56 protein-coding genes (2 of these 56 only partly in view) are annotated in these 56,617 nt (G+C 60.5%); 17 read left to right on the forward strand and 39 right to left on the reverse strand.

The annotated features are described in order from the left end of the window. Nucleotides 1–772: the 5' portion of a carbon-nitrogen hydrolase family protein gene (locus GRI58_RS06785; RefSeq protein ID WP_160752823.1), read on the reverse strand. The gene continues 20 nt to the left of window position 1, outside the view; the window shows 772 of its 792 coding nt (coding positions 1–772); it begins with the start codon at nt 770–772; the stop codon falls past the left edge of the window. A gap of 36 nt (nt 773–808) precedes the next feature. Then, a complete protein-coding gene (grxC, locus tag GRI58_RS06790) occupies nt 809–1,072 on the reverse strand; it encodes a glutaredoxin 3 (protein ID WP_160752824.1) in 264 nt (87 codons plus the stop codon). 172 nt (nt 1,073–1,244) lie between these two features. Between grxC and GRI58_RS06795 the strand changes: the two genes are divergently transcribed. After that, nucleotides 1,245–1,715, forward strand: coding sequence for an Hsp20 family protein (locus GRI58_RS06795; protein WP_160752825.1), 471 nt, complete (start codon nt 1,245–1,247; stop codon nt 1,713–1,715). Between the two features lie 330 nt (nt 1,716–2,045). Here GRI58_RS06795 and GRI58_RS06800 read toward each other — a convergent pair whose 3' ends face one another. From GRI58_RS06800 to tpiA, 3 genes are all read right to left on the reverse strand, one after another. Beyond that, the gene (locus tag GRI58_RS06800) at nt 2,046–3,680 is read right to left on the reverse strand and encodes a CTP synthase (RefSeq protein WP_160752826.1); all 1,635 of its coding nucleotides are present in this window, start codon (nt 3,678–3,680) and stop codon (nt 2,046–2,048) included. Nucleotides 3,681–3,783: 103 nt separating this feature from the next. Beyond that, a complete protein-coding gene (secG, locus tag GRI58_RS06805) occupies nt 3,784–4,176 on the reverse strand; it encodes a preprotein translocase subunit SecG (RefSeq protein ID WP_160752827.1) in 393 nt (130 codons plus the stop codon). An 81-nt stretch (nt 4,177–4,257) separates the two neighbouring features. After that, nucleotides 4,258–5,019 carry a triose-phosphate isomerase gene (gene tpiA / locus GRI58_RS06810; RefSeq protein ID WP_160752828.1) on the reverse strand — a complete coding sequence of 254 codons (762 nt, stop codon included), beginning with the start codon at nt 5,017–5,019 and terminating at the stop codon, nt 4,258–4,260. Between the two features lie 198 nt (nt 5,020–5,217). On the opposite strand from tpiA, the gene GRI58_RS06815 reads away from it, so the two are divergent. The 9 genes from GRI58_RS06815 (at nt 5,218) to lexA (ending at nt 14,479) form a co-directional block, all read left to right on the forward strand. After that, a complete protein-coding gene (locus GRI58_RS06815) occupies nt 5,218–7,149 on the forward strand; it encodes a peptidylprolyl isomerase (protein ID WP_160752829.1) in 1,932 nt (643 codons plus the stop codon). Between the two features lie 129 nt (nt 7,150–7,278). Beyond that, nucleotides 7,279–8,670, forward strand: a complete 1,392-nt coding sequence (locus GRI58_RS06820) for an anthranilate synthase component I family protein (RefSeq protein WP_237452168.1) — start codon at nt 7,279–7,281, stop codon at nt 8,668–8,670. Then, the gene (locus GRI58_RS06825) at nt 8,667–9,521 is read left to right on the forward strand and encodes a phosphodiester glycosidase family protein (protein WP_160752830.1); all 855 of its coding nucleotides are present in this window, start codon (nt 8,667–8,669) and stop codon (nt 9,519–9,521) included. Before GRI58_RS06820 ends, GRI58_RS06825 begins: the two co-directional genes overlap by 4 nt. A gap of 72 nt (nt 9,522–9,593) precedes the next feature. Then, on the forward strand, nt 9,594–10,190 hold the full coding sequence (locus tag GRI58_RS06830; RefSeq protein WP_160752831.1) for an anthranilate synthase component II: 597 nt from the start codon (nt 9,594–9,596) through the stop codon (nt 10,188–10,190). Then, nucleotides 10,187–11,179, forward strand: coding sequence for an anthranilate phosphoribosyltransferase (gene trpD, locus GRI58_RS06835; protein WP_160752832.1), 993 nt, complete (start codon nt 10,187–10,189; stop codon nt 11,177–11,179). The genes GRI58_RS06830 and trpD overlap by 4 nt, the downstream gene beginning before the upstream one ends. Next, entirely contained in the window at nt 11,176–11,961 is a 786-nt protein-coding gene (gene trpC / locus GRI58_RS06840) for an indole-3-glycerol phosphate synthase TrpC (RefSeq protein ID WP_160752833.1), read from the forward strand. The genes trpD and trpC overlap by 4 nt, the downstream gene beginning before the upstream one ends. Before the next feature lie 74 nt (nt 11,962–12,035). Beyond that, complete coding sequence (gene moaC / locus GRI58_RS06845) at nt 12,036–12,509, forward strand: cyclic pyranopterin monophosphate synthase MoaC (RefSeq protein ID WP_160752834.1); 474 nt, start codon at nt 12,036–12,038, stop codon at nt 12,507–12,509. Continuing rightward, entirely contained in the window at nt 12,506–13,675 is a 1,170-nt protein-coding gene (locus GRI58_RS06850; protein WP_160752835.1) for a molybdopterin molybdotransferase MoeA, read from the forward strand. Before moaC ends, GRI58_RS06850 begins: the two co-directional genes overlap by 4 nt. A 114-nt stretch (nt 13,676–13,789) precedes the next feature. Continuing rightward, nucleotides 13,790–14,479, forward strand: coding sequence for a transcriptional repressor LexA (gene lexA / locus GRI58_RS06855; RefSeq protein WP_160752836.1), 690 nt, complete (start codon nt 13,790–13,792; stop codon nt 14,477–14,479). A 44-nt stretch (nt 14,480–14,523) separates the two neighbouring features. On the opposite strand, the gene GRI58_RS15635 is transcribed toward lexA, so the two are convergent. Beyond that, on the reverse strand, nt 14,524–14,739 hold the full coding sequence (locus GRI58_RS15635; protein WP_237452154.1) for a hypothetical protein: 216 nt from the start codon (nt 14,737–14,739) through the stop codon (nt 14,524–14,526). 9 nt (nt 14,740–14,748) lie between these two features. Further along, the gene (locus GRI58_RS06860) at nt 14,749–16,683 is read right to left on the reverse strand and encodes a ComEC/Rec2 family competence protein (RefSeq protein ID WP_237452155.1); all 1,935 of its coding nucleotides are present in this window, start codon (nt 16,681–16,683) and stop codon (nt 14,749–14,751) included. Between the two features lie 28 nt (nt 16,684–16,711). Here GRI58_RS06860 and gltX point away from each other — a divergent pair, with 28 nt between their 5' ends. Then, nucleotides 16,712–18,163, forward strand: coding sequence for a glutamate--tRNA ligase (gene gltX, locus GRI58_RS06865; RefSeq protein ID WP_160752837.1), 1,452 nt, complete (start codon nt 16,712–16,714; stop codon nt 18,161–18,163). A gap of 10 nt (nt 18,164–18,173) precedes the next feature. Continuing rightward, complete coding sequence (locus tag GRI58_RS06870; RefSeq protein WP_160752838.1) at nt 18,174–19,460, forward strand: citrate synthase; 1,287 nt, start codon at nt 18,174–18,176, stop codon at nt 19,458–19,460. 208 nt (nt 19,461–19,668) lie between these two features. On the opposite strand, the gene GRI58_RS06875 is transcribed toward GRI58_RS06870, so the two are convergent. From GRI58_RS06875 to GRI58_RS06885, 3 genes are read right to left on the reverse strand one after another with little or no spacing between them, the layout of a single operon-like run. Further along, nucleotides 19,669–21,054: a sensor histidine kinase gene (locus GRI58_RS06875; protein ID WP_160752839.1), complete on the reverse strand. Its 1,386-nt coding sequence runs from the start codon at nt 21,052–21,054 to the stop codon at nt 19,669–19,671. 4 nt (nt 21,055–21,058) lie between these two features. Continuing rightward, complete coding sequence (locus tag GRI58_RS06880) at nt 21,059–22,003, reverse strand: hypothetical protein (protein WP_160752840.1); 945 nt, start codon at nt 22,001–22,003, stop codon at nt 21,059–21,061. Between the two features lie 41 nt (nt 22,004–22,044). Next, nucleotides 22,045–23,034 carry a hypothetical protein gene (locus tag GRI58_RS06885; protein ID WP_160752841.1) on the reverse strand — a complete coding sequence of 330 codons (990 nt, stop codon included), beginning with the start codon at nt 23,032–23,034 and terminating at the stop codon, nt 22,045–22,047. 15 nt (nt 23,035–23,049) lie between these two features. Between GRI58_RS06885 and GRI58_RS06890 the strand changes: the two genes are divergently transcribed. Then, the gene (locus GRI58_RS06890) at nt 23,050–23,220 is read left to right on the forward strand and encodes a hypothetical protein (RefSeq protein ID WP_160752842.1); all 171 of its coding nucleotides are present in this window, start codon (nt 23,050–23,052) and stop codon (nt 23,218–23,220) included. A 101-nt stretch (nt 23,221–23,321) separates the two neighbouring features. On the opposite strand, the gene GRI58_RS06895 is transcribed toward GRI58_RS06890, so the two are convergent. Beyond that, nucleotides 23,322–23,633: an Hpt domain-containing protein gene (locus GRI58_RS06895; RefSeq protein WP_160752843.1), complete on the reverse strand. Its 312-nt coding sequence runs from the start codon at nt 23,631–23,633 to the stop codon at nt 23,322–23,324. A 69-nt stretch (nt 23,634–23,702) separates the two neighbouring features. Between GRI58_RS06895 and GRI58_RS06900 the strand changes: the two genes are divergently transcribed. After that, a complete protein-coding gene (locus GRI58_RS06900) occupies nt 23,703–26,321 on the forward strand; it encodes a coiled-coil domain-containing protein (protein WP_160752844.1) in 2,619 nt (872 codons plus the stop codon). Here GRI58_RS06900 and GRI58_RS06905 read toward each other — a convergent pair whose 3' ends face one another. The 22 genes from GRI58_RS06905 to GRI58_RS07010 form a co-directional block, all read right to left on the reverse strand. After that, on the reverse strand, nt 26,322–26,594 hold the full coding sequence (locus tag GRI58_RS06905) for a DUF1467 family protein (protein WP_160752845.1): 273 nt from the start codon (nt 26,592–26,594) through the stop codon (nt 26,322–26,324). It abuts the gene before it with no gap. A gap of 9 nt (nt 26,595–26,603) precedes the next feature. Next, the gene (locus tag GRI58_RS06910) at nt 26,604–28,253 is read right to left on the reverse strand and encodes a ribonuclease J (protein WP_337190907.1); all 1,650 of its coding nucleotides are present in this window, start codon (nt 28,251–28,253) and stop codon (nt 26,604–26,606) included. Further along, nucleotides 28,250–29,038: a type III pantothenate kinase gene (locus GRI58_RS06915; RefSeq protein WP_160752846.1), complete on the reverse strand. Its 789-nt coding sequence runs from the start codon at nt 29,036–29,038 to the stop codon at nt 28,250–28,252. The genes GRI58_RS06910 and GRI58_RS06915 overlap by 4 nt, the downstream gene beginning before the upstream one ends. Before the next feature lie 4 nt (nt 29,039–29,042). Next, nucleotides 29,043–29,765 carry a biotin--[acetyl-CoA-carboxylase] ligase gene (locus tag GRI58_RS06920; protein ID WP_160752847.1) on the reverse strand — a complete coding sequence of 241 codons (723 nt, stop codon included), beginning with the start codon at nt 29,763–29,765 and terminating at the stop codon, nt 29,043–29,045. Continuing rightward, nucleotides 29,762–31,225 carry an NADH-quinone oxidoreductase subunit NuoN gene (gene nuoN, locus GRI58_RS06925; protein ID WP_160752848.1) on the reverse strand — a complete coding sequence of 488 codons (1,464 nt, stop codon included), beginning with the start codon at nt 31,223–31,225 and terminating at the stop codon, nt 29,762–29,764. Before nuoN ends, GRI58_RS06920 begins: the two co-directional genes overlap by 4 nt. Beyond that, nucleotides 31,225–32,787, reverse strand: coding sequence for an NADH-quinone oxidoreductase subunit M (locus tag GRI58_RS06930; protein WP_237452156.1), 1,563 nt, complete (start codon nt 32,785–32,787; stop codon nt 31,225–31,227). Before GRI58_RS06930 ends, nuoN begins: the two co-directional genes overlap by 1 nt. Next, nucleotides 32,772–34,826, reverse strand: a complete 2,055-nt coding sequence (gene nuoL, locus GRI58_RS06935; protein WP_160752849.1) for an NADH-quinone oxidoreductase subunit L — start codon at nt 34,824–34,826, stop codon at nt 32,772–32,774. The genes GRI58_RS06930 and nuoL overlap by 16 nt, the downstream gene beginning before the upstream one ends. Nucleotides 34,827–34,833: 7 nt before the next feature. Then, on the reverse strand, nt 34,834–35,139 hold the full coding sequence (gene nuoK / locus GRI58_RS06940) for an NADH-quinone oxidoreductase subunit NuoK (protein ID WP_160752850.1): 306 nt from the start codon (nt 35,137–35,139) through the stop codon (nt 34,834–34,836). Then, on the reverse strand, nt 35,136–35,756 hold the full coding sequence (locus GRI58_RS06945) for an NADH-quinone oxidoreductase subunit J (RefSeq protein ID WP_160752851.1): 621 nt from the start codon (nt 35,754–35,756) through the stop codon (nt 35,136–35,138). The genes nuoK and GRI58_RS06945 overlap by 4 nt, the downstream gene beginning before the upstream one ends. A 27-nt stretch (nt 35,757–35,783) precedes the next feature. Further along, complete coding sequence (gene nuoI, locus GRI58_RS06950) at nt 35,784–36,269, reverse strand: NADH-quinone oxidoreductase subunit NuoI (RefSeq protein ID WP_160752852.1); 486 nt, start codon at nt 36,267–36,269, stop codon at nt 35,784–35,786. After that, nucleotides 36,266–37,342 (reverse strand): NADH-quinone oxidoreductase subunit NuoH, encoded by a 1,077-nt coding sequence (gene nuoH / locus GRI58_RS06955; protein ID WP_160752853.1) that lies wholly within the window; start codon nt 37,340–37,342, stop codon nt 36,266–36,268. Before nuoH ends, nuoI begins: the two co-directional genes overlap by 4 nt. After that, nucleotides 37,339–39,333 carry an NADH-quinone oxidoreductase subunit NuoG gene (gene nuoG, locus GRI58_RS06960; RefSeq protein ID WP_160752854.1) on the reverse strand — a complete coding sequence of 665 codons (1,995 nt, stop codon included), beginning with the start codon at nt 39,331–39,333 and terminating at the stop codon, nt 37,339–37,341. Before nuoG ends, nuoH begins: the two co-directional genes overlap by 4 nt. A 40-nt stretch (nt 39,334–39,373) precedes the next feature. Then, nucleotides 39,374–40,069, reverse strand: a complete 696-nt coding sequence (locus tag GRI58_RS06965; protein WP_160752855.1) for a hypothetical protein — start codon at nt 40,067–40,069, stop codon at nt 39,374–39,376. Continuing rightward, nucleotides 40,066–41,358, reverse strand: coding sequence for an NADH-quinone oxidoreductase subunit NuoF (nuoF, locus tag GRI58_RS06970; RefSeq protein ID WP_160752856.1), 1,293 nt, complete (start codon nt 41,356–41,358; stop codon nt 40,066–40,068). The genes GRI58_RS06965 and nuoF overlap by 4 nt, the downstream gene beginning before the upstream one ends. Then, nucleotides 41,358–41,501: a hypothetical protein gene (locus GRI58_RS06975; RefSeq protein WP_160752857.1), complete on the reverse strand. Its 144-nt coding sequence runs from the start codon at nt 41,499–41,501 to the stop codon at nt 41,358–41,360. The genes nuoF and GRI58_RS06975 overlap by 1 nt, the downstream gene beginning before the upstream one ends. After that, complete coding sequence (locus GRI58_RS06980; RefSeq protein ID WP_160752858.1) at nt 41,501–42,169, reverse strand: complex I 24 kDa subunit family protein; 669 nt, start codon at nt 42,167–42,169, stop codon at nt 41,501–41,503. Before GRI58_RS06980 ends, GRI58_RS06975 begins: the two co-directional genes overlap by 1 nt. Beyond that, nucleotides 42,169–43,386: an NADH-quinone oxidoreductase subunit D gene (locus GRI58_RS06985; RefSeq protein WP_160752859.1), complete on the reverse strand. Its 1,218-nt coding sequence runs from the start codon at nt 43,384–43,386 to the stop codon at nt 42,169–42,171. Before GRI58_RS06985 ends, GRI58_RS06980 begins: the two co-directional genes overlap by 1 nt. Then, nucleotides 43,383–43,892 carry a hypothetical protein gene (locus GRI58_RS06990; protein ID WP_160752860.1) on the reverse strand — a complete coding sequence of 170 codons (510 nt, stop codon included), beginning with the start codon at nt 43,890–43,892 and terminating at the stop codon, nt 43,383–43,385. Before GRI58_RS06990 ends, GRI58_RS06985 begins: the two co-directional genes overlap by 4 nt. Before the next feature lie 5 nt (nt 43,893–43,897). Beyond that, nucleotides 43,898–44,746: an NADH-quinone oxidoreductase subunit C gene (locus GRI58_RS06995; protein ID WP_160752861.1), complete on the reverse strand. Its 849-nt coding sequence runs from the start codon at nt 44,744–44,746 to the stop codon at nt 43,898–43,900. Next, complete coding sequence (locus GRI58_RS07000) at nt 44,746–45,351, reverse strand: NuoB/complex I 20 kDa subunit family protein (RefSeq protein ID WP_237452157.1); 606 nt, start codon at nt 45,349–45,351, stop codon at nt 44,746–44,748. The genes GRI58_RS06995 and GRI58_RS07000 overlap by 1 nt, the downstream gene beginning before the upstream one ends. A 1-nt stretch (nt 45,352) precedes the next feature. After that, on the reverse strand, nt 45,353–45,727 hold the full coding sequence (ndhC, locus tag GRI58_RS07005) for an NADH-quinone oxidoreductase subunit A (protein ID WP_160752862.1): 375 nt from the start codon (nt 45,725–45,727) through the stop codon (nt 45,353–45,355). Nucleotides 45,728–45,832: 105 nt separating this feature from the next. Continuing rightward, nucleotides 45,833–47,263, reverse strand: a complete 1,431-nt coding sequence (locus GRI58_RS07010) for a coniferyl aldehyde dehydrogenase (protein WP_160752863.1) — start codon at nt 47,261–47,263, stop codon at nt 45,833–45,835. Nucleotides 47,264–47,368: 105 nt separating this feature from the next. On the opposite strand from GRI58_RS07010, the gene GRI58_RS07015 reads away from it, so the two are divergent. After that, nucleotides 47,369–48,565, forward strand: a complete 1,197-nt coding sequence (locus tag GRI58_RS07015; RefSeq protein ID WP_160752864.1) for an acetyl-CoA C-acyltransferase — start codon at nt 47,369–47,371, stop codon at nt 48,563–48,565. A 26-nt stretch (nt 48,566–48,591) separates the two neighbouring features. Here GRI58_RS07015 and GRI58_RS07020 read toward each other — a convergent pair whose 3' ends face one another. After that, on the reverse strand, nt 48,592–49,068 hold the full coding sequence (locus tag GRI58_RS07020) for an SH3 domain-containing protein (protein WP_160752865.1): 477 nt from the start codon (nt 49,066–49,068) through the stop codon (nt 48,592–48,594). Between the two features lie 113 nt (nt 49,069–49,181). Here GRI58_RS07020 and GRI58_RS07025 point away from each other — a divergent pair, with 113 nt between their 5' ends. Together GRI58_RS07025 and GRI58_RS07030 are read left to right on the forward strand one after the other, a co-directional pair. Further along, entirely contained in the window at nt 49,182–50,186 is a 1,005-nt protein-coding gene (locus tag GRI58_RS07025; RefSeq protein WP_160752866.1) for a 2-hydroxyacid dehydrogenase, read from the forward strand. 11 nt (nt 50,187–50,197) lie between these two features. Next, nucleotides 50,198–50,626, forward strand: a complete 429-nt coding sequence (locus GRI58_RS07030) for a nuclear transport factor 2 family protein (RefSeq protein WP_160752867.1) — start codon at nt 50,198–50,200, stop codon at nt 50,624–50,626. Between the two features lie 19 nt (nt 50,627–50,645). Here the strand turns inward: GRI58_RS07030 and GRI58_RS07035 are convergent, their stop codons facing one another. The 5 genes from GRI58_RS07035 to GRI58_RS07055 all read right to left on the reverse strand — a co-directional run. Next, entirely contained in the window at nt 50,646–52,052 is a 1,407-nt protein-coding gene (locus GRI58_RS07035; protein WP_160752868.1) for an NAD(P)H-dependent flavin oxidoreductase, read from the reverse strand. 31 nt (nt 52,053–52,083) lie between these two features. After that, a complete protein-coding gene (locus tag GRI58_RS07040; RefSeq protein WP_160752869.1) occupies nt 52,084–52,827 on the reverse strand; it encodes a class I SAM-dependent methyltransferase in 744 nt (247 codons plus the stop codon). Continuing rightward, nucleotides 52,827–53,954: a peptide chain release factor 2 gene (prfB, locus tag GRI58_RS07045; protein ID WP_160752870.1), complete on the reverse strand. Its 1,128-nt coding sequence runs from the start codon at nt 53,952–53,954 to the stop codon at nt 52,827–52,829. Before prfB ends, GRI58_RS07040 begins: the two co-directional genes overlap by 1 nt. A gap of 101 nt (nt 53,955–54,055) precedes the next feature. Then, nucleotides 54,056–54,610, reverse strand: a complete 555-nt coding sequence (locus tag GRI58_RS07050; protein ID WP_160752871.1) for a peroxiredoxin — start codon at nt 54,608–54,610, stop codon at nt 54,056–54,058. 78 nt (nt 54,611–54,688) lie between these two features. Then, nucleotides 54,689–56,617: the 3' portion of a penicillin-binding protein 1A gene (locus tag GRI58_RS07055; RefSeq protein WP_160752872.1), read on the reverse strand. Its footprint extends 585 nt past the window's final position; the window shows 1,929 of its 2,514 coding nt (coding positions 586–2,514); the start codon falls outside the window, past its right edge; it ends in the stop codon at nt 54,689–54,691.

Raw genomic sequence — 56,617 nt, forward strand, 5'->3', positions numbered from 1 at the left:
GGTTGGCAAGGCTCGGCACCTGGCGGCGCACTTGCGCGACGCGCTCCAGATCGATGTCCGCAAAGCCAACAGCGGGTGTTTCGCCGCCCATATCGAGCAACACCTCACCCCATGGATCAATCACGAGGCTGTGGCCATATGTGGCGCGACCGTCCTCATGCTCGCCGACCTGAGCCGCCGCAATAACAAAGGCGCTGGCTTCGATCGCCCTTGCGCGCTGGAGAACGTGCCAGTGCGCTGCACCGGTTGGACGGGTGAAGGCCGAAGGTATTGCAATGGCGTCGCAATGGAGATTGCCGAGCGCCCCGAATAAGGCTGGAAACCGCAGGTCATAGCATATGGCCAGCCCCAGCCTGCCGATCGGAGTTTGGACCGTGACCACCTTGTCGCCGGCCTGATAGGTGTTCGATTCGCGCCAGCTCTCGCCGTTCTCCAGATCGACATCGAACATATGCATCTTGTCGTAGCGCGCTACGATCTTCCCATCGGGAGCAATAACGAAAGAGCGATTGGCACGGCTTCCGTCGGGTTTCGTCAGTGCAAGGGATCCAAGAGCGATCCAGATATCATGCAAGGCTGCAAGTTCGACCGCCCTCTTCAGCAACATATCCTGCTGCTCGGGGACGATGTTCCGCCCTGCCCTGTCGCGATCGCGGTCGAGCAGATTGGTCATCTCGGGCGTAAACAGCATCGCTGCGTCGCCGCTCGCCGCAGTTTGAATCGCGTCGGCCAGAACATCGGCATTGGCGACAGGGTCGGTGCCTGCGTTCATCTGTAGCAAAGCTATGCGGACATCGGTCAAACCGCCCTACCCCGCCAAAAGATCATCGAGCTTGCCAGACTGTTCGAGAGCGGCGAGTTCGTCTGATCCGCCGACATGATGATCGCCGATAAATATCTGCGGTACCGTGCGCGCACCCGGTGCGCGATCGAGCATTGCCTGCCTTTCCGGCCCGCCCATGGTGATGTCATGTTCGGTGTAATCCACGCTTTTGCTATCGAGCAATCGCTTCGCCCGCGCACAGAAGCCGCAGCCAAACTTCGTATAGATCGTTATCTCTGGGCCAGCCATCAGCGCGTCTCTCTCCTGCATGTCGTGAATTTCAGCATACTTGAACCAAAATTTGAATTTCCTAAATTCGTATGTGCCCGGACGGCCAGAATGGCGTGAGGGCACCTATCGGGGATGCCGCAAATATCGGATCCCCATGTTCGATAAATTGCTCAGAAGAGGATTTGTTTCGATGAATCGATTGGACTTTACCCCCTATCGTCGCTCCACCGTAGGCTTCGACCGCCTGTTTGACTTGCTCGAAAGCCAGGTGCGAAATAACAGCGGCGACAATTACCCCCCTTTCAATATCGAGCGACGCGATGAGGATTCCTATCGCATAACCCTTGCGGTCGCGGGTTTTCGTCCCGACGACATCGATATCACCGCGCAGCAGAACCTGCTGGTGATCGTCGGCAGGAAGCGCGACGACAACGGTAACGGCGAAATGCTGCACATGGGCATCGCCAATCGTGGTTTCGAACGCCGCTTCGAACTGGCGGATTATGTGCGCGTTGAGAAAGCCGATTTGGCCGACGGTTTGCTGATCGTCGATCTCGTGCGCGAAGTGCCGGAAGCGATGAAACCGAAAAAGATCGCGGTTGGCGGACAAAAGCTCGAGATCGTCCAGTCCGACGAAGGAAGCGGCAGCCGGGCTGCCTGACACGCTTATTTTGACAGGTTGAATGGGGGCGGAACCGAGAGGCTCCGCCCCCGCGACGCAGTGGCGCCGCCAAGCCTCGATCCGGCCGTCCGGGTCGCAAAAGACAGCCCGCTTCGAAGCAAGTTTTATGCGATCCCACCTCTCAGGCGATGGTGACTTCCCGCATGGTGAATCACCTCAGCCGCTCTCATCGTGAGACTGCGCCAAAAGTGTCAAAAGATAAAGCCTTATGGTAACAATTTAACCAGCACGCACTCAATGAGTAACGCCTTATTTTACAACCAGGCAATTATTTCAGTGGCTTAGAGAATATTCCTCAGTTGCGAAATATTATACCAACCGTGCCTGTTCCAAGGCGGCGCCGATAAATCCGGCAAACAGGGGATGGGGAGCGAACGGCTTTGACTTGAGTTCGGGATGGAACTGGACGCCGATAAACCAGGGATGGTCTGGCCGCTCGACGATCTCGGGCAGCAGGCCGTCGGGCGACATTCCTGAGAAGATCAAACCGTGCCGTTCAAGCGGATCGATATATGCGCCATTAACTTCATAGCGATGTCGGTGGCGCTCTGAAATGCTGTCCGCGCCGCCGTAGATGCGTGCAACATGGCTGTTAGCCGCAAGCTTCGCGTCATAGGCACCCAGCCGCATCGTCCCACCCAGATCGCCGCTGGCTTCACGCTTCTGGAGCCCTTCGTCGCTCATCCATTCGGTGATGATCCCGACAACCGGCTCGTCGGTTTGGCCGAACTCGGTCGACGAGGCGTCAGGGAAACCGGCTGTACGAGCGCCTTCGATGCAGGCCATCTGCATCCCAAGGCAAATTCCCAGAAACGGAACCTTGCGTTCGCGGGCGAACCTGACGCTTGCGATCTTGCCTTCGGAACCGCGTTCGCCGAATCCACCGGGGACGAGGATCCCGTGCATCGGCTCCAGCCGGGCAGCAATCTCGGCATCGTCGGCCTCGAACAACTCGGCATCGAGCCATTTGATGTTCACCTTGACCCGGTGCGCCATTCCCCCGTGAACAAGCGCTTCGTTGAGGCTTTTGTATGCATCAGGAAGGCCGACGTATTTGCCGACCACACCGATAGTTACTTCGCCTTCGGGATGGGTGAAGCGTTCGACCACGTCGTCCCAGCGGGAAAGATCGGGGTCTGGGGCGTCGGTAATTCCGAAAGCACGCAGCACCTCCCGGTCGAGACCCTCGGCGTGGTATTGCAACGGAACTGAATAGATCGAGGATGCATCCAGCGCGGGAATAACCGCTTCGGGCCGGACGTTGCAGAACTGCGCAATCTTGCGCCGCTCGCTGTCTGGAATGGGATGTTCCGCACGGCACAGCAGCATATCGGGCTTGATCCCCAGGCTCGCCAGTTCCCGGACCGAATGCTGTGTCGGCTTGGTCTTCAATTCGCCTGCAGCGGCGATGTACGGCACCAGCGTGACATGTACGGACAGCGTCTGGTTCGGATCGAGCTCATTCCTGAGCTGCCGGATCGCCTCCATGAACGGCAGCCCCTCGATATCGCCGACGGTGCCGCCGATCTCGCACAGGATGAAATCGTGATCACCCTGATCGGCGAGCGCGAACTGCTTGATCGCGTCGGTGACATGCGGGATCACCTGCACCGTTGCACCAAGGTAGTCGCCACGCCGTTCGCGTGCGATGATATCGCGGTACACTCGGCCCGAGGTGATGTTGTCGCCCTGATGCGCCGCAACGCCGGTGAAGCGTTCGTAGTGACCCAGGTCGAGGTCGGTCTCCGCACCATCGTCGGTGACGTAGACTTCGCCATGCTGATAGGGGCTCATGGTCCCAGGATCGACATTGAGATAGGGGTCGAACTTGCGAATGCGGACCTTGTATCCGCGCGCCTGCAACAACGCTGCGAGCGATGCTGCCATGAGACCTTTGCCGAGCGAGGAGACCACGCCGCCGGTGATGAATATGTACCGCGCCATGGGAGTTGGGCCTTAAGCCCCCTGTTGGATTCGAAGCAAGTGCAATCGGTGTGGATTGACCGACCAAATTGCGATCAATCCACAGAGGCGAGCTGAAACGACCTCAGTTCGGGGCCGGAGCCAGCGGATCCTTCGCGGGCGCAGCCGGGGCTGGCGACGCCGGAGCCGGGGATGCAGGGGCGTTCGAATTACCCGCGGACGGTCCCAATGGATCGGCCGGGCTGGCAGGCTGGACGGTACGGTTCAGCGTCGTATCGAGCGAAGCACCACCCTCTTCCTTCACAGCGAGAGCTGCCAGAGCGATCGAGAGGCCGACGAAGACGATCGCGAGCCAGCGAGTGGCCTTGGTCAGGAAATCGGCTGCACCGCGGGCGCTGAGCATTCCGGTAGGACTGCCGCCGATACCAAGCCCTCCGCCTTCGGAGCGTTGCATCAACACCACCCCGACGAGTGCTGCGGCGACCAGCGCCTGAATCACGGTAAGAAAAAGAAACATCAAAAAGTCCGTCCGTCGGAAAAGTTGGCGATCATCTAGGATACCAGTCGCCCCTCGGCAAGACTGGCGCGTTTTTACGGCCTAATCGGCATTGTCACCTGCGGCTGCCAGCACAATGCCCAGAAAGCTTTCAGCCGTCAGACTCGCGCCGCCGACCAGCGCCCCATCGACGTTCTCAAGTTCGAGAATGTCGCGCGCATTGTCGGGCTTCACCGAGCCGCCGTAAAGAATGCGAATCTGGCTGCCGGTTTCTTCGCCGTATGTATCGTTGAGAAGTCTGCGGATGCTGCCATGCATTGCTTCGATGTCGCCGGTCTCGGCCGTCCTTCCCGTGCCGATCGCCCAGATCGGTTCGTAAGCTACCGTGACGCTGTCGGCGGCATTGTCGATATCGGGTAGAATCTCGCGCAATTGTCCGAGCACAAATGCTTCGGCATTTCCCGATTCGCGCGTTGTCAGTGTTTCGCCACAACAAAGAATCGCGCGTATGCCGGCGTTGAGCGCCGCATCGAGCTTGGCTGAAAGCAGCGCCGAATCCTCGCCGTGATCCTGACGCCGCTCGCTGTGGCCGAGAATCACGAATTTCGCGCCTGCATCGGCCACCATATTGGCGGAGATATCGCCGGTATGCGCACCGTCCTCGCCAGGATGGCAATCCTGCGCGCCCACACCGATCTGTTCGACCTCGCGATGGACCGCATGAATCAACGTATAGGGAGGTGCCAGCGCAACCTCGACCTTCATCACCCGCTGCGACGCACGATCGATAGCGCGTGCTTCCGGCAGCATTGCGCGGGTTCCGTTCATTTTCCAGTTGCCGACGATATAGGGCCGCTCGGCCATGGTCGTTTCCTGCCTTATGGGTTGATTGTCCGGCGGCATATGCTCGCCGAAGCGACGCGCTCGCTAGCCGAGCTTTGCCGACAGGTCAAAACCCATCTGACCCGGTTGCGGCGCCAGCCGGAGCCGGATAAAGGCCTTTCGCCCGGTTTGCCGGGACAAACGCACGCTCTGATCCATTTCGGGAAAAAACCCCCACTCATGCTCAAGTTCTTTCGCAAGATATTCAGCAACAAGCTCGGTCTGCTGCTGACGTTCGCTCTCCTTGCCGTGATTGCGCTGGCATTTGCGGTGGGCGATGTCGCCGGCAATGGCAGTCTCAACGGCCTGACCAATGGAACGAATGTTGCTGTCGTCGGCAAAACGAAGGTGCCCGAGCAGGATCTTTCCCGTGCGGCGACCAATGCTCTGGACCGGGCTCGCCAGCAGGATCCCACCTTGTCGATGCCCGGGTTCATCGCACAGGGCGGATTGCAGCAAGTGCTCGACCAGCTGATCAGCCGACAGGCAATCAACGATTTTGCACAGAAATTCGGGCTGCGCGCCGGTCCCAATCTCGTCAACAGCGAGATTCAGAAGATTCCGGCGTTCCGCGGCACCGACGGAAATTTCAGCGAGGCGAACTACAAGGCAGCCCTTGCCGCACAGAGCCTCACCGATGCGATGGTTCGCGACGATATCCAGTCCGGCCTGCTCGCGCAGCAACTCCTCGCGCCAGTCGGTATGGGCATGACGATGCCGAAGCAGATCGCGACGCATTATGCACTGCTGTTCAAGGAGCGCCGTGTAGGCGCGATCGGAGCGCTGCCATCGGCCGCTTTCGCGCCCAAGGACGCGCCGAACGACAAGGTTCTGACCGCCTACTACAACGACAACAAGAGCAAGTTCATCCGCCCTGAGCGGCGCGTGTTGCGCTATGCCATGTTCGACGCGAGCGCGGTCGCCGGATCGATTACGCCGAGTGAGGCTGAAATCCAGCAGCGTTACGATCGCGACAAGGCAAAATATGCCGCAAGCGTCAAGCTGAGCGCGGAGCAGCTCATCGTTCCCTCACAGCAAGCTGCCGAGGCGATCAGCAAGAGCGTGGCCGCTGGCGGTTCGCTGGAACAGGCCGCAGCCAAGGCAGGGCTCAGGACCTCGAAGATCGGCCCGGTAGACAAGCAGCAGCTCGCGCAGAACGCGTCGCAAGCCGTCGCCGACGCCTATTTTGCCGCTAAGCAGGGCGGCGTTACCAAGCCCGCACAGAGCCCGCTCGGCTGGCAGATCGCCAGAATCACCGACATCACCCGGCAGCCAGCGCGCTCGCTGGCCGAAGTGACGCCGGAGATCCGCAAGACCCTGGAAAGCGAGAAGCAAGCCAAGGCGCTGTCGGACATGGCTTCGCATGTCGAGGACGAGCTGGATGGCGGCGCCACGATGAGCGATATCGCCAAAGAGCTCAAGCTGACTATCCAGAAGACACCCCCGATCACGGCCAACGGAGTCGTCTATGGAACCAACCAGCCCGTTTCCCCGGAGTTGATGCCCGTCATCAAGACCGCTTTCGAAATGGATGAAAGCGCCCCACAGGTGGCCGATGCGGGACAGGGCAAGCAGTTCATCGTCTTCGACGTGAGCAACATCGTTCCGTCGGCTCCAGCTCCACTGAAGGATATCCATCAGGACGTGGTCAATTCCTGGCGTCTGGCACAAGGCGACAAGGCGGCATCTGCGGCGGCAGATCGTATTCTCGGCCGCGTTGCCAAGGGCAGCACTCTGGCCGCAGCGATCGCCGAAGAAAAAACGCCCCTGCCGCCGGTGCAGAACGTGAGCCTGACGCGCGAAGATCTCGCCAAGCAGCAGGGCCGCGTACCCCCGCCGATCGCGCTGTTGTTCTCGATGGCACAGGGCACGTCGAAGCGGCTCGAGATTGGCGACGATCGCGGGTATTTCCTGGTCGATCTTTCGAAGATCGAACTTGGCAAGATCGAAGCCAACGATCCGCTCGTCGCGCAGGCGCAGACGGAGCTGGGCAAGACGCTGGCCAATGAACAAACCGACGAGTTCATTGCGGCCATGCGCAAGGATGTCGGCGTGAAGACCAATCCTGCCGCAGTCGAAGCGGTGCGCAAGCAACTGACCGGCGAGCGTTAGGAGGCGGCGCTGGGTCGGCTCGAAGGTATTGAGACGGCCAGACGGGCTCTCGCCGGTGGCAAGCCCGCCGCCGTCTGGCGCAAGGTCGTTGCCGACACGCTGACCCCCGTGGGTGCGGCGCTGAGGCTGATGGAGCGCGAGCGCGGTGATTTCCTGCTCGAATCGGTCGAAGGCGGCGCGGTCAGAGGGCGCTACAGCCTGCTCGGGCTCGATCCCGATGTCGTGCTACGGGCCAGTGATGGTATAGCACAGATCAACCGTATCTGGCCGCACGACAAAGCGGCGTTCCACGCTTGCGCCGAAGATCCTCTTGGCGCGTTGCGGGCATTGCTCGAAGAATGCCGGTTTGACCTTCCTTCCGGCGTGCCCCCGGCCTTTGCCTGCGTCGTCGGCTATTTCGCCTATGAGACGGTCGGATTGGTCGAGGACATTCCTCGTGCCGACGGCCCCGGACTTGGGTTGCCGGATTTCCTGTTCGTGCGCCCCCGCCTGCTGCTGGTGTTCGATAATCTCGGCGAAGAACTCTATTGCCTGGCACCCCTATGGCCCGGAAAAGGCGATCCTGAGCAAGCGATCGCGATGGCCACCGATGCCATCGATGCCGCTCTGTCACGGCTTGTTCATTCGGAGCCGGAGGAGGATGCCACTCCGCCCGATTTGCCAGAAGCAGGACTGAACCCGGTTATGCAGCCGGGTGACTATCGCGATATGGTCCTGCGCGCGAAAGAGTTCATAACGGCGGGCGACATCTTCCAGATCGTCCTCGCGCAGCGGTTCACCTGCCCCTTCCCGCTTCCACCCTTCGCGCTTTACCGGGCCTTGCGCCGCGTAAATCCATCGCCGTTCCTGTATTTCCTCGACCTGCCGGGTTTCGCCGTCGTCGGCTCCAGCCCTGAGATTCTGGTCAGGGTGCGCGACGGAGACGTCACCATCCGCCCGATCGCCGGTACGCGCCCACGCGGGGCCACGCCGGCCGAGGATCGCGCCGCGGAACAATCGCTGCTCGCCGACCCCAAGGAGTGTGCGGAGCATCTGATGCTGCTCGATCTTGGGCGCAACGATGTTGGGCGTGTGGCGCAGCGCGGAACCGTCGAAGTGACCGACAGCTTCGGGATCGAGCGGTACAGCCACGTCATGCACATTGTCAGCAATGTAACGGGCAAACTCGATGCCCAGCATGACGCGGTCGACGCCATGTTCGCCGGATTTCCGGCGGGCACCGTGAGCGGTGCGCCCAAGGTCAGGGCCTGCCAGATCATTGCCGAGCTGGAACCCGAAGTGCGTGGTGCCTATGCCGGTGCGGTGGGATACTTTTCTCCCGACGGATCGATCGACAGCTGCATCGTCTTGCGCACAGCAGTGGTAAAAGACGGCGTGATGCATGTTCAGGCCGGTGCAGGCATTGTCGCGGACAGCGATCCGGATTACGAGCAACGCGAATGTGAAGCGAAGGCCAGCGCACTGCGCGCAGCGGCGGCCGAAGCATTTCGAATCGCCTCCGAATCGGGATATGGACAATGAGGAAAGCAACCACCTGTTCTATCCTCGCCCTGGCGTTGGGCCTGACCGCCTGTGGACAGGAACAACCGGGCAAACCGGTCGCCCGGGCGCAAATCGGTACGGCAACTCCTGCCGATAAATCGGCGGCTTCGATGCCCACCGACAGCGCAAGCGCAACGCCAAGCTTTGCCAGCGAAGTCGAAACATCCTGTCGCTCGGTGATCTATCGCGACGTTCCGCTGACCCAATGCCTTGCGATACCGGCAAACAACAAGATTACGACTGCATTGGCCGCAGGCTCGGACGCCCCTTACCGCAGCCTCACCGCCTATGCGAAGGGGCATGACGCCGCCACGATAGCCTTTGCCATGAGTGGCGGCTGGTTCGACGACAAAGGCCATCCTACCGGCTATTTCGTGCAGGACTCCAAGCGATTGCAGCCGCTGGCATCCGACGCCAAGGCCAATTCTGGCGGTGTATTCTATGGCACAGGCGATGTGTGGGAGATCCGCACGACCAAAGACTTCCTTGCCAATGTGACCAAGCGCCCGGAGTTTGGCATCCAGTCCGGCCCCATGCTTGTGACGAACGGCCGCATCGACCCGGTGCCGCACGGCAAGGACGCCAAGCCCGAAATTCGCAGCGCTGCCGGCATAGACGACAAGGGACGCGCGCATTTCGTAATTTCCAATGCACCGGTATCGACCGAAGTGCTGGCGCGCTTCTTCGCCACCGAACTCAAGGTGAAGAACGCGCTGTGCCTCGATAATGGCACGTCGCAATTGTGGAGTCCGGCAACCGATCGTCTCGACACCGGTGAACCGATCGGGCCGATCCTGGTGGTCGAAAAACGTCCGGAAACGCCGAATTGATGGGCGCCCCGACGCGAAAAGCACCGCGCCCGAATTGCGTTTGACGACCGGCCACCGTAAGCGCGCTGCACCATGATCCTCGTCGTCGACAATTACGACAGCTTCACCTTCAACCTCGTCCATTATTTGATGGAACTGGGGGCGGAGGTGACTGTCGTGCGCAACGACCAGATTTCTGCCGCTGAAGCGCTCGCAAGCGGGGCCGAGGGCATACTCATCTCGCCGGGTCCGTGTACGCCCGACGATGCCGGGATCAGTCTCGACCTCGTGGCCGCCTGCGCCGAAGCGCGAAGGCCTTTGTTTGGCGTGTGTCTCGGCCATCAGGCGATCGGCCAGCATTTCGGTGGACGTGTCGTGCGCGGCGGATTGATGCATGGCAAGACCAGCCCGATCGAGCATGACGGCAGCGGGGTATTCACCGGGCTTCCATCGCCTTTCAACGCGACACGCTATCATTCGCTGGTGGTCGAGGATGTGCCCGAGGTGCTCGTAGCCAACGCGACCAGCACCACGCCCGGCCTCGACGGCACGGCAGTGATGGGCTTTCGCCATCGCGATCTGCCGATCCATTCGGTCCAGTTCCACCCCGAAAGTATCGCGACCGAACACGGCCATGCCCTGCTGGCCAATTTCCTCACTATCTGCGGTGCTCAGGGAGAAACTGCATGAGCACCCTGCCCGCAGTCGAACCGCATTTGAGCGAATCCGAAGCCGAAGATGTCTTCGGGCGCATCCTCGATGGCGAGCCGAGTGAGGATGAGATCGCGCGCTTTCTTGTCGCTTTGAGCGATCGCGGAGAGACTGCGGGCGAAATTGCCGGGGCAGCTCGCGCCTTACGCGCACGCTTGTTGCCCATCGCCGCGCCCGACAACGCCGTCGATTGCTGCGGAACCGGTGGCGACGGCCACCATACGCTCAATGTCTCGACAGCAGTCAGCCTGGTCGTGGCCGCGGCAGGCGTGCCGGTCGCCAAGCACGGCAATCGCGCCGCCAGCAGCAAGGCCGGGGCCGCCGATACGCTCGAACAGCTCGGCCTGGACATGGACGCCGCCGGAAAAACGGCGGAGAAGACGCTCGCCGAACTCGGTATCTGCTTTCTTTTCGCCAAGAACCATCACCCGGCGATGGCACGGATACAACCGATCCGGCAGAGGCTCGGCCGGCGGACGATCTTCAACCTGATGGGGCCGCTCTCCAACCCTGCCAAGGTCACACGCCAGCTGATCGGCATAGCCCGCCCAGCCTACGTTCCGATCTATGCCGAAGCGCTGGCCCATCTCGGCACGACGCGCAGCTTCATCGTTTCCGGGGACGAAGGCCTCGACGAGTTGAGCCTCGCTGGCGGCAACGAACTGGCGGTGGTCGAGGACCATGATTTCGAAATGCAACGCGTCGCTGCCGATGCCGCGGGTCTGGGTCATTCGCCGATCGAGGCGATCAGAGGCGGAGACGCGGCACACAACGCAAAGGCGCTGGAAGCCTTGCTGATGGGAGTCCCCGGCCCCTATCGCGATGCAGTGCTGTTCAACGCTGCCGCGACATTGGTCGTCGCTGAGCGAACCGAGGATTGGAGCGAAGCTCGCGCCAATGCAGAAGAGTCGATCGATTCGGGCGCAGCGCGCCAATTGCTGGCTGACTGGATCGAGATGGCCCGATGAACAGACTCGCCGAAATATGTAGCGTCAAACGTGAGGAAGTTGCCGTACGCAAAGCGGCGATATCGTTATCCGAACTCGAGAGTCGCATACAGGAACAGTCCGCCCCCAGGGGGTTTCGCGATGCCCTCTCAAAAGCGCAGCTCGACGGGTTCGGCCTGATCGCCGAGATCAAGCGCGCCTCTCCCTCCAAGGGACTTATCCGGGAAGACTTTGCCCCGGCTGATCATGCACGGGCCTATGCCGAAGGCGGAGCTTCATGCCTGTCCGTGCTAACCGATGCACCGCATTTTCAGGGGCATGAAGACTTTCTCGTCGCTGCGAGGGCAGCTTGCGCCTTGCCGGTCCTGCGCAAGGATTTCATGGTTGATCCTTGGCAAATCGTCGAATCGCGTTCGATCGGCGCGGACGCCATATTGATCATCGTCGCAGCGTTGGACGATGGAGCCATGAGCGAAATCGAGGCTGCTGCAATCGAGCATGGCATGGACGTCCTCGTAGAAGTCCATGACGAAACCGAAATGGAACGCGCTGCACGGCTGTCGTCGCGCCTTATTGGTGTGAACAATCGCGACCTCAGAACATTCACCACTGATCTCGCAGCGACCGAGCGACTGGCCCCCCTCGCCCCCGAAAATGCCCTGCTGGTTGGAGAAAGCGGCATCGCCACCCATGCAGATTGCGAGAGGCTGGCAGGCGTGGGCGTGCGCAGCTTTCTGGTGGGTGAAAGCCTGATGCGCCAAGCGAACGTCGCCTCCGCCACCAAAGCACTTCTGTTTGGCTGACTTTCACGCCGGCTCTGCCTATGCCATGCCAGCTTTCGCGGAAGAGCCCGCTGGCGCAGGATTTGGTAGTATTCATGGCTGAACTGACTCATCTGGACGAACATGGCGCGGCGCGAATGGTCGATGTCTCAGGCAAGAGCGAAACCCATCGGACGGCGGTTGCCGAAGGGCGTATTCGCATGTCGTCCGAAGCACTCGAAGCACTAACGCAGGGCGATCTTCCAAAGGGCGATGCATTTGCCGCCTCGCGCATCGCCGGAATCATGGCCGCAAAGCGCACAGGTGAATTGATACCACTGTGCCATCCGCTTGGCCTTGAAAGCGTAACGATCGATTTCGCCGTTGAGGATGATGGCATTCGTGTCGAGGCCAGCGCATCGCTCACCGGGCGAACGGGTGTTGAAATGGAAGTAATGACAGCAGCTTCTATTGCACTCCTGACACTTTATGACATGGGCAAGGCGATCGACAAGGGGATGGTGATCGACAGTGTTCGCCTGCTGTCCAAGACCGGCGGCAAATCCGGTGACTGGCGCGCAAGACCATGACAGGCCCGATCTCGCTCGACCTGGCATGGCAGCGCCTGCTCAACTACGCCACACCGCTGGCGAGTGAGAGAATTCCGGCCGATGAATGCTGCGGACGTTATCTGGCCGATGATGTCATCGCTCAGCGAAGCCAGCCTTCGCATGACCTGTCGGCAATGGATGGATATGCAGTGAGCGGCGATGAACCGTGGTCGGTGGTTGGAGAATCGCGCGCTGGGCTCCCCTATGGCGCCAGCCTGAAGTCTAGAGAAGCGGTCCTTATTTCGACGGGAGCGCATTGCCCGGCAGGGACGGACGCTATCTTGATAAAGGAGAATGCCGTCCTCGATGGAGATATGGTGCGATCCAGCGAGACCCCCTCACCGGGCCGCCATATCCGCCGTCAGGGTTTCGACTTCGAATATGGTCAAACCGTGCTTTCCAAAGGCATCGCAATCGGGCCCGCCCAGATCGCCGTCGCCCGATCCGCCGGACATCGCTCTCTCTCGGTGGGCAGGCAGCCCACGGTTGCGATCATCGAATGCGGCGATGAGTTGGTGGCCGATCCGCAGAACTGTCCGCCCGACCGATTGCCTGCGTCGAACGGCGCCATGCTTGCGGCAATGGCCGAGGGTTGCGGAGCGCGGATCATTCGCATCGGCCCTGTGAGCGACGAGGCAGATAAGCTTGCAGAAGCATTCGGGAATGCGGCGGCGGCCGATCTCGTGGTGACGAGCGGCGGAGCATCGGTCGGGGACCATGACCTGGTTCGTCCGGTCCTGCTCGAACTCGGAGCTGAGATCGATTTCTGGAAAGTCGCAATTCGGCCGGGCAAGCCTTTGCTGCTGGCGCGCAGGGGAGCCCAGGTGATCCTCGGACTGCCCGGAAATCCAGTATCGAGCTATGTTACCGCGTTCTTGTTTCTGCTGCCCTTGATACGGCAGATGCAGGCCGCGAATTCACCGCTTCCTCACGCGCATTTCTTGCCCATTGCGACAGCTATTGAGCCGGGCGGAGAACGGCGCGAGTTTCTGCGCGGAAAGTTTGGTGAGAAAGGTATTATACCGATCACGGAACGGGATAGCAGCGCTCTTGCTTCCCTCTCCCATGCCGATGTGCTCATTGATCGCGCCATCGATGCTCCGGCGGCTAAAGCTGGAATGGCTGTTCCCTGTTATATCCTATAAGCCCGCGGAAATGCTTGACCTGCGACAATTGGTTGCCTAATTGTTCCACATTCGTTCACAGACCTTTCCACAAATCTTGTACGGAAGGGCGAATGGCAACAGGAGCACACCGCCATGCTGACCGCCAAGCAGCACGAACTGATCCGCTTCATTCAGGCCCGTCTGGAAGAAACGGGCATTTCTCCATCTTTCGAGGAAATGAAGGAAGCGCTCGATCTGAAGAGCAAGTCGGGCGTGCATCGGCTGATCTCGGCGTTGGAGGAACGGGGCTTCCTGCGCCGTCTGCCTAACCGCGCTCGTGCGCTCGAAGTGATCAAGACGCCTGAGGATTCGGTGGTTCGCCCGAAAGCAGCATCGGCTGCAAACGATGCTACCTCGATCGCGCCATCGCGCGAAGCCAACATTCCTGAGCCGGCCAACGATGTGATCGAGATTCCGCTCCATGGCCGAATTGCAGCCGGTGCACCGATCGAGGCGCTGGAAGGGCAGAACAGTCTGCCGGTTCCCGCTGCCCTGCTCGGTCCTGGCGAACATTATGCGCTCGAAGTATCCGGAGATTCGATGATCGAGGCGGGTATTTTCGACGGCGACTTCGCACTGGTGCGACGCACCACCGATGCGCGCGATGGCGAAATCGTCGTGGCGCTGGTCGACAATGAAGATGCAACGCTGAAATACCTTCGCCGCGAGAGCGGAAAGGTGCGGCTCGATCCCGCTAACGCCTCCTACGAAGCACAAATTTACGAGCCGGGACGGGTCGCCATTCAAGGCAAACTTGCAGGGCTATTGCGGCGCTATCACTGACTGCAGCTGGCTGAGGCTGATGACCCGCGTCAACGCGGCCTCCACTAGCCATGCTGACCTTGCTCGTCGGCCACACTGACGATTGTCTGGCGCTCCAGATCGAGCGCCAGACCACCGCTCTTCCTCAGATGCGCGCGATCTGCCTTTAGCCAACGCGGTTGACAGGCATCGGGCAAACGACGGTCGGACACGACGATGTCGACCTTGGAACATGCCGATACCAGTTGCCGCCATCCGATCATGTCGGCGCTGCGAGTCATCAATATCCATCAGATACGTCCGCCGCGATCGAGTTTGAGAATGCACGAATCACGATTGCAACGCGCCGCGGGCCAGTCGGTCATCGCCACAGCCTCGCCATCGAGCGCAGCAAGCTCGAGCAGACTGTCTTTCGTATAATTACTTCGCCCGTCGCGCAGAACCAGTAAGCGATCGCCTGACACAGTAATCCCGACCTGTCGCCCATCGCGGCTGATCTGGACATCCGGTGGATTTGCCATCGCCATTGCGGGCACAGCCACCACGACCGGCAAGAATCCGAACAACCTTGCCCGCCCGCGCCACAGCGCCAGCCATAACCCACCGCCGACGAACATGAGCAACACCCACAGCGGCATTTGCGGGACAAGTTTGACCGCGCCTGGTCGACTCGAAACGAAATGGGCAATTGCCAGCAGCAGTTCGAGAGATTTGCCTGTCAGCCACCAGAAGGGCGCGCCCATCCCGACCAGATCGAACAACAGGGCCAAACCAATCAGCGGCATGGCCGCGAACGTCACCAAAGGAATGGCCAGGACATTAGCGAAGGCGCCGTAAATCCCTGAACGATGGAAGTGGTAGAGCACGACCGGCATCAAGACGATTTCGATGACCATCCCGGTCGCAAACAGCATCGTCAACCGCCGCAGAAATACACGCAGCCATCCCTCATCGCGCGGTGCCAGAAACTTTCGCACCGGGCTGCAACCATGCAGCGCCACGATAGCGATGACCGCCGCAAAGCTCATCTGAAACGACGGACCGACCAGCGATTCGGGCCACAGCAGCAGAACGACCGCCGCGGCGATCGCCACCATCCGCAAGGACAAGGGCTCTCGTCCCATGGCCAGGGCGACCAGCACGAGCCCTGCGCCGATGCAACTTCGCACCGTGGGCACCTGCGCCCCGGTCAACAACGTATAGCCAATTCCCGCCAAGGCACCCAAAGCCGCCGCTACGACCGGCAAACGTACGCGCAGGGTCAACCATGGCCACAGCGCCAGTAGCTTGATCGCGCAGAAATATGTCGCCGCGATCACCGCACTCACATGCAAGCCGCTGATCGAGAGCAGATGGGTAAGGCCAGCATCGCGCATCGCGTCTTCGTCTTCTTTGTCGATTGCTCCCCGGTCCCCGCTGGCAAAGGCCGCAGCAATTGCACCCGGAGCGCCGCCCAATTGCCCGCGAACATGGGTCGAAAGTGCTCTTTGGAGACGACCGAAAATCCCTCCCCCAGACGCTGCATCGACGACTTCGATTTCACCAAGCGCCGAGCCGGTGGCGGCCAACCCTTCGAACCACGCCTTTCGGGCAAAGTCATAAGCGCCGGGAACCAACGGAGGCGGCGGTGGAAGCAACCTTACCCGCAGCCTGACACGCGCGCCTTCCGAAACTCCCACTTTGTCCCGATCCTGCGGAACGTTGACGCGGACTTTGACGGCCCGATCTTCCGAAGGCAGCCGTGCCGCAAGAGTAAGCCGGAACCGCTGTTCAGCTGGGCGGTTCTCACGCGCCAGAATCCGCGCATCGATGACCGCGATCGTCGGGCGCGAGATCGGCAGCGTGCCAACCGTCACGGATCGCATCCAGATAGCGCCAATCCCAAACGAAAATGCCAGCGCAACCGCCAGCAGCGACTGCAGCAGCAAAACCCGATCCGGGCGGTTGCGCCATACCAGGTAGCCGCCCAAAGCGAAGCATAGCCCGACCAAAACCGCCGTTATCCAGCTCGTAGGTGTCGCGGCCGCAAACCAGAACCCAATCCCCGCAGCAAAAGCCACCACCAGCCATGGGCCGCGATCAATCGACGCCGCTGCCAACGCGTGTTCCAGATACGCGCCAATGCTGGACAAGCGCGCGCGTCCCTGCCAAGGACGCTGCACTGCACCATGGGCCTCTCCCCCGGGGCCGCCAAGCGGTACTGTGGGCGCATTTTGCGTCGCCATGTCACGATAGAAGGGAAAGCCGGGCGTAATGGCAAGCGAAAGTGAGTCTGCGAGCAAACCGCAGGTCGTAACCCGCTTTGCACCTTCCCCTACCGGCTATTTGCATATTGGCGGCGCGAGGACGGCGCTATTCAACTGGCTTTTCGCTCGCCACAATGGCGGCAAGGCGCTTCTGCGGATCGAGGATACCGACCGCAAGCGGTCGACACAGGATGCGATCGACAAGATCATCGAAGGGCTCGATTGGCTCGGCCTGGATTTCGATGATGCGCCGGTTTTCCAGTCCGACCGCGCAGAACGCCACGCCGAAGTGGCGCGGACGCTGCTCGAACACGGCCATGCCTACAAATGCTTCGCGACCAGCGAAGAACTGGAAGCGATGCGCGCCGAGCAGCGCGCGAACAAGCAGCCTTTGCGCTATGACCGGCGCTGGCGCGATCGCGATCCATCGGAAGCTCCCGAAGGTGCGCCTTATGTCGTCCGCCTCAAGGTACCGACCGGAGGTGAGACGGTCATTGAAGACGCGGTTCAGGGCAAAGTGACCGTTCGAAACGAGGAAATCGACGACTACGTCCTGCTGCGCGCGGACGGGACCCCCACCTATATGCTTGCAGTCGTCGTCGACGATCACGACATGAGCGTCACCCATGTTATCCGCGGCGACGATCACTTGAACAATGCCTTTCGTCAGCTTCCAATTATACGCGCGATGAACGCGATCGAAGGCGGCTGGCCCGATCCGGTTTATGCCCATGTGCCGCTTATCCATGGCGCCGACGGAGCAAAGCTGTCCAAACGCCACGGCGCGGTGGGAGTCGAGGCCTATCGCGACGAGGAGGGCGTGCTGCCCGAAGCGCTGTTCAATTACCTCCTAAGGCTGGGCTGGGGCCATGGGGACCGCGAGGAAATATCGCGCGAGGAAGCCATTGCGCTGTTCGACCTTGGCGGAGTGGGCAAAAGCCCGTCGCGCTTCGACATCAAGAAACTGCAGAATCTCAACGGTCATTACATCCGCGAAGCGGACGACGCACGGTTGGCCGAACTCGTCGCCGAAAGGATTGGCGATAAAGCCGATCCGGTATTGCTGGAAAAGGCGATGCCGGTGTTAAAACCCCGTGCCAAATCCATCAATGAACTTGCTGATGGTGCTAACTTTCTGTTCGCTGGAACGCCTCTCAACCTGACGGACAAGGCGCAGGCCCTGTTGGACGAGTCTGCGCGTGCCATTCTTGCGCAGATTTCATCCGTGCTGCGGGCGGAAAACAACTGGACAACCGAGGCTCTCGAAGCCACTACGAAATCACTTGCCGAACGGCTCGAACTGGGTCTTGGCAAGCTCGCGCAACCCATGCGCGCAGCTTTGACCGGAACAACTACGTCACCGGGAATTTTCGATGTGCTGGTGCTTTTGGGCCGGGACGAGTCGCTCGCGCGGATCGATGCGCAAGCTGACCCCGCAGCATCGCAGAGGAATAACTAAGGAGAAGGCCATGGCCGATAAACAAGCGACACTCGACATCAACGGTGAGGCGCAGAACTTTCCCGTGCTCGAAGGCAGTTGCGGTCCGTCTGTGGTGGATATTCGCAAGCTTTACGGGTCCACCGGCCACTTCACCTACGATCCCGGCTATAAATCAACGGCAAGCTGCGAAAGCGCGCTGACCTTCATTGACGGCGAAGAAGGCGTACTGCTGCATCGCGGCTATCCCATCGGGCAGCTGGCGGAAAGTTCCAGCTTCATGGAGGTCGCCCATCTCCTGCTGAATGGCGAACTGCCAAAGCAGGATGAGCTCGACGATTTCGAGTATACGATCACGCGGCACACCATGCTGCATGATCAGCTGCGCCAGTTCTATCAGGGTTTCCGTCGTGACGCGCACCCGATGGCGATCATGTGCGGCGTGGTCGGCGCGCTCAGTGCTTTCTATCACGACAGCACCGACATTGCCGATCCGGAACAACGCAAGATCGCCAGCCATAGGCTGATCGCCAAGATGCCGACGATAGCGGCGATGGCTTACAAATATTCCATCGGCCAGCCCTTCATGCAGCCGCAGAACTCGCTTAGCTATACGGCGAACTTCATGCGCATGACATTCGGAGTCCCGGCCGAGGAATACGAGCTTCATCCGGCAGTCGAAAAGGCCATGGACCGGATATTCATCCTCCATGCCGACCATGAGCAAAACGCGTCCACTTCTACCGTCCGCCTCGCCGGATCGTCGGGCGCCAATCCGTTTGCTTGTATTGCAGCAGGCATAGCCTGCCTCTGGGGTCCGGCGCATGGCGGCGCGAACGAAGCCGCGCTGAATATGCTCCAGGAGATCGGTACTCCGGACAAGATCCCGCATTACATCGAGCGGGCCAAGGACAAGAACGATCCGTTCCGCCTGATGGGTTTCGGTCACCGCGTCTACAAGAACTACGATCCGCGGGCGACCGTGATGCAGAAGACGGTCCGTGAAGTGTTCGACGCGCTGAAGGTATCCGATCCGGTGTTCGAGACCGCGCTGAAGCTGGAAGAAATCGCGCTCAACGACGATTATTTCAAGGAAAAGAAGCTGTTCCCGAATGTCGATTTCTACTCGGGCATCATCCTGTCGGCGATCGGTTTCCCGACGACCATGTTCACAGCGTTGTTCGCGCTTGCCCGTACTGTCGGATGGGTCGCACAGTGGAACGAGATGATTTCCGATCCCGGCCAGGTCATCGGTCGTCCGCGCCAGCTTTACACCGGGCCGACGCAGCGTGACTATGTCCCGATGGATAAGCGTTAATGCGAGTTGCGATGCGTCGAGCTTTGCTGATATTCGGCGCAATACTGGTAATCCTGGGGGGTCTGTGGACCCTTCAGGGACTGGGGCTGGTGATGTGGCCAGCCTCGAGTTTTATGCTCGCCGATAGTCAATGGGCTATCAACGGCGGTCTAACGATCGTCGCAGGTGTCGTACTGATTGTACTCTCGCGCCGCAAAAGGCGCTGACCTTACTCGCCAGTTGGGACTGACAGGGTGAAGCGTGCGCCCCGCCCCGGCGCGCTTTCGACAGTCAGGTCGCCGCCCATTGCACGCGCCAGACGGCGAGAGATGTAGAGGCCCAGCCCCGAACCACCGTCGCCGCTGCGCCCCAGCCTTTCGAATTTGCGAAACACCTTGGCCTGCTCTTCGGGGTCGAGCCCGCGCCCCTGATCTGCCACAGTGACCAACGCAGTTGTGCCGATACGATCAAGCCGCACCCATACCTGGCTGCCCTCGGGCGAGTAGCGCACGGCATTTCCGACGAGATTGATCAGGATCTGCAACACGCGGCGGAATTCCGCCCTGGCAGGCTGCGCTTCCCCAACGACCGGCGGGACAAGGGTTATATCCCTTTCGCGGGCACGCGAGCCGAGGATGGCACAAGCCTGACGCGCCGCCTCACCCATATCGATACTGTCCGGCGTGGTAACGAAACTGTCCGCCTCAACCACTTCGAGGTCGGACAGGTCATCGATAAGACCCAAAAGGTGTTGCCCTGCCGTTGCAACATCCCCGGCATATTCGCTGTACTCGGGCGCGATCGGACCAGCGAGTCGCGATCGGATCGTCTCGGCATTGGCGATGATGCGATTGATCGGCTGTCGGAGGACCGGCGCGAGATCCTGCCCCAGAGAAGGCAGTTCTCCGTCGAAGGGGTGATCCGTTTCGGTGTCCGCTGCGCTGTCGAGTGGCGTGTCGGACAGAAGGTGCAGAACGAAGCCGAGGCTGCCGGGTTCAGGGTGCCCCAAGGGTTCGAGATAGGCCGTCCACGAGCGTTCAGACCCAGCAATCTGGCATTGCGCCCCATCAAGCAACCGCCAATGCATAGGCTGCTCATGTGTCAGCTCGGGAAACTGGACGAAATCGGTCCAGGGCTTGCCAGGCCGTTCGACCATCGCGGACTTGAGCTGATGGAGGTCCGCAGCCTCGACCTCTACCGCGACGACGTTCTGGCGCGCATCGAGTCTGGCGGTCAGTTCGGACAGCAGCCGGTAAACATCGCGTCGCTGCCGTTCGAGGTCGTTTGCGTCCTCAATGGCTATCGGCTCGGTGTGCCAGTTGACGACACCGATCTCGCAGCCTTCAGCCTTCCCATTGTTGCCGATTTGCGGGACGATCTCGACCCAGGCCGATATCCGATCTCGCCCGTCGATGGCCGAAAACCTGCGCGCCAAGCGCAGTCCATAGCTGCGAGCCTTGTCGACCAGCGTGCGAAGTTCGGGGATGGCTAGAACGCCGCCGATCTTGCCGCCACAGGCGAACTGAAGATCGACGAGCGGCGGGTCGGCGGATATCAGCCGTCCCTCAGCATCGATCTTGCCGCGTGCAAGGTAGTGGGTCGCAATAGACGCCATCGCCTTATCGCGTCCCTGCATCGTTGGCCGCCGCAAGCCATCGGGCGGCTTCACGAATGCCGATGGAATCGAGATCGGGCACAAGCTCGGCTTCCGGCAGGATGCGCAGTACCTGTGCTTCCACTTCGGTTGGCTTGAGACCGGCCGCGCGCAGCCCGAGAATCAGCCGCGCGATCAGTTGCGGATTTGTCGAACTCGTTACCATCTCGCGGGTCTGGCCAGAACGGATGGCCAGAGCCGAAAGGAACAGCCCTACGCCGGCGAACTCGACCTGCAGGGCAGAGCTTGCCATGTCGCCCAATGCCATGACCAATCGCGAGAACAACGATATCCGGCTGCTTCCTTCGTCGAAATCGTCACGCAACCGCTTTTCCGCTCGCTCCAGCACATCGGATAAAGGCGCGTTACTGAGCTCGCGCCACGCAATCAGCGCCTCGTGAAAAAGGTCTGCGGGAAGTTCTGCAAGGGCAATTTCCATGCGCCGCTGCGACTGCGCAAAACGCGCCTGCGCGGACAATGCCGCCATCGCGACGGAGGCGATTTCCGGATCTCCATTTCCGACGAGATCCTGCAACAGGGGCGACAGCACTGGATCGAGGGTCAGCCGAGCTTCGAGATCCGTTGCCAAGTGCCACTCGATCGCAAGGGCGTGGAGTTGGTCCAGCAGATGCCGCTGACCAGCGAGTCGTTGCACCAGCTCCGATCGACGGTTCGCGACAAACTCGTCCTTGCCGCTCTCCCCGATTGCATCCGCCTGTGCGCGCAGCAGCTGGGTCGCGATGCTGACCAGCATGGCCCGTACGCGCGCCACGATGTGCTCCGCGAACAGCGAGTGATCGCGTTGCCCGACCAGCATGGCAAGGATCGGACGACTGGCCATAAGCCGATCGTCGCCGCGTGCCAAAGAGCCACGCAACGCATCGGCGACCGGCAGTTCAGCCCGCGACAAGCTTTGCGGCTCCTTCATATTGTCGATTTAACATGACCTGGTTAAGCGCCGGTTAGTTCGCCATCGTCGCGATCTATGAAAAGTGTCGCGAGAACGATCAGCGACAGAATTGCACACGCGGGGGCCACATAGCCTGCCCAGGCAAGCGGCGTGAGCAATACCAACAGCGTGATCCGGTCACCATAACTTGCGCGCCAACGTGGCGGTCCCAGCGTTTGGCCGAGCCTGAGCAAGCCGAGCAAGAGCAAAGGCACGTATAGCCGCAGCCAGGAAAGATCATCGGGCATGGCATGGCCCAGCAAAAAAAGGATCAGGCCATCATAGGCCCAGTTCATCACCTGGGGCAGCAATGGCTTTGCCCGTTCGGGTGTGCCAACACGCGCGACGCGCTCGAACATGGAGGCAATTGCCCATGCCACCGCGCCGATTCCGGCGATCGCCAATCCCATTGCGGGATGCCCGAGCAGGCCGGCGGCAAAAGCAAGAATGCCACCCATCACGGCAGCGGCAAGGGGTACGCGCTCCTTCCGGCTGCCCGAAACGTCGTGCGACAGCCGCATCCCGATACGTTCTGCAATCGCCGGGCCAGGTGCCAGAAAAGTGGCTGGCGCAAGGTGGCGTCTGAGCCAGACACGTTCGAGCGCTCCCTTGTTCTCCTCCAAGATCGCCCTGTGCCACCGATTCTCGTCCAATAGCCTGCTGTCGAGTTCGACGACCCTTGTCCCGGCCTGCAATGCGACCCGGAGCAGCGTCGATGCCATGTCTATATCGGTCGGCATGTCGAGTAGACGCGCAACGGATTCTCCGCGCGTTTGCAGCAAGCCGCTCCATGCGCGGGTCGGGTCGATCCGTTCGAAACCTAGTGGCACGGCATCGTCGGCTGCAAATGCAAGCACTGCGGACCGTTCCCTTATCGCGCTGACCGCCACCTCCAGATCCGGCATGACCCCGTCGAGCAGCACCACGATATCATCGGCAGCAGTTACCAGAGCAGAAAGTCGCTCGATCGAATCGATCTGTTGAAAGCGCATCCCGGCTCTTTCGCAATGACGCTGGCCGATCAGCAGATCCTGCCCCAGCCCCCGCGCAAGGACGATCACGCTGTCGCATTGCAGCGCAGCGCAGCAATCAATCTGGTGAGCCAGCACCGTACGTCCCGCAAACCGGCGATGGGCGAGCTTTTCACCGGGCCTGTCTGGCGCTTCGGCAAGCGCTGAAAGAAGGGCAATGCGCACGGTCTTGGGTCGGTTCGAAGAAAATGTGTTTCGGCGCCAAATCCCTAGGCGCAACAGTCCGGCGATTTCAATGTGCAGCCAGTTCAGGCCGCCTTCTGTCCCCGGATATCGTCCAGATGCGCAGCAATCTGCCGCAGGACTATAGGTTCGCCCGGAGCAGCGACCAGCGCGTAATCGGCCAGCGACCGAAGTGCCTCGTCATGGAAGCTGGACGCGAGTCCGCGCAGACGCAAAGCCGCAATTTCCCAATTGCCGTCACATCTTGCGCGGCCCAGAAGATCGAGCTGGCGCTCGGCACTTTGGACATAACTTTGGCGCAACTCCGCAATCAGTGAGAAGTCGTCACCCGCAGCGCTCGCCAGAGCTTCTTCCAATGTACCGGATTCGAAGGCCATGGGAGATGGTTAGAAGGATAAGCGTTAAAACAGGTTTAACCTCGTCCTTCCTGTGATACCTTCGCTTACATGACCAAGCGATCGCATATTCGCGCCATCGGGCAGAACGACCAGCCACAGGGCGAAGTTACGCCTGAAGAAACCTTGCCGGTGCCACAAGCCGAAGAGGTATTCGAACCGGAACAGGAATGGATCGAGGAACCTGAAGCTCCCGCACGGGGAATATCTGTTCTCGCTGGGCTGAGCTGGGCGATCGCGCTTGGCTGGAGCGCTTTTTTCGCATGGGCGAACGTGGAAGCGATCCAGACCCGGCCTTCGCCGCAGCAATGGACACAATTAATCGCAACATGGGCCATTCCGGTGTTACTGATCGGAGTGATCTGGCTGCTCGCGATGCGCAATTCGGCCCGTGAAGCCACCCGCTTCGGAGCTGTTGCACATTCGTTGTCGGCCCAGTCTGTACAGCTCGAACAACGGTTGAGTTCCGTCAATCGCGAGCTGAGCCTGGCCCGTGAGTTTCTTTCCACCCAGACGCGGGAACTGGAATTCCTCGGCCGCAGCGCCGTCGAACGTATCTCTGGGCCCGCCGAGCAATTGCGAGAGCTTGTGAGCGAGAACGGCGAGCGGATCGATTCGATCGCCAAGGTCAGCGTGACCGCGCTCGACAACATGAAAAGCCTCCGAGAAGATTTGCCGGTGGTGACCAATGCGGCGCGGGACGCATCCAACCAAATTGGCGGCGCTGGACGTACCGCCAAGAGCCAGCTGGCAGAGTTGGTCAGCGGGTTCGAAAGGCTCAATGAGTTCGGCCAGGCCAGCGAACGGCAAGTCACTTCGCTGCAGGACCGGATCAGCGAAACACTCGATAGTTTCGACACGCGGCTCGCCGATATCGAGCGTATGACTGATGCTCGCGTCGAAGCCATGCGAGAGGACAGCCAGGTGCTCCGCAACGAATTGAATGACCATCAGGAAACTGCCATCGTCGCACTGCGCGAGCAGATGGAGGCCTTGCGTCAGGAAATCGTCGAAGCCGGATCGTCTTTCACAAGCCAGCAGGAAGCCGCTTTGACTGCGATGCGCGATCGGATCGACAGCTTGCAAACCGAGGCCGGCAATGTCACCGAATCACTGCGCTCGGGCGAGCGCAGCGCAATCGAAGTGTGGCAGGGGCGGATTACCGACTTAAAGCATAGCCTGACCAAAGCGATTGAAGAAATTTCGGACCTCGATGCCAAGGCGATCGAGAATGCTAATGGCAAGCTCAGGGCACTTACTGGCGAAGCAGAACGGGTCGACGAGAAGCTCGTCGAGCGTAATCGCCTTTTCGAACAGCAGATTGGTGACCGGGAAAAAGCCTTTGAAGCCGCGCAGGCGCAGGCGCTGGAGCGGTTCTACGAAAGGCTTACCGAGCTTGATGGTGAATTGGCTAAAAGACGCGAAGCGCAGGATGCGCAACTCGACGCAACCGCCCAGCGTAACGAGGGCATCAAGGAAGGCATCGCGCAAATCGAAGCACAGATTGCCACCTTGGCGGAACGCGCGGAGCAGACAGAGGCGGGATTGGTTCGGAGTTCGAGCCGGTTGGCCGAAACGGTCGAGGAAACGAACGGCTCACTCGAAGAGACTGAACAAGCACTTGGCAGGCTGACCGATGCCAGTGTGCGTGTCCTCGAACTCATTCAGGCGAGCGCCAAACACAGCAAGACCGAGCTGCCTGCCGCACTCGGCGTCTTCGAAGCCCGGCTTGCGGAAGCTCGCTCGACAGCAGGGGCTGCTGTCGGTCTGCTCGAACAGGGGACCGCGTCGAGCGACTCCTTGCTGGCCGCGATCGAGCGCTTACGCGAAGAAGGTCAGGCAGCAACGAACAACATCGATGGACTACGCGAACGGTTGAGTGAGACCGTGGAAAGCCAGACCGCTGAGCTGGGCGTGTTGCGCGAGCAAATCGTCTCGGTCGATAGCGAAACCAACGTCCTCGCCGAGAGAATCTCAACGACCCTGCGCGAATCTCTTGGGCAGTTCGAAAATGCCGGTCGTGACGTGCTCGAAACGCTGGAATCCCAGCAGAAGGAACAGATTCGATCGCTTGTCGGGCATATCGGTGATGAAAGCGCGCAAGCGGTCGAGCAGGCTTTCGCCGACCTTTCGAAAGATACCATCGAACAGCTCAACGCCGCGACCGCCAAGGCAAGCGAAACCTCGCGCGATCTCATCGGCCAGCTGCGCGACCAGCTTGCGCGGGTCAACGAGCTGACCGGCAATTTGGAAAGCCGTATTTCGCGCGCGCGCGAAAAGGCCGAGGAGCAGATCGACAACGACTTCTCTCGCCGCGTTGCGCTCATTACCGAGAGCCTCAATTCGAACGCGATCGATATTGCCAAGGTGCTGTCTACCGAAGTCACCGACACTGCCTGGGCATCCTATCTGCGTGGCGATCGCAGCGTATTTACCCGTCGCGCCGTGCGGTTGATCGACAGCTCGCAAAGCCGTGAAATTGCCGAACTCTACGACACGGACACTGAATTCCGTGGCCATGTGAGCAGATATATTCACGATTTCGAGGCGATGCTGCGCACCATGCTGTCCACTCGCGACGGCAACGCACTGGGCGTGACATTGCTGAGCTCGGACATGGGCAAGCTCTATGTCGTGCTCGCCCAGGCTATCGAGCGACTGCGCGAGTGATTACATCCCGATCCAGTTGCTGAAATCGAGATCGTCGAGGCCGACCCAGCCATAGTGGTAGTTTACGAAGAATATCGCCGTCAGCACTGCCGCCATGATCGTCGCGCGGATAGCCACCCGCCCCGCACTGAAATTGCCCGGCGCGCTGTCCGCCTGTCCTGCAATTTTGTCCATTCCGAGTTCGTCATGCGTCCTGATTCCGAAAGGCAGCAGGATCAGCGCGCTCATCACCCAGCACAGGAAATATACCGCGAGGAATGACGCAAGCTGCATTGCGATACCTTAGGCTTCCGGGCCGATCACGCGCACCTGTGGTCGCTTGCCCGACCAGCGGTTGGCCGCCCGGCGCGCGGCAATACGCGCCACTTCCCGTACTTCGTCGACATCGCTCCTTGCGGCACCCTTCAGTTTACCGATAGCCTTGACGATATCCGCACGCGCTTCAGCGATGAACGCGTCGTAATCCTCATCCAGCGGTAAGCCGATCCCCTCCAGTCTTGGAGGCAATTGAGCGTCCAAAATCACGACCAGCACGCCCTCGCGCGCAATCCGGCGGCGCATCGCAATCGCTTCGCCATCAGCCGGCACGATAATATCGCCATCGAGCACCAACCGCCCTGCCCTGACCTCGGCGAGTTTACCCGGTTCGCCCGGTGCAATCCGCACGAGATCACCGTTCTGCTGTATCACCGCATCGGGAATTCCACTGGCAAGGCCGAGCCTTGCCTGCTCCTGCATATGCCGCATCTCGCCATGCACGGGGATGAGTATCTCGGGACGCAGCCAGCCATAAAGCGCCTCGAGTTCGGGTCGCCCGGGATGCCCCGAAACATGGATCTCGCTCTGGCGATCTGTCACCATCTGGATCCCGCGCGCTGCAAGCCGGTTCTGGACCGCACCGATGGCCAGCTCATTGCCGGGAATCTGACGGCTGGAGAATAGCACCACATCGCCCGCGCGCAGCTCGAGCGGGTGATTGTCCTCCGAGATACGCGACAATGCCGCACGCGGCTCACCCTGCCCGCCCGTGGCGAGGATCAACAACTCGCCGCGCGGAAGCCCCATTGCCGTATCGAAATCGACCGGCTCAGGGAAATCCTGGAGATAGCCGTTATCCTGCGCGACCTCGATAATCCTTTCGAGAGAGCGCCCGGCGACACAGACCTGCCGCCCGGTTTCGCGCGCGACATCACCCAATGTCTGCAAGCGGGCGACATTGCTTGCGAAAGTCGTGACCAGCACGCGCTTGCCCGCGTGCCGCTGGACCTCTTCCAGCAGCCCCTTGTGAACCGCGCCTTCCGATCCACTTGCCGCCGGGTTGAACACGTTGGTGCTGTCGCAGACAAGCGCGAGCACGCCTTCGTCGCCGATCGCTACCAATTCCTCTTCGGTAGTCGGTTCACCGATGATCGGGTCCTCGTCGAGCTTCCAGTCTCCGGTGTGGAACACGCGACCGAAAGGCGTCTCGATCAGCAACGCGTTCCCTTCGGCAATCGAGTGCGCGAGCGGGAGATACGTGATCGTGAACGGCCCGACCGAGAGTTTTCCGTGATCTTCCTCGATCACATTGAGTTCGACTTCGCCTGCCAGCCCGGCTTCCTCGAGCTTGCGGCGCACCAGATCGGCCGTGAACGGCGTCGCGTAAAGCGGCACGCCGAGGTCGGCCGCGAAATAGGGCACTGCGCCGATATGATCCTCGTGCGCGTGGGTCAGCACGATTCCGTCGAGCTTGTCAGCCCTCTCCTCGATGAATTCGAGATCGGCAAACACGAGATCGACGCCGGGATACTCCCCGCCAGAAAAGGTCATGCCCAGATCGACCATAAGCCAGCGCCCGCGGCAACCGTAGAGATTGACGTTCATGCCAATCTCGCCCGAACCGCCAAGTGCCAGGAAAAGCAGTTCTTCTTGTGGTGTGAAGTCCTTCTTCACCCGGCGCGTCCCGCCAGCAACGCAAGTCCAACAAGCGTAAGATCACTGTCGACATAGTCGAAAAGCTCTGTGTGCTTATCAAACAGAATCGCCAGTCCTCCCGTCGCTACTACCTTGGCAGGGCGTCCGATTTCCGCCTTCATTCGTTGGGTTAGACCTTCCATCAGTGCAACATAGCCCCAGAAAACGCCAATCTGCATCTGATCCTCGGTATTGCGCCCGATCACGCTGCCCGTGCGTGGCGCCTCGATCGCGATGCGTGGTAGCTTCGCCGTATTTCCGACCAGCGCATCGAGCGAAAGATTGATACCGGGAGCAATGATCCCACCCTTATAGGTGCCCTTGAAATCTATCGCGTCGAAGGTGGTCGCGGTACCGAAATCGATCACGATCAAATCGCCGCCATATTTGGCATGGGCGGCGATGGCATTAAGCGCCCGGTCGGCACCCAGCGAGCGTGGTTCCTCGACATCGACCGCAATGCCCCAATCGGCAGCGCCATCCCCGGCTATCAGCGGTTCGACGCCGAAATATTTCTGCGCCAACACCGTCAAATTGTGGATCGCGCGCGGAACCACAGAGCCAACGATGATCTTTTCAATCGCAGCGCGCTCAAACCCTTCAATCGCCATCAGCTGGAGCAGCCACACGGCATATTCGTCGCCCGTCCGGCGGGGATCGGTGGCGATCCGCCAGCGCGACTTGATCTCCGGTTGACCGTCGTCATCGGTTCCGAAAAGTGCGAAAACGACATTCGTATTGCCGACATCGACAGCAAGCAGCATCGCTTCAGGACTCCTGGCCAGCGAACATGACATCGCCCGCGTGAATGACACGGCTCGTACCATCCGCCAAGCGGAGCTTAAGTGCACCATCGGGCGTGAGTCCGTCGAACTTGCCGGTCAGGGCTGCTTCACCCGGCGGATTGACCGTCAGGCCGGTGCCGACTGGATGCGCCGCCGCAACCCATCTACGAACCATTACCTCCAGCCCAAAATTGCGCCAGCGCGCCAGTTCCTCGACAAAACTTCGCGCCAGATTGCCGGCAAAGCTATTACGATCCGGCGCATGCGTCAGTTCGGACAAGGATATCGTCCGACGATCAGAGAGTTCAGGTGCGGTGCGAATGTTGACCCCGATGCCAACCACCACCGCATCATTCTGTCGCTCGAGCAGGATGCCGGCCAGCTTCGCGTTGGCGATGGTCAGGTCGTTGGGCCACTTGATGCGCAGCGCCGATGGCTCGGGCAGCACTGGCAGAACGGCTTCATAGACCGCCAGTCCCGCCACCAGCGCCAATGAGGCGGGGCTGGGATCGTTCGGGGCGAGCCGCACCACGGTCGAACCCATGAAGTTGCCGCTGCCATCGAACCAGTTGCGTCCCTGCCGACCTCGACCGGCGACCTGCCGATCGGCTATCAGCCAATCGCCCTCCGGCCATGCCTCGCCCGCAGCAAGGGCAGCGAGAACGTCGGCGTTGGTCGAGCCGGTTTCTGCGACCGTGTGGATCAAGCGACGGCAAAGAGCGCGGCAGCGGCCTGACTAGCGACCGAGCCGAGCCACGGAGTGGCAAAATAGCCAAGTGGCGAAATCACGATTACGCTGACAACCAGCACAACCCAGTGACCCATCGGGCTGGTCTGTTCGGGCTCGCGCTTCGATTCATCGAAGAACATCACCTTGATGAAGCGCAGATAGTAGAACGCGCCGATCACGCTGGCAGCAATACCAATCGCGGCAAGAGGCACCAGTCCGGCCTGTACCGCGGCCTGAAACACCACGAACTTGGCCCAGAAACCGAACAGAGGTGGAATACCCGCCAGACTGAACATCACGAACAGCAAGCACCAGGCGAGGCCAGGACGCGTCGTGGACAATCCGGATATATCGGCAAATGTTTCGAGCGGCTGCCCTTCCTTGTCGCGCAGCATGAGCAGGGCTGAAAAACTGCCGAGCGTCATTGCGACATAAATGACAAGATAGATCAGTATCGCGCTTGCGCCCGCAGGCGTCGCCGCCGCCAGACCGACCAAGAGAAAACCAACATTGTTGATCGAGCTATAGGCAAGCAAGCGCTTGAGGTTCTGCTGACCGATCGCACCCAATGCACCGACCACGATCGAAGCGATCGAAGCGAAGATCACGATCTGGCGCCACGCCTCGACTTCGCCCCCGAAAGGCACCAGCGCCATGCGCACAAGCATACCGATGGCCGCAACCTTGGGCGCACTGGCGAAAAAGGCGGTGACCGGCGTTGGTGCGCCTTCGTAGACATCGGGCGTCCACATATGGAACGGCACGGCGGCGATCTTGAAAGCCAGGCCGGCCAGCACAAACACCACGCCGAACAGCGCGCCGATCGGGAAATGCGTGCTGAACGCTGCACGAATACCAGAGTAATCGGTCGTCCCGGCAAAACCGTAGACCAGGCTCATCCCGTAAAGGATGATGCCCGACGCCAAGGCACCCAGAATGAAATATTTGAGGCCCGCTTCGTTCGAGCGCCAGTCCGAGCGCAGGAAGCTTGCAAAGACATAAGACGACAGGCTCGACAATTCGAGGCCGATGTAAAGCGTCATGAGATTGGTGGCCGAGACCATCATCCCCATGCCGATTGCACCGAACAGCATCAGCACGGGATATTCGCCGCGATAACCGTCACGCTCCTCGAAGAAGCGCGGCGTGATTATCAGACACGCAATCGTCGCGAGATAAATCAGGATCTTGGCGAATACGGCAAAGCTATCCATCCGCAGCAGTCCGCCAAAGGCGCTGTTGAACCCGTCGGCAGGCGAGCCCGTCGGAAGCGAAGCGGTAAAGGCAATCGCCCCGACCAGCGCCGAAACTGCAAGGATCGTTATGACCCGCGCGGATTTGGCACCGGTCCATGCCACCACGAGCAACAGCACAAGCCCTGCCAGCGACAGGCCGATCTCGGTCCCAGTGAAGTACAATGAAGACGCGTAAGACATCAGTGCGCCTCCCCGGTCGATTCAGAGCCATGCGCGATATAATTTGCTGCATGGGCGTTGGGTGGCCCAACCTTCAACTGCGCATCGCCCTTCGGGGCAGCCTGCGCCAGTCTTGCGTCGAGAGCCTGAATATCGGAGCGCATGGGAGCAATGAAACTTTCAGGATAAATGCCCATCCACAACACCGCGGCCGCAAGTGCTGCAAACATGGACCACTCGCGCAGGTCGAGATCGGGCATGGCCGCCGCATCGGCATTCTTCTGGTCGCCGAATGCGACACGGCGGTAGAGATAAAGCATATAGGCAGCGCCAAGGATGATGCCGGTGGTGAGCACCAGCGTCGCAAAGCTGGAAGCATGGTAGACACCGGCAAGGCTGACGAATTCCGCAACAAACCCGCTCGTACCGGGTAGTCCGATGCTGGCCATGGTGAACAATAGGAAGAACAGCGCGTACTTCGGCATGTTGATGGCAAGTCCGCCATATCGGTCGATTTCGCGGGTGTGTAGCCGATCGTAGATCACGCCAACACACAGGAACAACGCACCCGAAACGAGGCCGTGGCTCAACATCATGATCATGCCGCCTTCGAGCCCCTGCACGTTGAAGGCGAACAGGGCGGCAGTGACGATCGCCATATGCGCGACCGAGGAATAGGCGATGAGCTTCTTCATGTCGTGCTGCACCAGCGCGACGAGCGAGGTATAGACCACCGCGATCATCGACAGGGCGAAGATCAGCCACATGAATTGCGCGCTGGCTTGCGGGAACATTGGCAGGCTGAACCGAATGAAGCCGTAACCGGCGAGCTTCAGCAAGACGCCCGCCAGAATGACCGAACCGGCAGTAGGTGCCTGAACGTGCGCATCGGGCAACCACGTGTGTACCGGCCACATCGGCATCTTCACCGCAAAGCTGGCGAAGAAAGCTAGCCACAACCATCGCTGCGCCTCGACCGGGAAATTGTATTGCATCAACGTCGGAATATCCGAGGTTCCGGCCGCATTTGCCATCCACAACATCGCGATCAGCATCAGCACCGATCCGAGCAGGGTGTAGAGGAAGAATTTATAGCTCGCGTAAATGCGGTTGTCCCCGCCCCAAACGCCGATGATGAGATACATCGGGATCAGGCCGCCTTCAAAGAAGATGTAGAACAGGAACAGGTCCTGCGCCATGAACACGCCCAGCATCAGCACTTCCATCAGCAGGAAGGCAGCCATGTATTCACCCACGCGGCGCGTGATCGAATTCCAGCTGGCAAGGATACAGATCGGCATCAGGAAAACGCTGAGCATGATCAGCATCAGCGCGATCCCGTCGATCCCGAGCGCGTAGTTGAACCCGGCAAACAAAGGCGCGTGCTCGACAAACTGCCACTGCGCACCGCCGATGTCGAAATTCGCCCACAGCACCACGCCGAGCACGAAGTCGATCAGGGTCGCCAGCAGAGCGACGACACGCGCCGACTTAGCCTCAAGGAACAGGCAGGCGATGGCCGCGACGAGCGGCACGAGAAGCATTATGGAGAGGATCGGGAACCCCATCAGAACAGCACCCATGTGATAGCGGCGACGAGACCCAGCAGCATCACCAGGGCATAGCTATAGACATATCCGGTCTGGATTTTCTGCGCATAGACCGAACCACGGTGGACCACCCAAGCGGCACCATTCGGGCCGAAGCGATCGATGATACCGACATCGCCAATCTTCCAGAACTTCCGTCCAATCCAGAAGGCCGGACGCACGAACAGGAAATTGTACAGCTCGTCGAACATCCACTTGCGATAGACGAAGCGATAGATGGGGCCGAGCTGTTCGGCGGCCTTGGCGGGCATATCGGTATCCTTGATGTAACCCCACCAAGCAATGGCCAGACCGATCAGCATGACGATGGTCGCCGCCAGCTTGGCCAGTTCGGGAATGCCGTGCATCGCGTGGATCAAGCCCTCATTGTAGAAGATCGAACCCTTCCAGAAGCCCACGCTTTCAAGGAACGTGTGGTTGAACACGGCGCCTGCGAAGACCGCGCCCATGCTGAGCACAATCAGCGGGATCAGCATGGAAATGGGGCTTTCGTGCGGATGATATCCTGCCGTGCCATCATGTTCTTGCGGATCGGGGACGTGATGCGTTGCGTCGTGCCCTGAATCCTCCTGCGCAGCAGGGTTCGCCTCTTCGGGATGGTCATGGCCGTGATGAACCGCGTGCTGGATATGCTCGCTCTGTCCCCAACGCGGTTTGCCCCAGAAAGTCAGGAACATCAGGCGCCAGCTGTAGAAGCTTGTGAGCAACGCGGCCAGCACACCCATCCAGTACGCGAAGTAACCCATCTGCGTGCCGCGCGCATAGGCCGCTTCGATGATCGCATCCTTGGAATAGAAGGCAGCAAAACCCACTCCGGCAAAGCCGACGCCCGTGATCGCCAGCGTTCCCGCCATCATCGCCCAAAAGGTCACCGGAATCTTCTTCCGCAGGCCGCCATAGAAACGCATGTCCTGCTCGTGATGCATCGCGTGGATCACGCTGCCCGCGCACAAGAACAGCAGTGCCTTGAAGAAGGCGTGGGTGAACAGGTGGAACATCGCCGCGCCATAGGCGCCGACGCCTGCGGCGAAGAACATATAGCCGAGCTGCGAACAGGTCGAATAGGCGATCACCCGTTTGATGTCCCATTGGGTGCAGCCGATCGTCGCAGCGAAGATACAGGTCGAAGCGCCGATGAAAGTCACGAAGGTCAGTGCGACCGGTGCCGTCTCGAACATCGGCGACAGGCGACAGACCATGAACACGCCCGCGGTCACCATCGTCGCGGCGTGGATCAGCGCGGAAACCGGTGTCGGGCCTTCCATCGCGTCGGGCAACCATGTGTGGAGCCCGAGCTGCGCCGACTTACCCATCGCGCCGATGAACAGCAGGATGCACAGCAGGTCCATCGTATGGACGCGGTAACCGAGGAATCCGATGCTCGCCCCGCTCATCCCCGGCGCAGCGGCCAGGATCGCGGGGATCGAGACGGTACCGAACACCAGGAAGGTGCCGAAAATGCCGAGCATGAAGCCAAGGTCGCCCACGCGGTTGACCACAAAGGCCTTGATTGCGGCGGCATTCGCGCTGGGCTTTCTGAACCAGAAACCGATCAGCAGGTAGGACGCAAGGCCCACCCCTTCCCAACCGAAAAACATCTGCACCAGATTGTCCGACGTCACGAGCATCAGCATCGCGAAGGTGAACAGCGAGAGATAGGAGAAGAACCGCGGCTGGTCCGGATCTTCATCCATGTAGCCCCAGCTATAGAGGTGGACGAGCGCGGAGACAGTGGTCACCACCACCAGCATGATCGCGGTCAGCGTATCGACCCGCAGCGCCCAGTCGAACGAAAGCGTACCCGACTGCACCCAATGCAACACCGGCACCACGCTCGGCTCGGCAGTCCCGGCAACGAAGCTCAGGAAGATGGGCCAGCTCAGCGCGCAAGCGATGAACAACGCGCCGGTCGTGAGGATCTTGACCGGCAGATTGCCGAGCCCGCGATTGCCGAGGCCACCGATGATGGCCGCGAGCAAGGGCAGGAAGACGATGAAAATTATCGAATGCACGGGGCGCTTATCCCTTGAGCCGGTCGACTGAATCGACAGCGATTGTGCCGCGACCACGGAAATAGATGACGAGAATGGCCAGCCCGATGGCTGCCTCACCAGCGGCGACGGTCAGCACGAACATGGCGAAGATCTGTCCCACCAGATCGCCAAGGAAAGCGCTGAAGGCAACGAGATTGATGTTCACCGCGAGCAGGATCAGCTCGATCGCCATCAGGATCACGATGATGTTCTTGCGGTTGAGGAATATCCCCAGCACCCCAAGCACGAACAGGATCGCGCTCAGGAAGACGTAGTGTTCGATACCGATCACAGTTCGATCCCCTTGCCGCTTTCGGGCGACTTCATCACGGTTGCTTCATCCGGTCGGCGTGCGACCTGTTTGGAGATGTTTTGCTGCCCGCGCACGGCCCGACGCTCGCGGTGTGTCAGAACGATCGCGCCCACCATTGCGACCAACAGGATCAGACCGGCGGCTTCGAACAGGAAGAGATACTGGCCATAAAGCACGGCCCCAAGGCTCGCTATGTTCGAATGCGCATCGGCCATATGTCCCGCACCTTGCGCCAACCCGAGCTGGATTCCGCCGATCTGCCATGCGCCGATGCCGAAGATCAGCTCGACCGCCAGGACCAGCGCTATCAACATCCCGAACGGGAAATTCTTGACGAAGCCGGATCGCAATTCGGCGAAATCGATGTCGAGCATCATCACCACGAACAGGAAAAGCACCGCGACCGCGCCGACATAGACGATGACCAAGAGCATCGCGATGAACTCGGCACCGACAAGCACCATCAGTCCGGCGGCGTTGAAGAAGGCGAGGATCAGCCACAACACCGAATGCACCGGGTTGCGCGCGCTGATTACCATCACCGCCGAAGCGACGACGATCACCGCAAAGAGATAGAATGCTATGGTCTGTATCATAATGCCCCGGGGGTGGTTGCGGGCCGGTTAGCGGTAGGGAGCGTCGGCTTCAAGGTTCGCGGCGATTGCCCGCTCCCACTTGTCCCCGTTGGCCAGAAGTTTTGCCTTGTCGTAGAGCAGCTCTTCATGCGTTTCGGTCGCATATTCGAAGTTCGGCCCTTCGACGATCGCATCCACCGGACAGGCTTCCTGACAGAAGCCGCAATAGATGCACTTGGTCATATCGATGTCGTAGCGGGTGGTGCGGCGGCTGCCGTCCTCACGCGGTTCGGCCTCGATTGTGATTGCCTGCGCTGGGCAGATCGCCTCGCACAGCTTGCAGGCGATGCAGCGTTCCTCGCCATTGGGATAGCGGCGCAACGCATGCTCGCCTCGGAAACGCGGAGACAGCGGGTTCTTCTCGAACGGATAGTTGATCGTCGCCTTGGGCTTGAAGAAATACTTCAGCGTCAAGGCGTGCGCCTTGAGGAATTCCCAGAGGGTGAAGGATTTGACGAGTTGCGCGACGGTCATGCGATTTGGCCCCCGAAGTGACCGGTAGCCATCAGATAGCCACTGATTAGAACGACAAAGAAAAGGCTGAGGGGCAGGAACACCTTCCAGCCCAGGCGCATCAGCTGGTCATAGCGATAGCGCGGGACGGTGGCCTTCACCCAACTGAACACGAAGAAGAAGAACGCGATCTTCACGAACAGCCAAAAGAAGGCCGTAATCCCTGCGGTGAACAGGAAATCATAGAGGATGGGGATGTCGAGCGGCGGCAACCAGCCACCGAAGAAGAGCACCGCGTTGAGCGTGCACATCAAAATGACGTTGGCGTACTCGCCCAGCCAGAACAGCGCGAAACTCATCGAGGAATATTCGGTCTGGTAACCAGCGACGAGTTCGCTTTCCGCCTCGGTCAGATCGAACGGCGCTCGCGCGGTTTCGGCAAGTGACGAGATCAGGAACATCACCCAAAGCGGGAACAGCAGCGGGTTGAACACGAAACCGTTGATTATTCCGAAGATATGCCCCTTCTGCGCCAGCACGATGCCGTTCATGTTGAACGTCCCGGCCCACAGCACCACGCAGATGAGGATGAAACCGATCGAGACTTCGTAGGAGATCATCTGTGCGGCCGCACGCATGGCAGAGAAGAACGGGTATTTGGAGTTCGACGCCCAACCGCTCATCACCACGCCGTAAACGCCAAGGCTGCTGATCGCGAGGATGTAGAGCAGCCCGACATTGATGTTTGCGAGCACTGCAGCAGGACCGAAAGGGATCACGGCCCAGGCCATCAATGCGACGGTAAAGGTGATGATTGGCGCGATCAGGAAGATGCCCTTGTTCGCGGCGCTGGGGATGATGGTTTCCTGCAGAAACACCTTCAACCCGTCGGCAAAGCTTTGCAGCAGGCCGAAAGGCCCGACGACGTTTGGCCCCCGGCGCAGCGCCATCGCCGCCCAGATCTTGCGGTCGGCGTAGATGATCATCGCCACCGCCAGCATCAGCGGCAGGGCGATCACCAGAATCCCGATGATTGTTGCGATGAACCAGGCCCAGTCGTAGGTCAGGCCCCAGGATTGAAACGTAGCGGTCATTCCGCGGCCTCCAGCGCTTCACCACCGTGGAGCAGTTCAGCCGAACACTGCTGCATCACCGCACTGGCGCGGGCGATGGCATTGGTCAGGTAGAAATCCTTGATCGGATAGGCGGCAATCCGGCCCTTGGCTTTGCCTTTACCCGCTTTGGGCAGCTTACCAAGGTCGGCGAGGCCTTCCTCGCCCAGCGCAGGCACTTCGGCGATCATTGCGGACTGCAACTGCTCGAAACTGTCGAAGCCGACGGAAACGCCCAATGCGTCTGCCAGTGCGCGAAGGATCGTCCAGTCTTCGCGCGCGTCGCCCGGAGCGAACACGGCCTTTTCGGCGAACTGCACGCGGCCTTCCGTGTTGACGTAAGTCCCGTCCTTTTCGCTGTAGGCAGCGGCGGGCAAAATGATGTCGGCGGCATGAGCCCCCTTATCACCGTGATGGCCGATAAAGACCTTGAGGCTCTGGTCAAACTGCGACCAGTCGACCTCATCCGAGCCAAGCGCCAGCACCAGCTTGGGCTCTGCCTTGACGACATCGGCGAGGCCACCCTTCTGGGCATAGCCGAGCATCAAGGAACCCATGCGTGCGGCGGAGAAATGCAGCACGTTAAAGCCGTTCCACCCATCGCGCTGCACATCGAGCGCCAGTGCGGCGTCGAACGCCCCTGCGGCCAGCCCTGCCCCGCCCAGGATCACCGCAGGCCGTTCGGCCTTGGCGAGCGCTTCGGTCACATGGGCGGGCAAATCGTGCAGGATCGCGGCATCGTCGCCGAGGAATTCTGCCGGATAGGTCGGGTCCCAATACGGGCCGACGATGAACACCTTTGCGCCCTTCTTCGCCGCCTTGCGCAGGCGGACATTGACCAGCGGCGCTTCCCAGCGAACATTGCTGCCCACGATCAGGATCGCATCAGCGGTCTCGATCCCGGCGAAAGTAGAGTTGAACGCCGATGCAGCAAGGCTCGGCACGGGATAGGCCAAGCCGGTCTGACGCCCTTCGAGCAGGTCGGAACCGAGCGCATTCACAAGCTTCTTGGCGGCGAACATCGTCTCACAATCGAGCAGATCGCCCGCGATCGCAGCAACAGAACCCTGCGGCTTGACCTTGGCGATCGCCTTGAATGCCTCGTCCCAGCTGGCAGGCTGAAGCTTGCCAGCCTTGCGAATCCACACACGATCGAGGCGGCGACGGGTCAGCCCGTCGACCATATAGCGGCCCTTGTCAGACAGCCATTCCTCGTTGACGTCATCGTTGATGCGCGGCAGCGCACGCAACACTTCGCGTCCGCGCGCATCGAGGCGGATGTTCGCGCCGACAGCGTCGGACACGTCGATGCTAAGTGTCTTCTTCAGTTCCCACGGACGCGCCTCGAACGCGTAAGGCCGGCTGGTGAGTGCGCCGACGGGGCACAGATCGATCACATTGGCAGAAAGTTCATGCTCGGCGGCCTGCTCGAGATAGGTCGTGATCTGCATATCCTCGCCGCGACCGACCGCCCCGATTTCATCGACACCGGCGATCTCCTCGGAGAAGCGCACGCAGCGGGTGCAGTGGATGCAACGGGTCATCACCGTCTTGATCAGCGGGCCCATGTATTTCTCGGTCACCGCGCGCTTGTTCTCGTGATAGCGCGAGCCGCCACGGCCATAGGCGACCGACTGGTCTTGCAGATCGCATTCGCCGCCCTGATCGCAGATCGGGCAGTCGAGCGGATGGTTGATGAGCAGAAACTCCATCACCCCTTCGCGCGCCTTCTTGACCATTTCGCTGTCGGTGCGGATTTCCTGGTTCTCGGCAGCGGGCAGCGCGCAGCTCGCCTGCGGCTTGGGAGGCCCCGGCTTCACTTCGACGAGACACATCCGGCAATTACCGGCAATGCTCAACCGCTCGTGATAGCAGAAACGCGGGATTTCCTTACCTGCAAGCTCGCAAGCCTGGAGGACGGTAGCGCCGTCCGGAACCTCGATCTCAACGCCGTCGACTTTGACCTTGGGCATTACAAGCAACCTGCCGAATAAACTTGAAACATTTCGCCGCTCATGTGGCGTCCCTCATCGCAACACGCCGGGCCATCCCATAGTCCAACGCTGCGCGCAGGCTTTCTACATCGAACGACATCTTTTGCCCTTCAAATGCGCAGGGACCAAAATACGGAGCGAGCGCATTGATTGCTGCGCGCTCAGCTTTCGAAGTCACCTTAGTACGAAGAAGAGCGTCCGCTTCCAGAGGAGCCGTAGCGGCCACGCATAGCGCGAATTCATCAACGATAACAGATGACCTATCGGCCGGGTCCGCTGCCATTATTCGCGCGACCGAATCCTTTTGAGAGGGGGCGGCCTTAGGATCATCTACAGTGCCTGCCGGTGGGCCGTCGGGATACTTGCGCAGATACCAGCCCTCACTCAACGCGCCCCGCATCTCGCGAAAACTCGATCTCATGCCATATTGCGTCAGGCAACCAGACTGACTGTTGGGGAAGTAAGTCATAGCTTTCCAGTTCGTATCGCTGGGATCAAGCAGATACTTGCCAATCTTATCAGACTTATATTCCGCAACGCATCGCCCGAAATAACTCAGAGTCGCTCTCGCATCACGCTTGTTGTTGTAGCGTTCTTTCGAAAACCTGGTTCCGGTTTCAGATCGTTCGTTTCCATCATCTTGAGCCGACGCGGATATCGAAACTACTCCTAATCCGATCGCGCAGACCAAAGCCACGAGACTATGCATCTTCATTCCGCCGCCTCCGCAAACTTCGCGTTGTGTTCTTCGATCCGGCGCTCCAGCTCGGGGCGGAAGTGGCGGATCAGGCCCTGTATCGGCCATGCGGCGGCATCACCCAGCGCGCAGATGGTGTGGCCTTCGACCTGCTTGGTGACTTGCTGAAGCATGTCGATCTCATCGATATGCGCGTCACCCGTGCGCAAGCGTTCCATCATGCGCCACATCCACCCGGTGCCTTCACGGCACGGGGTACACTGGCCGCAGCTCTCGTGCTTGTAGAAATAGCTGATCCGGCTGATCGCCTCGACGATGTCGGTGGACTTGTCCATCACGATCACCGCCGCGGTGCCGAGGCCCGAGCCGACTTCTTTCAACCCGTCGAAATCCATCGGCGCGTCGATGATCTGCTCGGCCGGCACCAACGGAACCGAAGATCCACCGGGAATGACCGCCAGCAGATTGTCCCACCCGCCGGTGATGCCACCACAATGGGTTTCGATCAGCTCGCGGAAGGTGACGCCCATCTCTTCCTCGACCACGCAGGGCCGCTCGACATGCCCGCTGATCTGATAGAGCTTGGTGCCCTTGTTGTTCTCGCGCCCGAAGCTGGAAAACCATGCCGCTCCGCGCCGCAGGATGGTCGGGACCACCGCGATGCTTTCGACATTGTTGACCGTAGTCGGGCAGCCATAGAGGCCCGCGCCCGCCGGGAACGGCGGTTTCAGCCGCGGCTGGCCCTTCTTGCCTTCGAGGCTTTCGAGCATCGCGGTTTCCTCACCGCAGATATAGGCGCCCGCGCCGCGATGCATGAACACGTCGAAATCATAGCCCGAACCGCTGGCATTCTTGCCGATCAGCCCGGCTTCATAGGCCTCGTCGATTGCGGCCTGCAGCACCTCGGCCTCGCGAATATACTCACCGCGAATGTAGATATAGGCGGCCCGGGCGCGCATCGCATAACCCGCGATCAGCGCGCCTTCGATCAGCTTGTGCGGATCGTGACGGATGATCTCGCGGTCCTTGCAAGAGCCCGGCTCGGATTCGTCGGCATTGATGACCAGGAAGCTTGGGCGACCGTCCTTGCTCTCCTTGGGCATGAACGACCATTTGAGCCCCGTCGGGAAGCCCGCACCGCCGCGCCCGCGCAGGCCCGACGCTTTCATCTCCTCGATGATGGCGTCATGCCCGCGCCCGATCAGCGCCTTGGTATCATCCCAGTCACCCCGCACGCGCGCCGCGTCGAGCTGCCACGACTGAAAGCCGTAGAGATTGGTAAAGATGCGGTCCTTGTCCGCCAGCATCAGCTATAGCTCCCATGCGCAGCCATGACCCAGATCGCCGCACCGACGATCAGGGCAATCAGGCCGAACTTGATAATTCCGGTCACGACCTTCCAGGCAAGGAAAGCCAGCACCAGCGTGACGAGGATGGTGACGACGCTCATCACCACTCGTCCCGATAATCGTGGTTGGCATCGACCATCGCCTTGAGCGTGGTCGGACCACCGGCGGGCTCGCTGGTGTGACGGCCCGGCTCCTGCGTGCCCTCTTTCGGCTGCTCACCGGCGGCGAGCGCATCAAGCACGGCATCGAGTCGCTCGGGCGTCAGGTCTTCATAGTTGCCGTCGTTGATCTGGGCCATCGGCGCAGTCGCGCAATTGCCCATGCATTCAACCTCGGTCAGCGTCCACAGGCCATCCTCGGACACATGGCCCTTGACCATCCCACGCTTCTTGCAGGTTTCGAACAAGGCGTCCGACCCGCGCAGCTTACACGGCGTGGTGCCGCAAACCTGCACGTGGAATTTGCCCACGGGCACGAGGTTATACATGAAATAAAAGCTCGCGACCTCAAGCACGCGGATTACCGGCATGTCGAGATAGTCGGCGACATATTCAATCACCGGCAACGGAAGCCAGCCCTGCGTCTCGGTCTCTTCACCAACCTGCCGCTGGGCCAGGTCGAGCAGCGCCATCACCGCCGATTTCTGGCGACCCGGCGGATATTTTGCGATCTCCTTGTCGGCCCGCTCGCGGTAGGCTTCGGTGAATTCGAAGCCACCCCAGCGGTCGCGGAGTTCGGGAGTGTCGGGCGCGGGAGTGCGGTCAGCCATTAGCGGTCACACTCCCCAAACACGACATCGATGGCACCAAGAATGGCGGTAGCATCGGGCAGCATGTGGCCTTTCGACATGAAATCCATCGCTTGTAGGTGGCTAAATGCGGTCGGACGGATCTTGCAGCGATAAGGCTTGTTACTGCCGTCGCTGACCAGATAGACGCCGAATTCGCCCTTGGGGCTTTCGGTACCGACATAGACTTCGCCCGCAGGCACGTGGAAACCCTCGGTGTAAAGCTTGAAGTGATGGATCAGCGCTTCCATCGATTGCTTCATTTCGCCGCGCTTGGGCGGCGATACCTTGCGGTCGTCCGAGCAGATCGGCCCCTCGGGCATTTCCGCAAGGCACTGCTTGATGATCTTGGCGCTCTCGTAAACTTCCTTCACCCGGACCATGAAGCGGTCATAGCAATCCGAGTTTGTGCCGGTGGGAATCTCGAAATTCATCCGGTCGTAAACGTCATATGGCTGCGACTTGCGCAGATCCCACGGCAGACCGGCTGCGCGGATCATGGGGCCGGAGAAGCCCCAAGCAATCGCGTCTTCCTTGCTGACAATGGCGATATCGACATTGCGCTGCTTGAAGATGCGGTTGTCCATGACCAGGCTCATCGCATCGCCGAACAATTCGGGCAGGCGCGTGTCGACCCAGTCACCGATTTCGGTCAGCACTTTCAGCGGCACATCCTGGTGCACACCACCGGGACGGAACCAGGCGCTGTGCATCCGTGCGCCCGAAATCCGCTCGAAGAAATTCATGCAATCTTCGCGCAGTTCGAACACCCACAGGTTCGGAGTCATCGCGCCCACGTCCATCACGTGGGAGCCGATGTTGAGCATGTGGTTGGAAATACGCGTCAGCTCGGCGAACAGCACGCGCAGATATTGCGCGCGGATCGGCACTTCGAGGTTGAGCAGCTTTTCGATCGCCAGCACATAGCTGTGCTCCATGCACAGCGGCGAACAATAGTCGAGCCGGTCGAAATAGGGCAGTGCCTGCAGATAGGTCTTGTGCTCGATCAGCTTCTCTGTGCCGCGATGGAGCAGGCCGATATGCGGATCGATACGCTCGATGATTTCACCGTCGAGCTCCATCACCATGCGCAGCACGCCGTGCGCAGCGGGGTGCTGCGGGCCGAAGTTGATCGTGTAGTTGGAGATCACTTCGTCGCCGGTGGTAGGCGATTGTTCCAGATGCAATGCGTCACTCATGAGCAGACATAATCCCCGGCGATCGCCTTTGTCTGGCCCGCCGTGTTTGTAATGGTCATCGTACCCTTGCCTTTGGCCGTCGGCATCATCGCGACAGAGATGCCCTCGCCGCTGAACGTCGTGCCATTCTTGACCGCCTGATAGCCGCCTGGAGGCGCGTCGAGCAGCAGCAGCTTGCCACCGACCCGGACAGTCGCTTTACCGGGCAGATTGCGATCTTGCGGCCCTGCAGCGACGAGCATTTCCTTGCCATCGACAGAGAATGTGCAGCCGCCTGCCCGCGGCCCGAACTTTACATGCGAGATATCACCCAGCTTTTCAGGCTGGAACACGTCGCCAGTTGCGGGAGGCGACGCCTTGACCGCGCTGTTCACACCGGGCGCATCAGTCGAGGAATCGACCACCTTGCCGGTCCCGACCCGCTGCGCAAAATCATTGGCGCTGTTATCGCTCTGCTGGCGCTGCCCGCAGGCAGCCAGCGAAAGGCCAAGGAGTGAGATGGCCATCAGCCTCATTCCTTGCCCTTCCCGGCGGGTTTCTTGGACGAAGCCTTCTTGGCCGCCGGTTTCTTCGCAGGAGTCTTTTTCGCGGAACTCGTCTTGGCAGCCGCTTTCTTCGCAGGCACGCCTTTTGCCGGAGCCTTCTTTTCCGCTGCCTTGTCGGCGGTCGTTTTGTCCGAACCCGAATCGCCTTCCTTCTCGGTCACCTTTGGCTTGTCGACCGTCGGCATCGGCGGGGCTTCGGCGGCCTTTTCGTCACCCGGCAGGATGTAGTCGGCGCCTTCCCAAGGGCTCATGAAATCGAACTGGCGGAAATCCTGCGGCAGCTCGACCGGCTCGTACACCACACGCTTCTGGTCTTCGGAATAGCGCAGCTCGATGTAGCCCGTGAGCGGGAAGTCCTTGCGGAAGGGATGCCCTTCGAAACCGTAATCGGTCAGGATCCGGCGCAAATCGGTATTACCGTCGAAAATCACGCCATAGAGGTCGAACACTTCGCGCTCGAGCCAGCCAGCGTTGGGCCACAACGTCGTGACCGTCGGCACCGGCGTATCTTCAGAAGCGCGACACTTCACGATGATACGGTGATTCTTGGTCAGGCTGAGGAGCATATAGACCACCTCGAAGCGCTCGGCGCGCTGCGGGAAGTCCACCCCTGCCATCTCCATCAACTGCTGATATGCATGATCGTCACGCAGCAGGCGCAGCGCGTCCTCCACGCGATCACGCTTCACATGCAGCACGATCTCGCCATGCGCCTCGAACCCTTCGACAAGCATGTCGCCAAGCGCGGATGCCAGCGTGTCGCGAACGCCATCATTCGAAGAAATCTTCGGCGCAGAGTGCAGAACCTCAGCCATCAGCGTTCAATCGTCCCTTCGCGGCGGATTTTGCGCTGCAATTGCATCACGCCATACAGCAGCGCCTCGGCAGTCGGAGGACAACCCGGAACATAAATGTCCACCGGCACGATACGGTCGCAGCCCCGCACGACGGAATAGCTGTAATGGTAATAGCCGCCACCATTCGCGCAGCTACCCATCGAAATCACGTATTTCGGTTCCGACATCTGGTCGTAAACCTTGCGCAGCGCCGGGGCCATCTTGTTGCACAGCGTGCCCGCGACGATCATCACGTCGCTTTGGCGCGGGCTGGCGCGCGGGGCGGCGCCGAACCGCTCCATATCGTAACGCGGCATGTTGACGTGGATCATTTCGACCGCGCAGCAGGCGAGGCCGAACGTCATCCACCACAGCGAGCCCGTCCGGGCCCACTGGAACAGCTCCTCGGTCGAAGTGACGAGGAAGCCCTTGTCGCTGACTTCGGTCGACAGTGCGTTGTAGAACCCGGCATCGGGCTGCTTGATGCCCGGATGCAAAGCAGGGTTATGCGCCCCCGGCACCGTGTCGGCTGCAGGATTGGCGATGCGATGGCCGAGGCTGGGCTGTTGATCGGACTGGTTCATATCATTCCCACTCCAGTGCGCCGACTTTCCAGGCGTAAGCGTATCCGATGATAAGCTCGAACAGGAAAACCATCATGGTGATCCACCCTGCCCAGCCGGTGAATTCGAGGCTCACCGCCCAAGGAAACAGAAAGGCCGCTTCGAGGTCGAATACGATAAAGAGAATCGCGATCAGATAGAAACGCACATCGAACTGGCTGCGCGGATCCTCGAATGCAGGAAAGCCGCATTCATATTCCGACAACTTCGCCTCTTCCGGGCGATGCGCTCCGGTCAGTCGTGCAACACCCATCGGCAGGAACACGAACAGGGCCGACAGCCCACCGGCGATGAACAGAAAGATGAGGATCGGAAGATATTGCCCGAGATCGACCACGTATGAATCCTATGAAGCTAAGCGCTCTTCGCGCCCGCCTCTAGGCCCGGTGTCCGCGCGGTGCAAGGGTGTGTCCGATGCAAACCCCGACACCGCGATTGCAACCTATTTCATCATGCCCTTGACCGCCTTCTCGGTCGCAGGGCCATAAGGCGGCTTGAACCCGCCGAGCTTCGCGACGTCGATCTTTGGCTGGGTATAGACGCTGCGCGCATGGCTGAACTCGCGGAAACCTTCGATCCCGTGGTAGCTTCCCATGCCGGACGGCCCCACCCCACCGAACGGCAGATCCTCCATCGAAACGTGGAAAATCACGTCGTTGACGGTGACGCCGCCCGAAATCGTCCGAGTGAGCACCTGCTCGCGCTCGCGCGAATCTTCGCCGAAGTAATAGAGGCCAAGCGGGCGATCGTGCTGGTTGACGTAGTCTACCGCTTCATCGATCGCACGATACGTCTTGACCGGGAGGACCGGCCCGAAAATTTCTTCCTGCATCGCTTTCATGTCGTCGGTGACATTGCGCAGGATGGTGAGCGGCATCTTGCGGGCGTTCGTGCTGGAGAAATCCTCATTGCCCGGATTGACCTCGATCACTTCCGCGCCCTTCTCGCGCGCATCCTCGACCAGCCCTTTAAGTCGATCGAAGTGCCGGTCCGATACCACCGAGGCATAATCCTCGTTCTCCAGCAGAGTGGGATACATGTTGGCGGTGCCCTGCCATACGCCATGCACGGCCTCGTCCGCCTTTTCCTCCGGCACATAGAGGTAATCCGGCGCAAGGCAGATCTGACCGGCATTCATCATCTTGCCGAGCGCGATCCGCTCGCCAGCCTTGGCGAAATCGGCACTTCGGCCAAGAAAGACCGGACTTTTGCCGCCCAGTTCCAGCGTTACGGGCACGAGATTTTCCGCCGCAGCCTGCATGACCTTGCGACCGGTCGCGGTCGATCCGGTGAATACGAGGTGGTCGAAAGGCAGCGTGCTGAAGGCATGGGCCACTTCCGGGCCGCCAGTAAATACGGCACATTCATCCTCGGCGAATTGCTCGCGGACGAGCTTCTCCATCAGCTCGCTGGTCCGCTCGGTGAATTCAGATGGCTTCATCATCGCGCGGTTTCCCGCAGCGAACACCTGCATCAGCGGGCCGAAGCTCAGATTGACCGGAAAGTTCCACGGGCTGAGGATGCCGATGACGCCTTTCGGCTCATAGCGCAGTTCAGCCTTCGCCCCGAGCAAGCCCAGCGGGAATTGCACATGGCGCTTTTCCGGTTTCGCCCATTTCTCGAGGTGCTTGAGGCAGTATTTCCCGAAACCCACGGTTCCGGCGATATCGGTGATCATCGACTGATGCGGGCTGCGGCTGCCGAAATCGGCACTCATTGCGCGGCACAGTTCGTCGCCATTCTCGCTGAGCAGCTTCATTGCGCGCTCGATCCGGTTGCGGCGCAGGCTTATTGGTTCGGGACGCATCGCCCGATGTGCATCGCCCTGCTTACGCAGGACGGCTTCCATTTCCGCTTTCCGATCTTCCGCCATCGCTCTCTCCGTTTGCACTTGGCCCGCCGCGACACTAGATCGCCAGCGAACGAGTTTTCTCACTCAGTTGTTTTTTGAGACTAGCAGCTAAGGATACCCTTCACCATGGCCCAATTCAGCGCTTCCGATCCGATCGTCATCCTGTCCTACGCCCGCACCCCCATGGGCGGGATGCAGGGCGCGCTTGCCGATGTTTCCGCCACCGAGCTTGGCGCCACCGCAGTGAAGGCCGCCGTTGAGCGTTCGGGCGTTGCGCCGGACAAGTTCGACCGCGCCTATATGGGTTGCGTACTGCCAGCCGGCCTCGGCCAGGCACCTGCGCGTCAAGCGGCGATCAAGGCCGGCCTTCCCAAATCGGTCCAGGCGACGACGGTCAACAAGGTCTGCGGATCGGGGATGCAGACGGTCATTATGGGTGCAGAAGCGCTCGCAAGCGGCTCGATCGATTACGTCGTTTCTGGCGGGATGGAGAGCATGACCAACGCTCCCTACCTGCTCAAGAAGCATCGTTCGGGTGCGCGACTCGGCCATGACACGGCCTATGACCACATGTTCCTCGACGGTCTGGAAGACGCCTATGAGGAAGGCCGCGCCATGGGCACATTCGCGCAGGAAACCGCCAACGAATACCAGATGACGCGCGAGGAGATGGACGATTATTCCATCGAGAGCCTGCGCCGCGCCAATGAAGCGATTTCTTCAGGCGCCTTCGATGACGAAGTCGTCCCCGTCACTTTCACCACCCGTGCGGGCGAACAGACCGTCGACCATGACGAACAGCCCGGTCGCGGCAAGCCCGACAAGATCCCGACCCTGCGCCCGGCCTTTGCCAAGGACGGCACGATCACCGCAGCGACGTCCAGCTCGATTTCCGACGGTGCGGCCGCATTGGTGCTGACGCGTCAGAGTGTTGCTGGGGAGAATGGCCAGACACCGGTCGCGAAGATCGTCGGTCTTGCGGCCCATGCGCATGAGCCCTCGAAGTTCACCACCGCTCCGATCGGCGCGATCGAGAAGGTGCTGAAGCAAGCCGGCTGGACCGCCGACGAGGTCGACCTGTGGGAAGTCAACGAAGCGTTCGCCTGCGTCGCCATGTTCGCGATGCGCGACATCGGCATCCCGCACGACAAGATCAACGTCAATGGCGGCGGCACCGCGCTTGGGCACCCTATCGGCGCCAGCGGCGCGCGGATCATCGTCACCCTGCTCAACGCGCTCAAGCGTCAGGGCAAGAAGCGCGGCGTTGCGAGCCTTTGCATTGGTGGCGGTGAAGCCACGGCGGTGGCTGTCGAAATCGTCTGACGAATCGAACTACCCCTGTCGGGGCGTCAGGGTTCGCCCGCGCCCCACAGGTGGCTGGCTTCGACCCAGCCCTCGCGCTTACCGACTCGTAATTCGCACCAGCCATCGGAACAGCTTCCGAGCTTGCCAACGACACCCGGCGCCACACGCCAGCGCAGCCGCGAATCGGATGATGGCCCGGCGCGCATGGCTGTCGGTTCCTTGCCGATGACAACAGCGCCGTGATCAGGGCTCAGTAGCCGGGACGCAACCCAGCCTTCGTCACCCGCAGGATCGCGCACCAGCCTCCATGCCTGATGGACGCGGATGACTTTCATCGGCAAGCCAGGTCGTTGATAGACCCACGAAATCGGATAATCCGGGCTCGGTCCAACGCGCATGTTCAACTCGGTGGCGCTGTCGCGAATCGTTGCCCAATACGGCACGTCGCGGTCTTCCGCCGAAGCGGTCCCGGTGAGGCCAAGGGACAGAAGCGCCAAAATCGTGAAAAATCGAATGGTCATGCGGATACCGCCTTATCAAATCCTGCCGAGCTTTCGCAACATTGTCACTCAAGGAACCCTTGGCTCGCACATCCGCTTGACGATGACCCCACGCGCAGCCTAGCCCGACCACAATGCCTGCGCTTGGAAAACCCCTCGGTCACACCCCTCGCGTGATCGTCACGCGCCACCTCATGCCTGAGGTCGAATTGCGGATGGCCGAGCTGTTCCATGCAGAGCTCAACACGTTCGACGAGCCTTTTTCTCGCGAGACCCTCATCGATGCGATCAGTCGATGCGATGTGCTCGTCCCTACGGTTACAGACAGGATCGATGCCGATCTGCTCGATCGGGCCGGGCCGGATCTCAAGCTCATCGCCAACTTTGGCGCGGGGACAGATCATATCGATCTGGCAGCGGCGGCGGCGCGGAAGATCATCGTGACCAACACGCCCGGCGTCTTCACCGACGATACCGCCGATATCGCGATGCAGATGATTATCGGTATCCCGCGCCGGGTCCGCGAAGGTGTGGCACTGGTCCGTCGCGGTGAATGGGGCGGATGGGCGCCGAGCGAGCTGCTCGGCCGCAAGCTATCGGGCAAAATCCTCGGCATCGTCGGGATGGGCCGGATCGGGCAGGCGGTGGCCTATCGCGCACGCGCGTTTGGGCTGCGGATCGCCTATCACAATCGCAAACCCCTGCCTGAAGCGCTCGAGAACATGCTGGACGCACGGTACGTGCCCTCGCTCGACGAGTTGCTCGGGCAAGCCGATATCCTTTCTTTGCACTGTCCGGCCAGCCCGCAAACCAGGCATATGATCGACGCCCGACGTATCGAATTGATGCGCGAGGGCGCATGCCTCATCAACACGGCAAGGGGCGATCTGGTCGATCAGGATGCGATGATCGCGGCGCTCGAAGCGGGTCGCCTCGCCGGGGCCGGGCTCGACGTCTATCCCGATGAGCCGAATGTCGATCCGCGCCTGCTGGCCATTCCCAATGTCATGACCCTGCCCCATATCGGCAGCGCCACGCGCGAGGGGCGCGAAGAATCGGGAATGAAAGTCATCGCCAACATCCGTATCTGGGCCGATGGCCATCGCCCGCCCGATCAGGTGCTTACCGGACTTTCCTGAGGGGCAGAGCAATGGACGAGTTCACCTCGCGCATCGAAGCGCTGGAACATCGCTGGATGCGCGCATGGATGCAGCGCGACCGCAACCAGATGAAGGCTCTCGCCGCGCGAGATTTCATCGTCCTGTTCGGGGCACATCCGCCTGCCATGCTGGACCGACCAAGCTGGCTTGAAGCCGCCACGACCGGGTTACGCTGCAAGGCCTATCGGTTCGAGGAAGTCTATGTCAGGCGGCACGGACCGGTTGCCGTGTTCTCGACACAGATGACGATCGAGGCGGAGATCGGAAACCACGAATGGTCCGGCCAGGTATGGGTGACCGATCTGTGGAAACGCTCGATGAGCCGCCGAAAATGGCGGTTGATCGAACGATCGCTGGCGCGCCCTGATTCGGACGTACGACTGGCAAAGGAAATCCGCGCGATGCAGCTCTGGCGCTGACCGGCGCCTTAGCCAAGGCTCAGTCCCCGGTCAGGATACGATCGACCAATTGCTTCACCGAGGGCGTGAAATTGTTCGAATAGAACGGGTCCTGCTTGAAGCGATAGGCCGCATGGCCAGCGAACATCAGATTGTCGTCGACCGGCCCGTCATGGGCGATTTCCTGTAGCGTCTTCTGGATGCAGAAGCTGCGCGGATCGGCGAGCCGTCCGGTGGTGTAATCGCCATGGTCCTTCCAGCTGGAAAACTGGCAATGGCTCAAGCAGCCCATGCAGTCCTTCTGGTCGGTGCGGATTTCGTCGCGACTGGCGGGAGTGACATAGACGATCGTATCGTCGGGCGTCTTGAGCGCCTCTGTATAACCTTCACCGAACCACGCCTTGGCACGTTCGTAATCGGCCGGTGCGACCCAGAAATTCTTGCCCCGCACACCGACGTCGAGCTGACGGGTGTGCACGCCCGCCTCGACCTTGCTGTAGGGAATCTGGCGCTCCGAGCGATGGATCAGGTCCCACAGGAAATCGTTCTTCACTGCGCTGGAGTAAAAACCGGTCGGGCTGAAACGGTGGAGCAGAATATCGCCTTCGTCGAGTTCGCGAAGCCGGTCTTTCCATGCCTGCGGGATGGGGCTTTCCTCGGTCAGCAGCGGGCGCGTGCCGAATTGGAATGCGATCTTGCCCAGTTCGGGATTGTCGATCCAGTCGTTCCACTCGCGCAGGTACCAGACGCCGCCTGCCATCACGATTGCGGTATCTTCCGACACGCCTTCGTTGCGCATTGTTTCGCGCAGTGCCTTAACGCGCGGATAGGGATCTTCCGGCTTGGTCGGATCCTCGGCATTGGACAGACCATTGTGTCCACCCGCCAGCCACGGATCCTCGTAGACCACCGCCGCCATAAGATCGGCAACCTTGTTGTAGCTACGCTTCCACAAGGCGCGAAAAGCACGCGCGGAACTCACGATGGGGAGATAATGAACGTCGAAACGCGCCGCGATCTCCGCGAGGCGATAGGGCATACCAGCCCCACAAGTGACACCGGTCACCAGCCCGCGCGTGCGTTCCAGCACGCCTTCGAGCACTTCCTGCGCCCCGCCCATTTCCCACAGGACGTTGATATTGATTGCGCCCTTGCCGCTCGCAATATCGTAAGCGCGCTTCACCTGCTCGGTCGCGCCGTCAATGGCATAGCGGATGAGCTGTTCATGGCGTTCGCGGCGAGTCAGCTGCTCGTAGATCTGAGGGATAATCTTGCCCTCGGCATCATAACTGTCCGCGTTCACGGCGCTGACCGTGCCGATACCCCCGGCAGCGGCCCATGCGCCCGAACTGGTGTGGTTGGTCGCCGAAACGCCCTTGCCGCCTTCGATAAGCGGCCAGACCTCACGTCCGCCGTAGGAAATGGGCTGGAGCCCTTTGAATGCCATCTCGCGTTACTTTCTCAAGGATTGATGCCGATTATTCGGCGTTCGTACCTTCATGTGCCTGATTTGCGGCACTGCGGCACGGTTTTATCTGTTCCGGTTGCGGTCTCTTAGCCGCTCTGGCGAATTGTGCATAGTACCCCGCCAAATGCGGTGAATCCTTAAACGCGACGAGCTTGTAGCCAACCGCCTGAAATTCACACACCAGCAGCATCGGCGGGATGCCATGCTGGCTGGTCGGACGGTCGACATCGACCACAACCACTTCGCCATCTTTTTTCAGGGACGGCCACATGTTCCACAGGAATGCATAAGGCTCTGCAATTTCATGATACATGTGGACCATGAAAATACGGTCGAAACTGTTGTTCGGCAGCTTCGGATCATCCGGGACTCCCAGCTTGATCGAAACATTATCGAGCCGGTCGCGAACAACGCGATTGCCGAGACGCGTCAGCACCTCGCGGTTGATGTCCTCGGCCAGAACGCGGCCCTTGGCACCGACGCGATCGGCCAAGCGCACGGTATAATAGCCCTCGCCCGCACCGATATCGGCGACCACCATGCCCTTTTCGATTCCAGCGAGATCCATGACAGTTTCCGCTTCGCCGCGCCGATCGCGCTGGTCTTCGGTGGAAAACTGCGTGGCTCCAGGCTGGGATACAGGTCGGTCAGCTCGAGGGAATGAACGCGCGTTTTCGGGACGGTCGGTATCGGACCGATGACATCCGGCCAGCAGCGCAATCGATGCCAACAGCGCGATGCTGCCAGTCCTCATTACTCGACGTCCTCGACCTCTACCGTCTCGCCTGTCACCTTCTGCGCCAATGCCGCGGAAATAAAGGGATCGAGCGCGCCATCGAGCACATCGTCGGGCGTCGGCGATGTCACGCCGGTGCGCAAATCCTTCACCATCTGGTACGGCTGGAGGACGTAGCTCCTGATCTGGTGCCCCCAGCCGATGTCGCTCTTGGCGGAATGTTCGGCGCTCGCGACTTCCTCGCGTCTGCGCATTTCCGCCTCGAACAGGCGCGCCTTCAACATTCCCATCGCCGTTGCGCGGTTCTTGTGCTGGCTGCGGTCGTTCTGGCTGGCGACAACGATTCCGCTGGGCATATGGGTGATGCGGACTGCCGAGTCAGTGGTATTGACGTGCTGCCCACCCGCGCCGCTGGCGCGATAGGTGTCTATCTTGAGGTCGCCCTCGTTGATCTCGATATCGATATCATCGTCGATGACCGGATAGACCCAGACCGAACTGAAGCTGGTGTGCCGCCTTGCCGAGCTGTCATAAGGGCTGATGCGCACGAGACGGTGCACGCCGCTTTCGGTCTTGGCATAGCCGTAGGCATTTTCGCCCTTGAGCAGCAGCGTCGCGGATTTGATCCCGGCGGCTTCGCCCGCCTGATACTCGACCGTCTCGACCTTGAAGCCGCGCCGTTCGGCCCAGCGGGCGTACATGCGCAGCAGCATCTCGGCCCAGTCCTGGCTCTCGGTGCCCCCTGCCCCGGCATGGATTTCGAGGAATGTGTCGTTGCCGTCGACTTCGCCCGAAAGGAGCGCCTGAACCTTGTCCGAATCGGCCCGGTCAGCGAGCCGCGACAGGCTCGCCAGTCCTTCGGCCACAACATCCTCGTCGCCCTCGGCATCGCCCAGTTCAACGAACTCGACCGCGTCGGACATTTCGGAAGAGATTTCGCGCACTGTTCCGATGGCGCTTTCGAGCTTGCGCCGCTCGCGCATCACGCTCTCGGCTTCCTTAGGGTCGTCCCATAAGGTGGGGTCCTCGACACGGGCGTTCAGCTCATCAAGCCGACGCAACGCGCGCTCCCAGTCGAGCGACTGGCGCACCAGCGACAGCGCGGCTTCGATCCGATCGATATGGGCCTGCCCTTCGGCACGCATGACGAATACTCCTGAATAGGTCGAAAAATGCGCCTAGCGCAGCAAAGCGGCAGGGGAAAGCGCTGCCAGTCAAAGCAGCGACATCCACCGGGCGTGCATGCTTACTTGTGGTGGAGCTTTTGCACCGCGGCAAGGCTGCGCGAAATGTGCCCGATCGGGCTCATATTCGTATAGGCATCGACGATATTGCCCTTGCGATCGATCACATAGGTGGTGCGATTCGTGTAGCTGGTGGCGCTGCCATCGGGCTTCTTGAGCACGACGTCATACTCTTTGACCACCGCCGGACTGGCCGAAGCGACGGTAAACTGCCCTGCGCATTTTTCCGCCGAGAATTTTTCGAGCTGGTCGGTATTGCCGGCCGTCATGCCGATGACGGTTGCTCCAGCGGCGGTGAAATCTTTCATCTTCTCGGCGAAAGCGTGGGCTTCCGCATTGCATCCCGGCGTAAACGCGGCGGGGAAGAAATACAGTACCACAGGCCCTTTCTTGAGCGCGTTAGCGAGGTTGACGGTCACCGGCTTGCCAGCACGTGCGCCCTGCGTGGTAAAATCGGGCGCGTGATTGCCTGGGGCCAGTTCGGCAACGGCGGGACCAACTGCGACCAGCGAAGCGGCGGCAAAAGCAGCGGCGGCGAACTTGCGGAAATTGTTCATGGCACCATCATGGACCTTCTTGCGTGAAGTGCCAAGTCCCTACGCATAAGGGCACCGAAACCGCAATCCGATCCAACGTCAGTAAATGCCGCCCTGCTCTTCGACGAAATCGCCAGGGGCGCCATTGCCATTAGAGTTTTGGTTGCGCTGCCCTTCCTCCGCGCGGCGGATCAGGTCGAGGATTTCCTCGCGCCGGGCGGCGATCTGGTCCTGCCGCGTCCCGCGCGGCGGGGCAGTATCGGGCTTGAACGCTTCCCAGATAACCGGCGCCTTGATCGCATCCGATGGCGTGCCTTCAAAGACCTTCTTGCCGGTCACGCGGTCGATCTTGACCATTCGAATACCCGGCGGGGCGACGAAATCTTCCGACGTCCAGCGATCCTTCGTTGCTTCGACCAGATATTTGAAGATCGGCGCGGCCGTATTGCCGCCCTGCACCCAGCCACCAAGATTGCGCGGCTGGTCGAAGCCGACATACATGCCCGCAATCAGGTCGGGCGAGCCGCCCACGAACCATGCGTTGGTTGGACCCGAAGTCGTGCCGGTCTTGCCGAAGATCGGCAGATCGAGCGAGCGCAGGCGGATCGCGGTGCCGCGCTGCACCACGCCTTGCAGCATGTGCACCACCTGAAAGGCAGTGCGCGGATCCATAACCTGTTGCCCCCAAACGCCCAGGCGCGGCATCGGTTTGCCATCCCATTCGGGCATGTTGCAGCCGGTGCAGGGCCGGTTGTCAGCCTTCCAGATCACCTTTCCACGGCGATCCTGGACATAATCGATCACCGTGCCTTCGCCGTGCTTGCGGCCCCAGTTGGCAAAGGCGGTGTAGCCAGCCACCATTCGCTGCACGGTCGTATCGCCAGCGCCCAGCGCAAAGGAAAGATACGGTTTATAGTCACCGATCCCCATGCGCTTGAAGGTGTTGATGACATTGGGCATCCCGACGTCGGCAGCGATATGCACCGTCATCAGGTTGCGGCTCTGCTCGAGGCCCCACCGCATCGTGTGCACGCCGCCGCCACCTTCATTGGCGAAATTGCGAAAGCATTTGTCGCCCAATGCCGCACCCTGATAGACGCAATAAGGCGTGTCGGGCACTTCGGTCGCCGGGGTCATTCCGTGGTCGAGCGCGGTGGCGTAAACGAAGGGCTTGATCGTCGAACCGGGCTGGCGTTCCGCCTGCGTCGCACGGTTGAAACTGCCAAGGCGACTGTCGAACCCGCCCTGCATCGCCTTGATACGGCCCGTCTCCGGGTCTTCCAGCAGAATCGCACCCGACACTTCCGGTACGGTACGCACTGCGTATTCCGACCCTGACTTGGCCGCCGCGGTCACGTCCCCGACCTTCAGCGCGTCGGGCAGCCCCGTCAGCGGATAGGTCTTGCCGTCGATGAAACCGATCGTGGCGCTCGATCCGTTGCGCTTGGTGACAACGCCGATGCGCCAGTCCTTGTAATTGATACCGAGGTTCGATCCGCGAAGCTGGTCGGTCAGATCGCCCTTCGACGGGTCGAGATAGGCAATCGGCTTGCGCCACACTTTACCCGCAGCGTAGCGCAGCAACCCTGCCCTAAGCGCATCGCGCGCAGCATCCTGCAACTTCATGTCGAGCGAGGTCCGCACCCACAATCCGCCTGCGTAGACACTGTTGGGTCCATCTTCCGCGGTCTGGCCGTATTTGGCGATCAACTGTCGGCGGACATCCTCTATGAAATAGCCGGCATCGGCGTATCGCTCCACCTGCTGGGTCGCGAGCTGGATCGGCTTGGCGGCTTCGACGTTCTCTGTCTCACGCGAGATAAACCCGTTCTTGCGCATCTGGTCGAGAACGAAATTGCGCCGCGCAACGGCTTCCCGATAAAATTTCTTGCGCCCATATTTCTCGGGCGCCTTCGGCAGGATCGCAAGGAACGCCATCTGGTCGAGGTTGAGGTCGCCCACATCCTTGTTGAAATATGCCCGCGCAGCGGCCTGCACACCGAAACTGCGCCGTCCCAGCGCGATTTC

Source organism: Qipengyuania algicida (assembly GCF_009828025.1).
In the GTDB taxonomy this organism is placed as follows: domain Bacteria; phylum Pseudomonadota; class Alphaproteobacteria; order Sphingomonadales; family Sphingomonadaceae; genus Qipengyuania; species Qipengyuania algicida.

Coding starts and splice junctions, on each gene's coding strand:
- grxC (WP_160752824.1), bottom strand. CDS start 1,072: ATGGCTGGCCCAGAGATAACGATCTATACGAAGTTTGGCTGCGGCTTC.
- GRI58_RS06795 (WP_160752825.1), top strand. CDS start 1,245: ATGAATCGATTGGACTTTACCCCCTATCGTCGCTCCACCGTAGGCTTC.
- GRI58_RS06800 (WP_160752826.1), bottom strand. CDS start 3,680: ATGGCGCGGTACATATTCATCACCGGCGGCGTGGTCTCCTCGCTCGGC.
- secG (WP_160752827.1), bottom strand. CDS start 4,176: ATGTTTCTTTTTCTTACCGTGATTCAGGCGCTGGTCGCCGCAGCACTC.
- tpiA (WP_160752828.1), bottom strand. CDS start 5,019: ATGGCCGAGCGGCCCTATATCGTCGGCAACTGGAAAATGAACGGAACC.
- GRI58_RS06815 (WP_160752829.1), top strand. CDS start 5,218: ATGCTCAAGTTCTTTCGCAAGATATTCAGCAACAAGCTCGGTCTGCTG.
- GRI58_RS06820 (WP_237452168.1), top strand. CDS start 7,279: ATGGAGCGCGAGCGCGGTGATTTCCTGCTCGAATCGGTCGAAGGCGGC.
- GRI58_RS06825 (WP_160752830.1), top strand. CDS start 8,667: ATGAGGAAAGCAACCACCTGTTCTATCCTCGCCCTGGCGTTGGGCCTG.
- GRI58_RS06830 (WP_160752831.1), top strand. CDS start 9,594: ATGATCCTCGTCGTCGACAATTACGACAGCTTCACCTTCAACCTCGTC.
- trpD (WP_160752832.1), top strand. CDS start 10,187: ATGAGCACCCTGCCCGCAGTCGAACCGCATTTGAGCGAATCCGAAGCC.
- trpC (WP_160752833.1), top strand. CDS start 11,176: ATGAACAGACTCGCCGAAATATGTAGCGTCAAACGTGAGGAAGTTGCC.
- moaC (WP_160752834.1), top strand. CDS start 12,036: ATGGCTGAACTGACTCATCTGGACGAACATGGCGCGGCGCGAATGGTC.
- GRI58_RS06850 (WP_160752835.1), top strand. CDS start 12,506: ATGACAGGCCCGATCTCGCTCGACCTGGCATGGCAGCGCCTGCTCAAC.
- lexA (WP_160752836.1), top strand. CDS start 13,790: ATGCTGACCGCCAAGCAGCACGAACTGATCCGCTTCATTCAGGCCCGT.
- GRI58_RS15635 (WP_237452154.1), bottom strand. CDS start 14,739: ATGACTCGCAGCGCCGACATGATCGGATGGCGGCAACTGGTATCGGCA.
- GRI58_RS06860 (WP_237452155.1), bottom strand. CDS start 16,683: ATGGCGACGCAAAATGCGCCCACAGTACCGCTTGGCGGCCCCGGGGGA.
- gltX (WP_160752837.1), top strand. CDS start 16,712: ATGGCAAGCGAAAGTGAGTCTGCGAGCAAACCGCAGGTCGTAACCCGC.
- GRI58_RS06870 (WP_160752838.1), top strand. CDS start 18,174: ATGGCCGATAAACAAGCGACACTCGACATCAACGGTGAGGCGCAGAAC.
- GRI58_RS06875 (WP_160752839.1), bottom strand. CDS start 21,054: ATGGCGTCTATTGCGACCCACTACCTTGCACGCGGCAAGATCGATGCT.
- GRI58_RS06885 (WP_160752841.1), bottom strand. CDS start 23,034: ATGCGCTTTCAACAGATCGATTCGATCGAGCGACTTTCTGCTCTGGTA.
- GRI58_RS06890 (WP_160752842.1), top strand. CDS start 23,050: ATGACGCTGGCCGATCAGCAGATCCTGCCCCAGCCCCCGCGCAAGGAC.
- GRI58_RS06895 (WP_160752843.1), bottom strand. CDS start 23,633: ATGGCCTTCGAATCCGGTACATTGGAAGAAGCTCTGGCGAGCGCTGCG.
- GRI58_RS06900 (WP_160752844.1), top strand. CDS start 23,703: ATGACCAAGCGATCGCATATTCGCGCCATCGGGCAGAACGACCAGCCA.
- GRI58_RS06905 (WP_160752845.1), bottom strand. CDS start 26,594: ATGCAGCTTGCGTCATTCCTCGCGGTATATTTCCTGTGCTGGGTGATG.
- GRI58_RS06915 (WP_160752846.1), bottom strand. CDS start 29,038: ATGCTGCTTGCTGTCGATGTCGGCAATACGAATGTCGTTTTCGCACTT.
- nuoN (WP_160752848.1), bottom strand. CDS start 31,225: ATGTCTTACGCGTCTTCATTGTACTTCACTGGGACCGAGATCGGCCTG.
- GRI58_RS06930 (WP_237452156.1), bottom strand. CDS start 32,787: ATGGGTGCTGTTCTGATGGGGTTCCCGATCCTCTCCATAATGCTTCTC.
- GRI58_RS06945 (WP_160752851.1), bottom strand. CDS start 35,756: ATGATACAGACCATAGCATTCTATCTCTTTGCGGTGATCGTCGTCGCT.
- nuoI (WP_160752852.1), bottom strand. CDS start 36,269: ATGACCGTCGCGCAACTCGTCAAATCCTTCACCCTCTGGGAATTCCTC.
- nuoH (WP_160752853.1), bottom strand. CDS start 37,342: ATGACCGCTACGTTTCAATCCTGGGGCCTGACCTACGACTGGGCCTGG.
- nuoG (WP_160752854.1), bottom strand. CDS start 39,333: ATGCCCAAGGTCAAAGTCGACGGCGTTGAGATCGAGGTTCCGGACGGC.
- GRI58_RS06965 (WP_160752855.1), bottom strand. CDS start 40,069: ATGAAGATGCATAGTCTCGTGGCTTTGGTCTGCGCGATCGGATTAGGA.
- nuoF (WP_160752856.1), bottom strand. CDS start 41,358: ATGCTGGCGGACAAGGACCGCATCTTTACCAATCTCTACGGCTTTCAG.
- GRI58_RS06975 (WP_160752857.1), bottom strand. CDS start 41,501: ATGAGCGTCGTCACCATCCTCGTCACGCTGGTGCTGGCTTTCCTTGCC.
- GRI58_RS06980 (WP_160752858.1), bottom strand. CDS start 42,169: ATGGCTGACCGCACTCCCGCGCCCGACACTCCCGAACTCCGCGACCGC.
- GRI58_RS06985 (WP_160752859.1), bottom strand. CDS start 43,386: ATGAGTGACGCATTGCATCTGGAACAATCGCCTACCACCGGCGACGAA.
- GRI58_RS06990 (WP_160752860.1), bottom strand. CDS start 43,892: ATGGCCATCTCACTCCTTGGCCTTTCGCTGGCTGCCTGCGGGCAGCGC.
- GRI58_RS06995 (WP_160752861.1), bottom strand. CDS start 44,746: ATGGCTGAGGTTCTGCACTCTGCGCCGAAGATTTCTTCGAATGATGGC.
- GRI58_RS07000 (WP_237452157.1), bottom strand. CDS start 45,351: ATGAACCAGTCCGATCAACAGCCCAGCCTCGGCCATCGCATCGCCAAT.
- GRI58_RS07010 (WP_160752863.1), bottom strand. CDS start 47,263: ATGGCGGAAGATCGGAAAGCGGAAATGGAAGCCGTCCTGCGTAAGCAG.
- GRI58_RS07015 (WP_160752864.1), top strand. CDS start 47,369: ATGGCCCAATTCAGCGCTTCCGATCCGATCGTCATCCTGTCCTACGCC.
- GRI58_RS07020 (WP_160752865.1), bottom strand. CDS start 49,068: ATGACCATTCGATTTTTCACGATTTTGGCGCTTCTGTCCCTTGGCCTC.
- GRI58_RS07025 (WP_160752866.1), top strand. CDS start 49,182: ATGCCTGCGCTTGGAAAACCCCTCGGTCACACCCCTCGCGTGATCGTC.
- GRI58_RS07030 (WP_160752867.1), top strand. CDS start 50,198: ATGGACGAGTTCACCTCGCGCATCGAAGCGCTGGAACATCGCTGGATG.
- GRI58_RS07035 (WP_160752868.1), bottom strand. CDS start 52,052: ATGGCATTCAAAGGGCTCCAGCCCATTTCCTACGGCGGACGTGAGGTC.
- GRI58_RS07040 (WP_160752869.1), bottom strand. CDS start 52,827: ATGAGGACTGGCAGCATCGCGCTGTTGGCATCGATTGCGCTGCTGGCC.
- prfB (WP_160752870.1), bottom strand. CDS start 53,954: ATGCGTGCCGAAGGGCAGGCCCATATCGATCGGATCGAAGCCGCGCTG.
- GRI58_RS07050 (WP_160752871.1), bottom strand. CDS start 54,610: ATGAACAATTTCCGCAAGTTCGCCGCCGCTGCTTTTGCCGCCGCTTCG.